The 55,513-nt window shown below is 48.8% G+C and carries 66 protein-coding genes and 3 pseudogenes (1 of these 69 running past the window's edge); 31 read left to right on the top strand and 38 right to left on the bottom strand.

Annotation, left to right across the window (positions count from 1 at the left end; all coding sequences use genetic code 11):
- From C7B16_RS10515 to hokD, 7 genes and pseudogenes are all read right to left on the bottom strand, one after another.
- On the bottom strand, positions 1-468 hold the 5' portion of the coding sequence (locus tag C7B16_RS10515) for a hypothetical protein (protein ID WP_308813011.1). It extends 114 nt beyond the left edge of the window; 468 of the gene's 582 nt are visible here — the first part of the coding sequence; it begins with the start codon at positions 466-468; its stop codon lies off the left edge, out of view.
- 647 nt (positions 469-1,115) lie between these two features.
- Positions 1,116-1,808, bottom strand: coding sequence for a bacteriophage antitermination protein Q (locus C7B16_RS10510; RefSeq protein ID WP_107179647.1), 693 nt, complete (start codon positions 1,806-1,808; stop codon positions 1,116-1,118).
- A gap of 38 nt (positions 1,809-1,846) precedes the next feature.
- Positions 1,847-2,437: a recombination protein NinG gene (locus C7B16_RS10505; RefSeq protein ID WP_107179646.1), complete on the bottom strand. Its 591-nt coding sequence runs from the start codon at positions 2,435-2,437 to the stop codon at positions 1,847-1,849.
- Entirely contained in the window at positions 2,437-2,892 is a 456-nt protein-coding gene (locus C7B16_RS10500; protein ID WP_107179645.1) for a YbcN family protein, read from the bottom strand. The genes C7B16_RS10505 and C7B16_RS10500 overlap by 1 nt, the downstream gene beginning before the upstream one ends.
- A 29-nt stretch (positions 2,893-2,921) precedes the next feature.
- Positions 2,922-3,002, bottom strand: a pseudogene (locus C7B16_RS25010) (hypothetical protein); the annotation flags it as partial.
- Between the two features lie 60 nt (positions 3,003-3,062).
- Positions 3,063-3,230, bottom strand: a complete 168-nt coding sequence (locus C7B16_RS24790) for a hypothetical protein (RefSeq protein ID WP_181244191.1) — start codon at positions 3,228-3,230, stop codon at positions 3,063-3,065.
- Between the two features lie 260 nt (positions 3,231-3,490).
- Entirely contained in the window at positions 3,491-3,646 is a 156-nt protein-coding gene (gene hokD / locus C7B16_RS10490; RefSeq protein ID WP_201796504.1) for a type I toxin-antitoxin system toxin HokD, read from the bottom strand.
- Positions 3,647-3,991: 345 nt separating this feature from the next.
- Between hokD and C7B16_RS10485 the strand changes: the two genes are divergently transcribed.
- The 3 genes from C7B16_RS10485 to C7B16_RS10475 are packed head-to-tail and all read left to right on the top strand — an operon-like array spanning position 3,992 to position 6,142.
- Complete coding sequence (locus C7B16_RS10485; RefSeq protein ID WP_000893389.1) at positions 3,992-5,083, top strand: hypothetical protein; 1,092 nt, start codon at positions 3,992-3,994, stop codon at positions 5,081-5,083.
- Complete coding sequence (locus C7B16_RS10480) at positions 5,080-5,508, top strand: hypothetical protein (RefSeq protein WP_000748513.1); 429 nt, start codon at positions 5,080-5,082, stop codon at positions 5,506-5,508. The genes C7B16_RS10485 and C7B16_RS10480 overlap by 4 nt, the downstream gene beginning before the upstream one ends.
- A 40-nt stretch (positions 5,509-5,548) precedes the next feature.
- Positions 5,549-6,142: a hypothetical protein gene (locus C7B16_RS10475; protein ID WP_001380433.1), complete on the top strand. Its 594-nt coding sequence runs from the start codon at positions 5,549-5,551 to the stop codon at positions 6,140-6,142.
- On the opposite strand, the gene C7B16_RS10470 is transcribed toward C7B16_RS10475, so the two are convergent.
- From C7B16_RS10470 to C7B16_RS24785, 8 genes are all read right to left on the bottom strand, one after another.
- Complete coding sequence (locus C7B16_RS10470) at positions 6,139-6,660, bottom strand: antiterminator Q family protein (protein ID WP_000513132.1); 522 nt, start codon at positions 6,658-6,660, stop codon at positions 6,139-6,141. The two genes, C7B16_RS10475 and C7B16_RS10470, sit on opposite strands and share 4 nt — an antisense overlap.
- 131 nt (positions 6,661-6,791) lie before the next feature.
- Positions 6,792-7,103: a hypothetical protein gene (locus C7B16_RS10465; protein WP_000991478.1), complete on the bottom strand. Its 312-nt coding sequence runs from the start codon at positions 7,101-7,103 to the stop codon at positions 6,792-6,794.
- On the bottom strand, positions 7,100-7,255 hold the full coding sequence (locus tag C7B16_RS10460) for a hypothetical protein (protein WP_001373171.1): 156 nt from the start codon (positions 7,253-7,255) through the stop codon (positions 7,100-7,102). Before C7B16_RS10460 ends, C7B16_RS10465 begins: the two co-directional genes overlap by 4 nt.
- Positions 7,256-7,283: 28 nt before the next feature.
- Positions 7,284-7,583, bottom strand: a complete 300-nt coding sequence (locus tag C7B16_RS10455; RefSeq protein WP_107179643.1) for a DUF4406 domain-containing protein — start codon at positions 7,581-7,583, stop codon at positions 7,284-7,286.
- Positions 7,580-7,861 (bottom strand): helix-turn-helix domain-containing protein, encoded by a 282-nt coding sequence (locus C7B16_RS10450; RefSeq protein ID WP_024200898.1) that lies wholly within the window; start codon positions 7,859-7,861, stop codon positions 7,580-7,582. The genes C7B16_RS10455 and C7B16_RS10450 overlap by 4 nt, the downstream gene beginning before the upstream one ends.
- 38 nt (positions 7,862-7,899) lie before the next feature.
- Positions 7,900-8,646 carry a DUF1627 domain-containing protein gene (locus C7B16_RS10445; protein ID WP_107179654.1) on the bottom strand — a complete coding sequence of 249 codons (747 nt, stop codon included), beginning with the start codon at positions 8,644-8,646 and terminating at the stop codon, positions 7,900-7,902.
- A 32-nt stretch (positions 8,647-8,678) separates the two neighbouring features.
- Positions 8,679-9,140 carry a replication protein P gene (locus C7B16_RS24535; RefSeq protein ID WP_244577367.1) on the bottom strand — a complete coding sequence of 154 codons (462 nt, stop codon included), beginning with the start codon at positions 9,138-9,140 and terminating at the stop codon, positions 8,679-8,681.
- The gene (locus tag C7B16_RS24785; RefSeq protein ID WP_181244189.1) at positions 9,133-10,362 is read right to left on the bottom strand and encodes a DUF1376 domain-containing protein; all 1,230 of its coding nucleotides are present in this window, start codon (positions 10,360-10,362) and stop codon (positions 9,133-9,135) included. The genes C7B16_RS24535 and C7B16_RS24785 overlap by 8 nt, the downstream gene beginning before the upstream one ends.
- Positions 10,363-10,389: 27 nt before the next feature.
- Between C7B16_RS24785 and C7B16_RS10430 the strand changes: the two genes are divergently transcribed.
- Entirely contained in the window at positions 10,390-10,605 is a 216-nt protein-coding gene (locus C7B16_RS10430) for a hypothetical protein (RefSeq protein ID WP_087891163.1), read from the top strand.
- A gap of 58 nt (positions 10,606-10,663) precedes the next feature.
- On the opposite strand, the gene C7B16_RS10425 is transcribed toward C7B16_RS10430, so the two are convergent.
- Positions 10,664-11,086, bottom strand: a complete 423-nt coding sequence (locus C7B16_RS10425; protein ID WP_000702027.1) for a toxin YdaT family protein — start codon at positions 11,084-11,086, stop codon at positions 10,664-10,666.
- Positions 11,070-11,346: pseudogene (locus C7B16_RS10420) on the bottom strand (transcriptional regulator). The gene C7B16_RS10425 and the pseudogene C7B16_RS10420 overlap by 17 nt, the downstream one beginning before the upstream one ends.
- 109 nt (positions 11,347-11,455) lie before the next feature.
- Between C7B16_RS10420 and C7B16_RS10415 the strand changes: the two are divergent.
- From C7B16_RS10415 to ttcA, 12 genes are all read left to right on the top strand, one after another.
- Positions 11,456-11,839: a helix-turn-helix domain-containing protein gene (locus C7B16_RS10415; RefSeq protein WP_258182539.1), complete on the top strand. Its 384-nt coding sequence runs from the start codon at positions 11,456-11,458 to the stop codon at positions 11,837-11,839.
- 164 nt (positions 11,840-12,003) lie between these two features.
- Positions 12,004-12,297 (top strand): hypothetical protein, encoded by a 294-nt coding sequence (locus C7B16_RS10410; protein ID WP_107179639.1) that lies wholly within the window; start codon positions 12,004-12,006, stop codon positions 12,295-12,297.
- 786 nt (positions 12,298-13,083) lie between these two features.
- Positions 13,084-13,935 carry a Rha family phage regulatory protein gene (locus C7B16_RS10400; protein WP_107179637.1) on the top strand — a complete coding sequence of 284 codons (852 nt, stop codon included), beginning with the start codon at positions 13,084-13,086 and terminating at the stop codon, positions 13,933-13,935.
- 15 nt (positions 13,936-13,950) lie between these two features.
- Positions 13,951-14,232: a YdaE family protein gene (locus tag C7B16_RS10395; protein WP_107179636.1), complete on the top strand. Its 282-nt coding sequence runs from the start codon at positions 13,951-13,953 to the stop codon at positions 14,230-14,232.
- A 74-nt stretch (positions 14,233-14,306) separates the two neighbouring features.
- Positions 14,307-14,582 carry a hypothetical protein gene (locus C7B16_RS10390; protein ID WP_107179635.1) on the top strand — a complete coding sequence of 92 codons (276 nt, stop codon included), beginning with the start codon at positions 14,307-14,309 and terminating at the stop codon, positions 14,580-14,582.
- Between the two features lie 98 nt (positions 14,583-14,680).
- On the top strand, positions 14,681-17,311 hold the full coding sequence (locus C7B16_RS10385; RefSeq protein WP_107179634.1) for an exodeoxyribonuclease VIII: 2,631 nt from the start codon (positions 14,681-14,683) through the stop codon (positions 17,309-17,311).
- Positions 17,304-18,113 (top strand): recombination protein RecT, encoded by an 810-nt coding sequence (gene recT / locus C7B16_RS10380; protein ID WP_107179633.1) that lies wholly within the window; start codon positions 17,304-17,306, stop codon positions 18,111-18,113. The genes C7B16_RS10385 and recT overlap by 8 nt, the downstream gene beginning before the upstream one ends.
- A 56-nt stretch (positions 18,114-18,169) precedes the next feature.
- The gene (ralR, locus tag C7B16_RS10375; protein WP_042853000.1) at positions 18,170-18,364 is read left to right on the top strand and encodes a type I toxin-antitoxin system endodeoxyribonuclease toxin RalR; all 195 of its coding nucleotides are present in this window, start codon (positions 18,170-18,172) and stop codon (positions 18,362-18,364) included.
- Positions 18,357-18,545 (top strand): DUF1187 family protein, encoded by a 189-nt coding sequence (locus C7B16_RS10370; RefSeq protein WP_001302840.1) that lies wholly within the window; start codon positions 18,357-18,359, stop codon positions 18,543-18,545. The genes ralR and C7B16_RS10370 overlap by 8 nt, the downstream gene beginning before the upstream one ends.
- A 99-nt stretch (positions 18,546-18,644) precedes the next feature.
- Complete coding sequence (gene xisR / locus C7B16_RS10365) at positions 18,645-18,860, top strand: excisionase XisR (protein WP_000079604.1); 216 nt, start codon at positions 18,645-18,647, stop codon at positions 18,858-18,860.
- A 1-nt stretch (position 18,861) separates the two neighbouring features.
- Positions 18,862-20,097, top strand: a complete 1,236-nt coding sequence (locus tag C7B16_RS10360; protein WP_107179632.1) for a tyrosine-type recombinase/integrase — start codon at positions 18,862-18,864, stop codon at positions 20,095-20,097.
- A gap of 51 nt (positions 20,098-20,148) precedes the next feature.
- Positions 20,149-21,084, top strand: coding sequence for a tRNA 2-thiocytidine(32) synthetase TtcA (ttcA, locus tag C7B16_RS10355; RefSeq protein WP_016248740.1), 936 nt, complete (start codon positions 20,149-20,151; stop codon positions 21,082-21,084).
- A 94-nt stretch (positions 21,085-21,178) separates the two neighbouring features.
- Here the strand turns inward: ttcA and dbpA are convergent, their stop codons facing one another.
- The 4 genes from dbpA to C7B16_RS25005 form a co-directional block, all read right to left on the bottom strand.
- Positions 21,179-22,552, bottom strand: a complete 1,374-nt coding sequence (gene dbpA / locus C7B16_RS10350) for an ATP-dependent RNA helicase DbpA (RefSeq protein ID WP_038354512.1) — start codon at positions 22,550-22,552, stop codon at positions 21,179-21,181.
- 29 nt (positions 22,553-22,581) lie between these two features.
- Positions 22,582-22,755 carry a protein YnaL gene (gene ynaL, locus C7B16_RS24780; protein ID WP_001296046.1) on the bottom strand — a complete coding sequence of 58 codons (174 nt, stop codon included), beginning with the start codon at positions 22,753-22,755 and terminating at the stop codon, positions 22,582-22,584.
- A gap of 274 nt (positions 22,756-23,029) precedes the next feature.
- Positions 23,030-24,013 (bottom strand): zinc transporter ZntB, encoded by a 984-nt coding sequence (gene zntB, locus C7B16_RS10340; protein WP_000452014.1) that lies wholly within the window; start codon positions 24,011-24,013, stop codon positions 23,030-23,032.
- Between the two features lie 13 nt (positions 24,014-24,026).
- Positions 24,027-24,074: a hypothetical protein gene (locus C7B16_RS25005; RefSeq protein WP_214678597.1), complete on the bottom strand. Its 48-nt coding sequence runs from the start codon at positions 24,072-24,074 to the stop codon at positions 24,027-24,029.
- Between the two features lie 195 nt (positions 24,075-24,269).
- On the opposite strand from C7B16_RS25005, the gene C7B16_RS10335 reads away from it, so the two are divergent.
- Positions 24,270-25,502 (top strand): sensor domain-containing diguanylate cyclase, encoded by a 1,233-nt coding sequence (locus C7B16_RS10335; protein ID WP_000207190.1) that lies wholly within the window; start codon positions 24,270-24,272, stop codon positions 25,500-25,502.
- A gap of 30 nt (positions 25,503-25,532) precedes the next feature.
- On the opposite strand, the gene smrA is transcribed toward C7B16_RS10335, so the two are convergent.
- A complete protein-coding gene (gene smrA / locus C7B16_RS10330; RefSeq protein WP_001516467.1) occupies positions 25,533-26,096 on the bottom strand; it encodes a DNA endonuclease SmrA in 564 nt (187 codons plus the stop codon).
- 447 nt (positions 26,097-26,543) lie between these two features.
- Between smrA and C7B16_RS25795 the strand changes: the two are divergent.
- The 4 genes and pseudogenes from C7B16_RS25795 to uspE all read left to right on the top strand — a co-directional run.
- Positions 26,544-26,698, top strand: a pseudogene (locus C7B16_RS25795) (p-aminobenzoyl-glutamate transporter); the annotation flags it as partial.
- A 10-nt stretch (positions 26,699-26,708) separates the two neighbouring features.
- Positions 26,709-27,224, top strand: a complete 516-nt coding sequence (gene ogt, locus C7B16_RS10325) for a methylated-DNA--[protein]-cysteine S-methyltransferase (RefSeq protein WP_001516468.1) — start codon at positions 26,709-26,711, stop codon at positions 27,222-27,224.
- A 194-nt stretch (positions 27,225-27,418) separates the two neighbouring features.
- On the top strand, positions 27,419-28,171 hold the full coding sequence (gene fnr, locus C7B16_RS10320) for a fumarate/nitrate reduction transcriptional regulator Fnr (protein ID WP_000611910.1): 753 nt from the start codon (positions 27,419-27,421) through the stop codon (positions 28,169-28,171).
- Positions 28,172-28,322: 151 nt separating this feature from the next.
- Entirely contained in the window at positions 28,323-29,282 is a 960-nt protein-coding gene (gene uspE / locus C7B16_RS10315; protein ID WP_001516469.1) for a universal stress protein UspE, read from the top strand.
- Between the two features lie 51 nt (positions 29,283-29,333).
- Here the strand turns inward: uspE and C7B16_RS10310 are convergent, their stop codons facing one another.
- Positions 29,334-29,591, bottom strand: a complete 258-nt coding sequence (locus tag C7B16_RS10310) for a DUF2534 family protein (RefSeq protein WP_000605648.1) — start codon at positions 29,589-29,591, stop codon at positions 29,334-29,336.
- Between the two features lie 244 nt (positions 29,592-29,835).
- Here C7B16_RS10310 and ynaI point away from each other — a divergent pair, with 244 nt between their 5' ends.
- A complete protein-coding gene (gene ynaI / locus C7B16_RS10305; RefSeq protein ID WP_107179653.1) occupies positions 29,836-30,867 on the top strand; it encodes a low conductance mechanosensitive channel YnaI in 1,032 nt (343 codons plus the stop codon).
- A 58-nt stretch (positions 30,868-30,925) separates the two neighbouring features.
- On the opposite strand, the gene C7B16_RS10300 is transcribed toward ynaI, so the two are convergent.
- Entirely contained in the window at positions 30,926-31,117 is a 192-nt protein-coding gene (locus C7B16_RS10300) for a hypothetical protein (protein ID WP_107179631.1), read from the bottom strand.
- 1 nt (position 31,118) lies between these two features.
- Positions 31,119-32,732: a murein tripeptide ABC transporter substrate-binding protein MppA gene (mppA, locus tag C7B16_RS10295; RefSeq protein WP_016262045.1), complete on the bottom strand. Its 1,614-nt coding sequence runs from the start codon at positions 32,730-32,732 to the stop codon at positions 31,119-31,121.
- Between the two features lie 182 nt (positions 32,733-32,914).
- Here mppA and mpaA point away from each other — a divergent pair, with 182 nt between their 5' ends.
- Entirely contained in the window at positions 32,915-33,643 is a 729-nt protein-coding gene (gene mpaA / locus C7B16_RS10290; protein ID WP_001516472.1) for a murein tripeptide amidase MpaA, read from the top strand.
- Here the strand turns inward: mpaA and ycjG are convergent.
- Positions 33,618-34,583 (bottom strand): L-Ala-D/L-Glu epimerase, encoded by a 966-nt coding sequence (ycjG, locus tag C7B16_RS10285; protein WP_001516473.1) that lies wholly within the window; start codon positions 34,581-34,583, stop codon positions 33,618-33,620. The genes mpaA and ycjG overlap by 26 nt on opposite strands.
- Positions 34,584-34,701: 118 nt before the next feature.
- Between ycjG and tpx the strand changes: the two genes are divergently transcribed.
- Entirely contained in the window at positions 34,702-35,208 is a 507-nt protein-coding gene (gene tpx, locus C7B16_RS10280; protein WP_000078458.1) for a thiol peroxidase, read from the top strand.
- Positions 35,209-35,252: 44 nt separating this feature from the next.
- Here tpx and tyrR read toward each other — a convergent pair whose 3' ends face one another.
- The 8 genes from tyrR to pspA all read right to left on the bottom strand — a co-directional run bounded on the left by tyrR (position 35,253) and on the right by pspA (position 41,442).
- The gene (gene tyrR / locus C7B16_RS10275; RefSeq protein WP_001516475.1) at positions 35,253-36,794 is read right to left on the bottom strand and encodes a transcriptional regulator TyrR; all 1,542 of its coding nucleotides are present in this window, start codon (positions 36,792-36,794) and stop codon (positions 35,253-35,255) included.
- 147 nt (positions 36,795-36,941) lie between these two features.
- Positions 36,942-38,003 (bottom strand): YcjF family protein, encoded by a 1,062-nt coding sequence (locus C7B16_RS10270; protein WP_107179630.1) that lies wholly within the window; start codon positions 38,001-38,003, stop codon positions 36,942-36,944.
- Positions 38,000-39,397, bottom strand: a complete 1,398-nt coding sequence (locus C7B16_RS10265; protein ID WP_016248745.1) for a YcjX family protein — start codon at positions 39,395-39,397, stop codon at positions 38,000-38,002. Before C7B16_RS10265 ends, C7B16_RS10270 begins: the two co-directional genes overlap by 4 nt.
- A gap of 119 nt (positions 39,398-39,516) precedes the next feature.
- Entirely contained in the window at positions 39,517-39,831 is a 315-nt protein-coding gene (gene pspE, locus C7B16_RS10260) for a thiosulfate sulfurtransferase PspE (protein WP_000473116.1), read from the bottom strand.
- Positions 39,832-39,905: 74 nt separating this feature from the next.
- A complete protein-coding gene (pspD, locus tag C7B16_RS10255; RefSeq protein WP_001469239.1) occupies positions 39,906-40,127 on the bottom strand; it encodes a phage shock protein PspD in 222 nt (73 codons plus the stop codon).
- Positions 40,128-40,135: 8 nt separating this feature from the next.
- Positions 40,136-40,495: an envelope stress response membrane protein PspC gene (gene pspC, locus C7B16_RS10250; RefSeq protein WP_107179629.1), complete on the bottom strand. Its 360-nt coding sequence runs from the start codon at positions 40,493-40,495 to the stop codon at positions 40,136-40,138.
- A complete protein-coding gene (gene pspB / locus C7B16_RS10245) occupies positions 40,495-40,719 on the bottom strand; it encodes an envelope stress response membrane protein PspB (RefSeq protein ID WP_001274965.1) in 225 nt (74 codons plus the stop codon). Before pspB ends, pspC begins: the two co-directional genes overlap by 1 nt.
- 54 nt (positions 40,720-40,773) lie before the next feature.
- Positions 40,774-41,442: a phage shock protein PspA gene (pspA, locus tag C7B16_RS10240; RefSeq protein ID WP_107179628.1), complete on the bottom strand. Its 669-nt coding sequence runs from the start codon at positions 41,440-41,442 to the stop codon at positions 40,774-40,776.
- Between the two features lie 165 nt (positions 41,443-41,607).
- On the opposite strand from pspA, the gene pspF reads away from it, so the two are divergent.
- From pspF to sapF, 7 genes are all read left to right on the top strand, one after another.
- Entirely contained in the window at positions 41,608-42,585 is a 978-nt protein-coding gene (gene pspF, locus C7B16_RS10235) for a phage shock protein operon transcriptional activator (RefSeq protein ID WP_001516479.1), read from the top strand.
- 228 nt (positions 42,586-42,813) lie between these two features.
- Positions 42,814-43,059: a YmjA family protein gene (locus tag C7B16_RS10230; protein WP_107179627.1), complete on the top strand. Its 246-nt coding sequence runs from the start codon at positions 42,814-42,816 to the stop codon at positions 43,057-43,059.
- A gap of 300 nt (positions 43,060-43,359) precedes the next feature.
- Positions 43,360-45,003 (top strand): ABC transporter substrate-binding protein SapA, encoded by a 1,644-nt coding sequence (sapA, locus tag C7B16_RS10220; RefSeq protein WP_107179626.1) that lies wholly within the window; start codon positions 43,360-43,362, stop codon positions 45,001-45,003.
- On the top strand, positions 45,000-45,965 hold the full coding sequence (gene sapB, locus C7B16_RS10215) for a putrescine export ABC transporter permease SapB (RefSeq protein WP_000583280.1): 966 nt from the start codon (positions 45,000-45,002) through the stop codon (positions 45,963-45,965). The genes sapA and sapB overlap by 4 nt, the downstream gene beginning before the upstream one ends.
- Positions 45,952-46,842, top strand: coding sequence for a peptide ABC transporter permease SapC (sapC, locus tag C7B16_RS10210; RefSeq protein WP_001146144.1), 891 nt, complete (start codon positions 45,952-45,954; stop codon positions 46,840-46,842). Before sapB ends, sapC begins: the two co-directional genes overlap by 14 nt.
- Positions 46,842-47,834: a peptide ABC transporter ATP-binding protein SapD gene (gene sapD / locus C7B16_RS10205; RefSeq protein WP_001128856.1), complete on the top strand. Its 993-nt coding sequence runs from the start codon at positions 46,842-46,844 to the stop codon at positions 47,832-47,834. Before sapC ends, sapD begins: the two co-directional genes overlap by 1 nt.
- Before the next feature lies 1 nt (position 47,835).
- On the top strand, positions 47,836-48,642 hold the full coding sequence (gene sapF, locus C7B16_RS10200) for a peptide ABC transporter ATP-binding protein SapF (protein ID WP_000573415.1): 807 nt from the start codon (positions 47,836-47,838) through the stop codon (positions 48,640-48,642).
- 61 nt (positions 48,643-48,703) lie between these two features.
- On the opposite strand, the gene C7B16_RS10195 is transcribed toward sapF, so the two are convergent.
- From C7B16_RS10195 to C7B16_RS10180, 4 genes are read right to left on the bottom strand one after another with little or no spacing between them, the layout of a single operon-like run.
- Positions 48,704-49,867: a multidrug effflux MFS transporter gene (locus tag C7B16_RS10195; protein ID WP_107179625.1), complete on the bottom strand. Its 1,164-nt coding sequence runs from the start codon at positions 49,865-49,867 to the stop codon at positions 48,704-48,706.
- Positions 49,868-49,875: 8 nt separating this feature from the next.
- Positions 49,876-51,249 (bottom strand): efflux transporter outer membrane subunit, encoded by a 1,374-nt coding sequence (locus C7B16_RS10190; protein ID WP_107179624.1) that lies wholly within the window; start codon positions 51,247-51,249, stop codon positions 49,876-49,878.
- A gap of 3 nt (positions 51,250-51,252) precedes the next feature.
- Complete coding sequence (locus tag C7B16_RS10185) at positions 51,253-54,360, bottom strand: efflux RND transporter permease subunit (protein ID WP_181244188.1); 3,108 nt, start codon at positions 54,358-54,360, stop codon at positions 51,253-51,255.
- Positions 54,360-55,481: an efflux RND transporter periplasmic adaptor subunit gene (locus tag C7B16_RS10180; RefSeq protein ID WP_107179623.1), complete on the bottom strand. Its 1,122-nt coding sequence runs from the start codon at positions 55,479-55,481 to the stop codon at positions 54,360-54,362. Before C7B16_RS10180 ends, C7B16_RS10185 begins: the two co-directional genes overlap by 1 nt.
- Between the last annotated feature and the right edge of the window lie 32 nt (positions 55,482-55,513).

The following is a 55,513-nucleotide window of genomic DNA, read 5'->3' as shown; positions in this document are numbered from 1 at the left end:
TTCATCAGCAGTCACGCACAACGTTTTCAGCCTGTACCGCCTCATCACTGAAAGACGATCATTTTTGCCGACAAATCCGTTTACCCTGAGACTTTCGAAATCTGCCTCGCTGATTTTTTTGTAACCTTCGCTATATAACACAGCGGGCGATGTGGAAATAAGTCCATACGTATGAACTGTCAACACATTAATAACAAGATAAATGGCACAAATTGACCAGTACACAGTGAAAACAGCAAGGCCTGCGCTCAGAAAGTCAACCTGCGTCTTTTGCGTTAACAGCAAAAATGAAGACCCAATGCCAACGATCAGAATGCTCAGCAGCTTATAGCCGTTTTCTTTATTTACGGAATTAGAACGACAGATTTCACCTATACAGTCCTCGCCCTGTTTTTCCAGGAAAGCAACGAGTTCATCATCCGCATCAAGAAAATAGTCATCGGGGAGATTTTTCATTCCGTCACCCATCACTCAACCTGTAGCTCGTTCAGTTTTACCTGAACGCCTGGCGTTTCACTGTCCTGTTTCATGGGTCAGTTCAGATTAGGGGCTCTTCGTTGAGGTCAGAAATTCAACTCATACCAGAGTAGCGCAGTTTTTGCGACACGCACCAGCACTTTTTTCATCCCTTTGAATTTCGACCTCTGGATCCATCAGCCGGAACGCAACATCTGAGATCATAAAATGTGACAAATATGTTTTTTTCACACACGCACTCCGTGTGGAAATATCTTCTGTATGCAGAACAAAGTTTGCAGAGGTGTTATATGTTTGCGCTGAGTATCGTTTTTTGTCTTTTATTGATCATAATTTTTGGCCTTCTTTATGATATCTGCACATGCATATCCCGTATAAGAATTTTTATCGATATACGACGTCACCAGGCAGCCCGGAGACGCGCCTACCAAAGATACGTAAAAGAAATGGAAGCCCGAAACAGGGATATTCACATCGACAAACCAGAATGGTGGATTTAGTTATCCGATGCGCCGTAAGCCCCGTCCTTCAGGGCGGGATATAAGGCGTACAGTATTATCATGAAACAACAAAACCCGCTCGGCGGCGGGTTTATACAATTTCGACACGATATCAAAATTTGCTCGAATATAGGCGTTTTAGTTGCATTTTGCAATACCCTGCTGCTGATTTGTTGATTTTTGTTGCGAACGCCGCACCGGAACCTGTCGTAACGCCTCATGATCAAGGCTCTTAAATATACTTCTCATACTTAACCAATCATGAGCGAATATTCTCGTCCAGGTGGATTTTGTCACCCCTGAAAACACTGCCAGCGCCTGGTATTCATACCGCCTCACCCCGACCTTTATCTCCATGCTGACATCCTGCGCAGCCAACCAGATTAGATTCTTCAGTCGTTCACGCGTTTTTCCGGCTATTTTTCTCGTACCCAGTTGCCCTCTGAACTGTGCCCACGCCCACCGGACAAGTGTGACCTGATGTTCCCAGCACGTACTGCCACCATAAGTCCACAGCAACCACGCCTTCTGATGCTCTTCCAGGGACAAAACAGCTCGCCGCCATGAGGCTGTCTGGTATTCAACAGGCAGTATCAGTTCAATTGCTGAACCTTTCGCTAACGGCTGCTTCCCTGGTACGGGTGGATTATCCAGGGTGTACCACTTCCCTGTAATGTCATCACGAACTTTTATTTTCTTTCGCCTGAACCTGCCCGTAACAAACTGAGCATTCTCCAGCCACGCCTGCAACTGACCTTTGGTTGCCCCGCTGAAGTCAGAAAGAGCTGTGATTAACTGCTGGCGTATGTACTCAATATACTGTTCCCGCATCATGCTTCTGCACATTGTTTTCTGACCTCTACGTTTTGCTACGTTTTTTTCAGTTCTCTCAGCTTCCGGCGGTACTCGTCCCGAATCCGGATGTAGTCGTCGCGCGTCCACTTTGGTATTTCATGTGGCCCCATCAACGCATCAAACCTCGCCTGACCAATCCTGGCTATCAGCGCCGGACGATAGGCGGTGAGGTTCCCGGACAGATGGTTATTACAGGGCGCACACTGTTTATGGCAGTTGTCTTCATCAAAACGCAGCTCAGGATGCGCGCCAGTTGTCCGAAAATGTCCTGCGTGATACTGACCTTCGTGATGACGACCGCAACTGATACACGGAAGGTCGCGGTCACGGTAGCGGATAAAGGCATTAAACGCCTGCTGCGCCTGTCTGATGAACCAGCTCAGCGGCCTGACAGCCTTCCGACGTTCTGCCTGTCGACGTCGCGCGGCCTTCTCTGCTTCTTTCTGTGCTTTTATCTTTCTGGCCAGCGCCTTCACTTTTTCTCTGGTGCGCAGCTCAATAGCCAGAATGGTGCCATGTTCAGGGCTGCACCACCGGACATTGTCATATGCAGGGTGGAACCACTCACCACAGACTTTGCATTTACGGCGGGGTCTTTTGGCCATCACTCCTCCTGCTTGTCGCGCAGCAACTGGAACTCGCAGCTCTGCGGAATAGTCAGGTGGCAGCCAATATTCATCGCCCAGGCTTCAACCTTACACAGGAAGACATACATCTCTCCGGTATCAAGATCGGATGTGTGGCGTAACGACCGGATGGTGGTAATTTCACCGGTTACGACATCAACCAGTTCTCTGGTTTCATAGCCGAGATAAGTGTGTTTGAGCGCGTCTTTTACCCACTCTGGTGTTGCGAACGTTTTACCCCAACTGATGAGGTATTCACTGATTTCGCTGTACCACATGTGACTGAGAGCATTCTGGGAAAGGCTGCGCTTATCGCGCCACGGTCTGATGATGAGGCGCCAGCAGCCACCTGATTCAAGCAATAGCTGTATCTGCTGACCGATAGCGGCGAAGTTGGATTTGTGAAGTCTGATGCCATCCCGTGGGAAATTCACGCTTCACCTCCGGAGAGATTAAACGCTGGATGCAGAAAATCACAACTCTCCGGCGTCGCCGGGAGAAGTAATCCGGAAGAGGTTTGTTTGACCAGTTGTATATGCACCACTACCACCCTCGTAATGGTGCGACAGGTGCCAGTTGTTCAGGCTGGCCTTACCAGTATAATTTAGTCTTCTTTAATACTGAAGCGGCTGACAGAATCCGCGTGCGATTCTTTGCTGATTAGAATGGTATCTGGCGGTAATGGCGTGACAATAAACTCTCCGCTTTCAAGCGTTATCACTTCGTAGTGGCCTGGTAAAGAAAGCGCAACAATCAATTCCTTATCATTCATAGCAAAAATCCTGTGGACTTTTAACACCTCCCCTAAAAGGGGCCCATCCATCTTCTCCATGCGCGCAATTCAAGCACCATAATTCTAACTGGGAAGCCACACTGATTAACAACAACGTCACATCACATAATCACAACAAGAACAACAAAAAACACTTACAATAACAAAACAAAACCCGCCGAAGCGGGTTAAGTGCGGGTGCGTTGAGGATGCCTGACACATCAGAGGTGGCGAGGGATTGCTCCCTCGCCTGGTCACTCTTACTTCTCAGGTTCGTAAGCTTTGAAGACAGCGACCTCCGTCTGGCCGGTTCGGATTCGTACCTCGCAGAGGTCTTTCCTCGTTACCAGTACCGTCACTATGACGGTTAAACAGATGACGATCAGGGCGATTAACATCGCCTTTTGCTGCTTCATAGCCTGCTTCTCCTTGCCTTTCGGCACGTAAGAGGCTAATCTACGTATGCAAAGCATAGATGTGGCCTCAGATTAATGTTAAGCGTCTTGCCGGACGCATAATGTTAACTGGGGCTTTTCTCTATCTGCCTTTGGTGTTCATGCCCGAGGCAGACAGCCTCAAGCACCCGCAGTCATTCTACCCGTTTTAGATTTCTCAGCCAACTTTATGCTCACAACATATACAAATTTCCCGGTTAAAGCTCATCATGTTAGATAGTTTTTGCGTACGCACTATTTTTTTGTGTAAACTGCGCAAAAAAGTTTAGCACCCTAAATTGTTAAGGGAAAATTAAGGAAGTGTTAATGCTTGAGCAAACAGTAAAAAACATCAATTCACGCTTTGGCTGGCGCAACACCCGTAAGCTTCTTGGTTCATCACTGGGTGTAACGGCCCAAGGATTACCCCTTTTTATTGAACGTGTAAATAGTGTAGTTCAGCATAATCCCGACCTAAAAGACAGAATCGACGATTTCTGGAAAGGTTTAATTTTTAGCGGGAATCGATTACTTTCTATTTATAGAATCACCGATGAAGACGTAGCAAAATTACAAACAATTTTCACAAATCAGAAAAAGGACAATAGCCCCTTCTCAGAAAAATACCCAACTCCTTTATCCAGAGAGGAGCTGTTAGTTGCTGATACTGAGCTGCATTTTGCTGAACTACGTCAAGATATCATTCGTGATAAACAAATTGACACTGCTGTTTTTTTATCCAAAGCGTATTACACTGAAGTGATAGAGCTTGACCCAACACATCTTAGCGATGCGGGTATGGAATTACGTGCTAATGGTGGAGAAATAAAATGCAAAACACGCCAAGTCACGCAATGCTTTAATACCATCATGCTAATGCCTGCAGAAAAAATATTAATTCTTACGATTGATTTATCTATCCTTCCAAGAAGTGAATCACAGCCTCAACAATACCTTGTGGCTAATTTTATAAAAAAAGAAGCTGGCGTTATTTTAAACAATCCTCTTGAATTATTTGGTTCAATACAAGATCTTTACGAGAAAGTAGATGGCAGAATTTCTCATGTATCTTTTATCACCTCAGATGGCAATACAAGTTCTTTAAAACTCAAACCAAGTCAAAAGTGTTTGCGTCAAGATGTTTACCATCATAGTGGAGAGTCCGCAAGCCCAATATTGACAAAGTTTAAGTTGGGAAAAATTTGGGATTTACCACAAAGTTCTTCACATATTTTATCAGTAGAGTTAATATTACCAGGGAAAAGGACAATGCTTGATAATCCTAGAATTAGGTTGCATGAAGCAATTGCGAAGAACTGTAACAACATTGATTCGATTATATTTATTGTTGAAAAAATATTGGATTCTGTTAAGTCCTGTGAAGAGAAAAGAAGAGCGAGATCATCAGGCCATAAATGAAAAAGAGTATATATCACGACATTATCACGCAAATAGAGCAGGATTTTAATGATCCTGTTCGCAGTGTGTGTCGTGATCTTTTTCTTTTTCTGGTTAGTAAAGATGCTAAAAATATCAATCACTTTACATACAAAACCCTTATCAATGGTTTAACCTATCTAACTGATACGAAAGATGACTATATCCTGCTAATAAAAGCAACTGATTATTTATCTAGCTATAAAGCACATCTATTGGATATGCATTTTCAATACATTGATAATTTAACGGAAGAACCAATACCAGTTGAAGATGATCTTATTTCCTATGCTTTAGACACAGGAAGTTTTTACCATCCAGAAACTGGCGAATTGGTTGATAATTTTAGCCAGTATCTTTATCCATACTTTACTCCTTCGAGTCTTTTGGAGAGTCTGCATGAGTGATGTAAACATCTGTACTGCAGACCTTCAATCATTAATTAGAATGGATCCTGAATTTAGGGGAATGGTTCAAAGAAAATTAGCTGCAGACAAAAATATTTTTGTAAAGCAACTCTATGAAGATTTAGACGACGCTATTCAGAATTTAGAAAATGACAAACACTTCTATCAAGATGCAAAGTGGGGAGAGGACGAGCTAACAGCGTCGATCAAAAATTTCCTGAAAGGTAGGTTTTATGATGTTGAACATGATACTCAACATGGCGGTCACGTTGATTTATTAGTTAAACATCAATTCGGAAAATTCGAATGGATCGGTGAAGCAAAATTATGGAGAGGCCCCAAATCTATTCATAATGGCTGGATTCAGCTAACCGAACGTTACGGCACGGGTACGTCACGTGACGATCATGGAGGAATTCTAATTTATATAAAGTCTGACAAATCAGCAGTAAAATTCAATGAATGGAAAGAATTTTTCTCTACGACCGTTTCGGACGCAGAAATTGAAGCGGAAGGCTCTCCCCTCCGCTTTAAGAGTATCACAAAGCATCCAGCAACAGCGCTTCCATATCATGTAAGACACATGGGAGTATCCTTATACCATTACACTGGTAAAAAAACCGCTGACTCTTAACTGGTAATTGCTATATATCCAGTCAAAAAACCTAAGGCTTTTTGCAATCTTTTACGAATTGTTCCATCTGAACATCCTTGTTGCTTTGCAATAGCACGAAGAGATAAACCAATCACGAAATGAGCAACAATTAACTCATATTCTTGTTGCTTATATCTTTCTAACCTAAGGATACTAATGTCAATAACTCGCCCTTCATCATTGCTGCACTGACGGCGTGATTTTTTACCATGAGGAACAACATTTTTATATTTATCAGCTATTTCCTGCCAATCAATAGAACTATTACCAGCCACAACCCAAGCCCCCCAATCGTCTAAAATCTCACATATATCAACATTACTATCCATCTGTTTTTTATTTTCTATTTTGAAATAACCAAGCAGCATTCTAGCCATTGTTGTTATTTCTATACTTGTAACTGACTCATAAGCATGAGGAGAAATAATTCTCTCATCACTTAATGCCCAATCACTAAGGTTTGCTATTTCCAACAATCGTTCTTTAGTTATTCCCATTATTATCTCCACCGCCCTTTCGGGCGGCCTCCTGATGATTTGAGGGTGCAGGAATCCCTCCGGTTAAGGATTTAATAAAATCGTTTCTGATTTAAATCTTCAGTATTTAGTTGTTAGTTAGTTTATAGCCTTTATGCTTCAGCCTTATTTCGCAACCAGACACAAACCGGACCATCTTCGGTGTCATGAATGGAACCAATAAACCAGCCATCACCCTCTGGTCGTTCCGGTTCCCATGCTGAAATATCAGGGCCATCTGCGTCCAGGTTAAAATCATCTTCATCCATAGTGCAGATAGTCCACTGAAGATTATTTGCCTCCATCCAGGCGTTAAACTCTTCCGTTGAAATATATTCCCGAGCGTCACAGAATTTTTCATATTCAGGATGTGTCCAGCAGCCATATTCATTACGAATCACTGGCACTTCTTTAATTGCGTTCATTTACTACCTCCTTTATTTAATTTTCTACGACACTTCTTACAGTCATCCGGACTTTCGAATGTGTCCGGCTCACGTTCATTACCAAAATACATCCAGCCACCGCAAATACTTGTTGATTCACCTTCAGCAAAATAATGATGCTTTTTCGCCATAAGCGGCCTTGCCCACCCCGGGCTCGTTTTACTCATTGCATGCCTCCTGGAAAATAACTGCATGCCCCAGCTTCTCTGCCAGTGCCAGTTCTGCCTTAGCGCCTGCCGACCGCTGCCAGCCTTTCAGCATGTAAATCGCATCCACGCAACGTATCATCGCCATGCAGATATCCATGTAGTGCGGCTGTGTCAGCCCGTCCGGAAGCACTGCCGGGTTTAAGACGGTATGCCCTTCCCGTTTCAGCCCATCTTCCGCCTTGTGAAACGCCTCACGGTTGAAGTTCTCATATCCCGTCATCGGACCGGCGATATAAACTCTCACCCTCACTCCTGAACCCTCCTGTCGAAATAGACGTAGTTATTCACTGTGCGCAGCGGCATACCGAATTTTCTGGCTATTTCACGCCGGGACATACCGCACTGATGAAGATGCCGCACCAGCTCGATATCGCGCTGCGGATATTTTGCTGACTGGTGAAAATCACCCCGCAGCATCAGGCTTATTCCCTCCTCCCGTGCCTTCGTCCTGACAGCCGCCTCACTACGACCAATCAGACTACCGATGCTTTTTACCTTCATCGTTCCCGCACACTGCCGGAGTACCAGGATTTCAGCCCTGCACCACGTCTTCCAGTTGCTCACCGCTATTGTTCTCCGGTGGCTGTAATCTGCCGGAGAATATCCCTGTGTTTGTTCAGCTCCCGCAGCGCGGCGCAGACTCGCTCCCACTTCTGGACATGACTTTTCGCCCGACGCAGTTCGCGGTTTGCCATATGCAGCGATGGTAAAACCATGCCATCCGCTTGCGTTTCGGTGAGCAATGACAACGACTGCTCAATGTCCGCCACAGTTTCTGTTTTAATTTCTTCCTGTGTTGCCGCTTCCTGTACTGGTAACGCAACACCGGCTGGCTGAGGAAAGGCTTTACCATCGGTTTCCGCTACCGATTCAACTTTCGGCTCTGCTGGTAAATTATCGCCCGGTATGCAGTAACGATATTTACCGTTCTGGTTTACGCGAATCAGGCGTCCTTTGCTGATTGCCATTGCCAGCGTTGAAGCCACTTTGCGGGATGTTGTACCGAACAGCGTAGCCAGTTCATCCGCCGTTTGTGGGCCACGTTGTTCAATCGTCGCCGTTAAATCGCTCTCCGAAATTTTCGTCACTGTTGCCGTGGTGGTTTCTTCCGGCAGTTCTGCCTGCACTGGCTGTTCCTGCTGAACGTTGTTATCAGCCACACGCCAGGTGTATACACTTTTATCAACGAAGCCAGATTTTTTCAGTTCCCACAGCTCATTCAGTACCTCTTCACGACTGATATCAAGTCGCGCAGCCAGTTCTACCGACGTGGCTTTTCCCATTGCTTTCAGTGCGTCAAAAACAGTTTCCATAAATTTCCTCCCGGTAAAAATTACTTCTCAAATCAGACAAACCCAGCCGCTTTCCGGCGTTCATATTCCTGTTTCAGCAACTCAATTGGCGTTGGTCCCGCAGGACGTTTGGGTGCTGCCAGTTGTCGCCGGACAGGCGGAACACTCAGGCCGTTACCAACATGCTTTGCCCATTTCGTCAGTTGCCGTTCTGCAAGCCGTTTTAACTCCCCTTCGGTCATCTGGCGCTCAATCCCCTTTGAACGCATCTCGAGACAAATGTGATACAGCACAGGCTGAGACCACGGGTATTTATCGCTTCCGTCATATCGCCAGGACTCATTGCGCCAGCGGCGGTATTCCTCCATCACGGCATCCACTGTCAGACCGAATGGATTGGCTCCACTTTCCGAAATCAGTGCCACAAACTCAGCCAGATCCGGAGGCCATGTTTCACCCGCCCGGCAGCGGTCCATGCACTGGCGGCAGACCTGTCGGATTTGCTGCTCAGTCATCGCGCCAATCTGTGCAATCCAGAGCTTCGAAGGTGCGGCCCCGTTCTTCTGGGTCCAGCGGTTCGAATAAACCTCCCCCATGAGTTCCCACAGCTTCCAGGCCGTTTCCGTCGCTGATAAATCCGTTTTCACGTTCCCACTGCTCACGTGCTGCCCGAATTTCCTGAACTGCCCGTGATGCGGTGCCACCTGGTGATGTTGCTGCATGACTCACCCCCTTGCTGACTGGTTTAACCTGCGCCCTGACGTGATTTACGTGACGGGCGAATTTCTGCTCCCACTGAACCTGCGTGAAAACTTTCCCCTCCGCCGCCCAGTAGTCCCGGAAGGCGGCAAGTTCAGCAGGCGTAAATTCCGGCTCCGGCAGAGCTACTCCCCACAAGGCAGCCCGCTTTCGAAAATCCGGCGACGGATGCCAGCCATCGCTCATGGGAAATTTCCCGATGGGTTCGCTCAGGCCGTCCAGGTAATCAGGTTCCGCTGCCTGCAACGGCACGCCATTCGACTCACTGGTCGGAGCACTCTCGCACACGCGCGCGTTATGTGTGGGGTTTAATTCTTTTAGATCTGTATCTGTATTTGTAGTTGTCGTAGTAACTACTTCGTAGTTGCCAACGTAGTTGTTCGTAGCTTCTACAGTAGTTATTTTCCCTTCTACGATTTGTGTTATTAACGATTTAATACACTCACTCTTAACAAACCATTCACCATTAACTCGATAATCAGATAGCAATGCATGAATTGATGATTCCGATTTTTCTACGGTTTTTATCGTAGCTACTACGCTAAGATTACTACCGTAGCTACGTCGTAGTTCTCCAAGCCTTGCCCAGGGATTTTTTGAATATCCGATCTTCACAGTATCCATTTCCGTACTGGTCACGAAATAAACGTAGCCCTTGTATCCAGATAAATTTTCGCCCTCTGGTAATTTCTTCCCTCTTGGCGCTGTAACGATATTTTTAAGATCGCGCTCAATCCGAGGATGCATCCATTCGTCGCCGTTATCGCAAAAAAACTCCCGCAAGGATGGTTCAACATCAGCCCATCGCTCATTGGTCAGACGGGCAATTTTTGCCAGCCTGTTTTTGGGTATTGGCTTTCCTGTTTGCCAGTAATTGAACATCAGCAACAAATACGCGCCGTGCTCCTCTGCCGACAAATGCATGGTGTCTGCCAGATAATCAGCTATATACAATTGCATGTAAGGTAGTGCCGACATAACAACCACTTAACCTTAGGAGGAAGGATGCAAACATTTATCGCCGCCCCCCACCAGTCTCAAATAACAGTTGAATACACCGAAGAAATTGACGCGCTCATAATCACCGTTGACGAATGCCCTAATAGTCCTGACCCAGAATATGGAATTGCTGAATCAGTGAATATACCTATAGCAAATGTTCCAGGGCTCATAAGCGCACTAACAAAAGCGTATGAATGCGCAACAGGTAAAAAATCGTAATCGCACATAACACATCTTCCAATGCCGAATAAATACGATTCGGCATAGCTCCCCATCTTCAATGCACCACCACAGAATCGTCGGAAGACCCGCCGCCGCTGAAATGTGCTTTCCGGTAAACGGCCTGGACTGCATCATCATGCGCATCAATTGCCGTACTCAACGCTTCCTGCGCCGCCAGTAATGCACGGCGTTCCAGGGTATCGAAGATGCAGAGTCGGTGACGCAGCTCGCGCGGAAGAATTGCCAGAACCGCAGGGATCAGTTTCTGAATTTTTTCCCTTTGCGCTTTCGTTTCACCTTTCAACCAACGGTGATAGATATTCTGCTGATTGTTCCAGTCCTTGCCTGGTACAAGGGGCAATTCGCCGCCCCCCTGGCGCAGATATTCTTCAGTAATTGCGTTAGCGACCCACGCCTGCCCTTTTTCGGCTGCCAGGGCTAACAACACTGATTCGATGTGCTCATGCCTGATTTTCATGAATCAACTCCCGCCGCTGGTTGCGTGTTAGCCTTGTCTCCGACAGGTAAGCCATCTGTTGGATTAGGGTATAAATCTGGCCGCAATTCATGAGGAGTCACCCCAGTTGCAAGGTAAATTTGACGAACTCGTTCCCCTGTTGGGACACGCCCATTGTATTCATTTGCCCATCTGTGTATTTGAGACGGCCAGGCGCCTATTGCGCGCCCTAACGGGCGAATACCACCAGCAATCTTTATTGCTTTATCCAAAGCAGTCATACAACCTCCAATTCAATTAAACAAAACAATTGTTCACCATAAAAGAACACAAGTCAACACCCTGAGGAATTGTTAGTGTTCACTGAGCGGTTATAATTGCCAAATGGACATGAGAAAAAAGCAATACGATACCCCGCTGGCGGAACGTTTAGATACGATCTCGCAACAGCATCATTTAAGCGGCTCAGATTTAGCGCGTATCGCTGGTGTAGGTCGATCATCAGTCAACGCATGGAAAAAAAGAGGAACTATCAGTAAAGATTCCGCAGCCAAAATCGCAGAAGCCACAAACGTTTCCCTTTCCTGGCTGCTGACAGGAAAAGAAGATACAAACAGGGAGACGCTTGATGATGATGAGAAAGCCCTGCTTGATGTTTACAGAAATCTGCCACCTGTAGAGCGCAGGAATATGCTGGCGGCTTTTCAAATGCGACTTCAAAAACTGACTGAATTTTATTCAGAATACGTTGACCCAATAACCCGACAAAAATAATCATTTACTTTACAAAAACATACCGCCGAAAGGCGGTTTTTTTTGTCTTTTTTACACACAACATGTTGACACATGTTCATTTCAAGAGAACAATGTATTCCATCAAAGCACAACGGTGCGACAGGTTTTAGTTCCGCCACCCGGCGTTAAGGGGGAAAGATAAGATGAGCAACTATCAGCAGAGAGTACAAGAATCCACACGGGTTATGTTTTGCGGTGAGTTATTTGACAGGTCCGTGTTTTGCATATTCGCGGATAAGTTCGCCCCTGTTGTACTGGATCTCGTGGCACACAAACTGAGAGAGGGATGCTCTGATCGTGAGGCTCATGAAGCAGCTAAAACACTGGTTTCGGCAACAGTTCAATCCATCAAAGTGATTAACTGTAACCGAAGCGAAGAAGCCTTCTACAAAGCAGAAGGCCGTGCAGGATATTCACCGGGTCTTGGCGGGGTATAAATACCACGAGCATTGACTGAATTCGCAAACAAAAACAGACGCGCGATATCTGGATAGTCGGTCTGCATAGTCAGATATCTGGCTGCGAATTTGATAAATATCACCTCCTTTTTCGGAGATATAAGTTCCGTGCGGGAGTTGATTATACGAACCATCTCCATGGGGGATCGTTCTCCTGAATCCTAGTGAAAGCATGTATTCATGAAGCTGTTCGTAATCTTCAGGATTTGCATTATATAGCTCCACTCTGGCGAGATATGTCGGCATATTCATCTCCTTACTGGTTGTGTGAGAACTCCAGTAAAGATACCACCGAAGCCCGGAGGTGGTGACATAAAACCGGGCACAACACGAAAGCGCACGGCGAAGACCTTCACCTGTAAGGCTTGTCGTTAAATTTATTCGACCGTGCGCTTCCGGTTGTGGCAATCCGCGAAATGGCGCGGCGGTAAGTATGGCGGGGGTTTCATTTCCTTTCCCCCCATAAATGACACCGGGTTGTCAGGTTGACCATACGCCTGAGTGACAACCCCGCCACAACATCTCCATGTTTGCGGTTGGCGATAAAACCTTTGGCGGCATCAGTATCTGGCAGTTTCTCTGATGTCCGCCCTTTTTAAAGTGAATTTTGTGATGCGGTGAATGCGGCTAAGCGCACGCGGCACAGTTAAAAGGCGTAACGGGAATACTCTCTATCCGGCGTTAATTGTTAACTGGTTAACGTCACCTGGAGGCACCAGGCACCGCATCAACAAAGTTCACTTCGGTGATGAAAGGTAAGAGAAAATGTTGAATGTAGCTATTGAAAACCAGAACGGGTGGAATTATAGTGCACCTGCACCTTATAAAACGGGTGCCGGGCGTGGAAACCCGATGATAACCAACGCGCATAACCGCGCTCAGGCGGTTTTTTTATGCGCTAAGCACAGCCTCATTCGCATTATGGTGGGGCGTGCAGGGCAGCCGCAAGGCTGGCCGGGTTCGTTGGTTACCGGTATTTCCACCCCTGTACGTCTCACCACCATTATGGTCGTGGAAAGCCTCGGTGGTGAGTTATTTAAACTAATCAACGAGGATGCCATCATGGCTACTATCCCTACCCTTTCTCACCCTGACGTAACCATCGAAAATGGTCGCGCTGTCACCACGTCTGTTGCGATCGCCGAGTTCTTTGGCAAACGCCACGAACGAGTGCTGGATAAAATTCGTAATCTGGACTGTTCAGCAAAATTCACTGAGCACAATTTTGTGTCGAGCGAATACACCGACTCAACCGGACGCAAACTCCCCATGTACCAAATCACCAAAAACGGCTTCGTTTTCCTGGTGATGGGCTTCACTGGTAAAAAAGCAGCCGCTTTCAAAGAGGCCTACATTGCTGAGTTCGATCGCATGGAGGCGGAGCTGCATCAGAACAACACTCCGCCTGCTGACAGAATGATTCCTGGCAATGGCCGCTCTCTGGTTGTTCACTTCGACAAACATGGCAATATCGAATTCACCGAACCCGTTCCTGATGGTGCAATGGTCTGTACCCTGGACACCTTCCGGTATTATCTGGAAAAACAGGGATGGACTCTTGTAAACCGGAGCAAAATTAAAAATATGACTGTGGGGCAGTTACTTTCTTTAAAATAAAATGGAGCTACGGATATGAACCCTATGCTTGATTATTGTTTTACTCCTGCGCAACAGCAGACCATAACACATACCGGAATAAAAAAGTGGTTATGGAGAATCAAAAAAATACTCCAGCAAAAAGGTGACCCTGATTTAATTCCCTGTGCTTATAACATGTGTGACAAACAAATAACCCCCGATAAAGCTTACACTGCTGAAATTATTTATATGCATGGAACCATTGTTGCACGAAAGGAGCGTAAATACTGCTCCAGGCAATGTGCCGAAAAAGACCAGATGGCACACGAACTTTAATTAACTGACTATCCGAAACTGAATTTATGCCAGCAATGGCAGGGATTCGCTCAACCTTAATTAAGGAGAAAAACATGATTACCAGTTATGAAGCCACTGTTGTAACTACTGATGACATTGTTCACGAAGTCAGCCTGGAAGGAAAGCGTATTGGCTACGTGATTAAGACAGAAAATAAAAAAAAACCATTCACTGTGGTTGATATCGACGGTCCATCAGGCAACGTTAAAACACTTGACAAAGGTGTCAAAGCAATGTGCCTGGTGCATATCGGAAAGAGTCTTCCCGAAGAAAAAAAAGACAGATTTTTTGCAGCCATGATTGCAATGAAATCAAAAGGTGAACTCTGAAAAAAGAAAGCCTGCACGGTGTGCAGGCCTGAGTGAAGAACCCGGGACATTTATTCATCACTCGCAGTAATTTTAATCTGAGTTGAGGTTAAAAGACAATGAGCACTGATAAACAAGTTTACCCACTGTATTACGAAGCCAAAAATGACAAAGTAAGAAAACGCCTCGGTATTAAAGGCGGTTTTTACTGGGCTGAAGCAAAAAAATTGTCCATTGCTATCTCCCGTGGTGCTGTTGCGATTGACGATGCAGGCTACGACGAAGATGATTTCAAAAAACCCGTCCGCGTCCATTTACCCGTTGTGGATGACCTTCCACCTGAAGGCGTGTTTGACACTGAATTCTGCAACCGTTACGAAAAAGGCGGGGAAGATGGTATCACAATGGTATTTATCGCGCCCTCTCCCTCTGCTCAGGACAAACCTGCCAGCACTGACAATACCAGCAGCGAAACTGTTACAGGTGTCAGCCGTGACCGCGATGAACAAAGTGATTCTCAGCCAGAGAACGCAGAGAAAAGTGAATCCCGGGACAGTGATGATGACTGCCCTGAATGTGAAATTCCCGTCGCCACCCTGAGCCTTACCCATCGTTTCCTGCACCTCTACTTATTTGGTCGGGAGTTCGACGGGAAATACAAACATCACGCCACACCAGAACAACGCAGGGACGTGATCCGCATCGAAATGGATATGGAAGATGGAAACATACAGAGCCTGCTTACCGCAGTACGTTCGCATCCTGAGCTGGATAAGCTGACAAACCATCATCTGGGAAGACTGGCGCATTCGGTGGAAAAGGCATTCACTCACGCAGCAACCCGCCGTATCAGCCCGGCAGAATTCGACAAGTTCATTTCCACCTGGATGAAGACTGACTACCTTGATCAGGGATTGCTGACAAAAGAGTGGGCAAAGGGAAATTGCGTATCTGAAATCAATCGCACCCCATCCGGTGCTAATGCTGGCGGAGGAATTCTTACCGACCGTGGCGAAGGTTTTGTCCACGATGATGCGTCAGTGGCATTCGACGTAGCCACTGGCGTACTGGCCCGTTCAATGGACGTGGATATTTATAACCTTCATCCGGCACATGCAAAACGCGTTGAAGAAATCGTTTCAGAGAATAAGCCGCCCTTTTCTGTTTTTTTCGGCAAATTCATCACCATGCCAGGCCACAAGGATTACTCCCGCGCCATCACTGTTGCGTCCGTAAAAGAAGCACCAGTTGGCATAGAGGCTACCCCCCACCGTGTCACCGAATATCTCAACAGAGTACTGACTGAAACCGATCATGCCAACCCTGATCCGGAAATCGTGGATATTGCCTGCGGTCGCTCCTCTGCCCCGATGCCGCAGCGTGTAACAGAAGAAGGAAAACAGGATGATGAAGAAAAACCGCAACCATCTGGCGCAATGGCAGATGAACAGGCAACGGCTGAAACAGTGGAAACGGATGCAACTGAGCATCATCAGAACACGCAGCCGCTGGATGCTCAGTCACAGGTAAATTCTGTTGATACGAAATATCAGGAACTGCGGGCAGAACTCCATGAAGCCCGGAAAAACATTCCATCAAAAAATCCTGTCGATGCCGATAAATTGCTTGCTGCATCACGTGGTGAATTTGTTGACGGAATTAGCGACCCGAATGATCCGAAATGGATTCCCGGTCATCATATTCCCTCAAATGAAGTCGAAAAAACAGAAAATGACGAACAGCAGACAAAAGAGAACCTGTATCCGGAAGGCGAACCCAGGAACGAAAAAAAAACAGATGAAGCACAGGAAGAAGAGCCGGAGAAAACGGAAAAAACTGATGATTTGTTACCGGAGAACGCTGGCAGCGATCCGCATCGCGATTGCAGTGATGAAACTGGCGAAGTCGCAGATCCCGTAATCGTAGAAGACATAGAGCCAGGTATTTATTACGGAATTTCGAATGAGAATTACCACGCGGGTCCCGGTGTCAGTAAGTCTCAGCTCGATGACATTGCTGATACTCCGGCACTGTATTTGTGGCGTAAAAATGCCCCCGTGGACACCACAAAGACAAAAACGCTCGATTTAGGAACCGCTTTCCACTGCCGGGTACTTGAACCGGAAGAATTCAGTAACCGCTTTATCGTAGCACCTGAATTTAACCGCCGTACAAACGCCGGAAAAGAAGAAGAGAAAGCGTTTCTTATGAAATGCGCAAGCACAGGAAAAACGGTTATCACTGCGGAAGAAAGCCGGAAAATTGAGCTCATGTATCAAAGCGTTATGGCTTTGCCGCTGGGGCAATGGCTTGTTGAAAGCGCCGGACACGCTGAATCATCAATTTACTGGGAAGATCCTGAAACAGGAATTTTGTGTCGGTGCCGTCCGGACAAAATTATCCCTGAATTTCACTGGATCATGGACGTGAAAACTACGGCGGATATTCAACGATTCAAAACCGCTTATTACGACTACCGCTATCACGTTCAGGATGCATTCTACAGTGACGGTTATGAAGCACAGTTTGGAGTGCAGCCAACTTTCGTTTTTCTGGTCGCCAGCACAACTATTGAATGCGGACGTTATCCGGTTGAAATTTTCATGATGGGCGAAGAAGCAAAACTGGCAGGTCAACTGGAATATCACCGCAATCTGCGAACCCTGGCTGACTGCCTCAATACCGATGAATGGCCAGCTATTAAGACGTTATCACTGCCCCGCTGGGCTAAGGAATATGCAAATGACTAAGCAACCACCAATCGCAAAAGCCGATCTGCAAAAAACTCAGGGAAACCGTGCACCAGCAGCAGTTAAAAATAACGACGTGATTAGTTTTATTAACCAGCCATCAATGAAAGAGCAACTGGCAGCAGCTCTTCCACGCCATATGACGGCTGAACGTATGATCCGTATCGCCACCACAGAAATTCGTAAAGTTCCAGCGTTAGGAAAGTGTGACTCTATGAGTTTTGTCAGTGCAATCGTACAGTGTTCACAGCTCGGCCTTGAGCCAGGTAGCGCCCTTGGCCACGCATATTTACTGCCTTTTGGTAATAAAAACGAAAAGAGCGGTAAAAATAACGTTCAGCTAATCATTGGCTATCGCGGCATGATTGATCTGGCTCGCCGTTCTGGTCAAATCGCCAGCCTGTCAGCCCGTGTTGTCCGTGAAGGTGACGAGTTTAGCTTCGAATTTGGCCTTGATGAAAAGTTAATACACCGCCCGGGAGAAAACGAAGATGTCCCAGTTACCCACGTCTATGCTGTCGCAAGACTGAAAGACGGAGGTACTCAGTTTGAAGTTATGACGCGCAAACAGATTGAGCTGGTGCGCAGCCAAAGTAAAGCTGGTAATAACGGGCCGTGGGTAACTCACTGGGAAGAAATGGCAAAGAAAACGGCTATTCGTCGCCTGTTCAAATACCTGCCCGTATCAATTGAGATCCAGCGCGCGGTATCAATGGATGAAAAGGAACCACTGACAATCGATCCGGCAGATTCCTCTGTATTAACCGGGGAATACAGTGTAATCGATAATTCAGAGGAATAATTCAGCTAGGCGGTGTAATGCACCGCCAACGTGAAATATTTTTTATGAGAACAATTATGAGATATGACGATGTTAAACCATGTCCGTTTTGTGGTTGTCCATCAGTAACGGTGAAAGCCATTTCAGGATATTACCGCGCGAAGTGTAACGGATGCGAATCCCGAACCGGCTATGGTGGAAGTGAAAAAGAAGCACTCGAACGATGGAATAAACGAACCACTGGAAATAATAATGGAGGTGTTCATGTATAAAATTACCGCTACAATTGAAAAGGAAGGTGGCACTCCTACTAACTGGACAAGATATTCAAAATCTAAACTAACGAAATCAGAATGCGAAAAAATGCTCTCAGGGAAAAAAGAAGCAGGCGTTTCCAGAGAGCAGAAAGTAAAACTGATAAATTTTAATTGCGAGAAACTTCAGTCCTCATGAATTGCATTGTATTCAAATTAAAACTTCATAGCTGATTATTAATAATCAACATCGGGCGTCAATTTCAGCCTAACATTGGCGCCTGCCAGAGGTGATGCGATGGCACAAGTAATCTTTAATGAAGAGTGGATGGTTGAATACGGCCTGATGCTTCGCACTGGTCTGGGTGCCAGACAAATTGAAGCATACCGCCAGAACTGTTGGGTGGAAGGCTTCCACTTCAAACGAGTATCTCCTTTAGGGAAGCCAGACAGTAAGCGAGGGATTATCTGGTACAACTATCCGAAGATAAATCAGTTTATCAAAGACTCATGATATGTCTAAATTACCAACAGGTGTCGAGATTCGAGGTAAATACATTCGCATCTGGTTCATGTTTCGAGGAAAACGATGTAGGGAAACATTGAAAGGCTGGGAGATTACTAACAGTAACATTAAAAAGGCCGGGAATTTAAGAGCGTTGATAGTTCATGAAATCAGTTCCGGTGAATTTGAGTATTTAAGACGTTTTCCCCAGTCCAGCACTGGGGCAAAAATGGTGACAACGAGGGTCATAAAAACATTCGGGGAGCTTTGTGATATCTGGACAAAAATTAAAGAGACAGAGTTAACAACAAACACAATGAAGAAAACGAAATCACAATTAAAAACACTCAGGATAATAATTTGTGAGAGTACCCCGATATCGCATATTCGTTATAGCGATATCTTAAACTACCGGAATGAACTGCTGCATGGAGAAACGCTTTACCTGGATAATCCAAGATCCAACAAAAAAGGAAGAACCGTGCGCACAGTTGATAACTATATCGCCCTGCTCTGTTCGTTGTTACGTTTTGCGTATCAGTCGGGATTTATATCAACCAAACCATTTGAAGGAGTAAAAAAATTACAGCGAAACAGAATAAAGCCTGACCCGTTATCTAAAACAGAATTCAATGCATTAATGGAAAGTGAAAAAGGACAGAGCCAAAACTTGTGGAAATTTGCCGTTTACTCCGGGCTTCGTCACGGGGAACTGGCAGCTCTGGCGTGGGAGGATGTGGATTTCGAGAAGGGAATTGTGAATGTCAGAAGAAACCTGACGATACTTGATATGTTCGGTCCCCCAAAAACAAATGCCGGGATCCGGACGGTAACATTACTGCAGCCGGCTCTTGAAGCACTGAAGGAGCAATACAAACTGACCGGGAATCATCGCAAAAGCGAAATCACTTTTTATCATCGGGAGTACGGCAGAACTGAAAAGCAAAAACTGCATTTTGTTTTCATGCCCAGGGTGTGTAACGAAAAACAGAAACCTTATTACTCGGTAAGCAGTTTGGGTGCAAGATGGAATGCAGCAGTAAAACGTGCTGGTATTCGCCGCCGTAATCCGTACCATACGCGACATACTTTTGCCTGCTGGCTGTTGACGGCAGGAGCAAACCCGGCATTTATAGCCAGCCAGATGGGGCATGAAACTGCGCAAATGGTGTATGAAATTTACGGTATGTGGATTGATGACATGAACGACGAACAGGTAGCTATGTTGAATGCGCGGTTATCGTAGTTGCAAAGTTTGCCCCCAATTTGCCCCATTTAGTACCAGAGAACTGAAATAATGCAAGAAAATCAAAAGAATACGAAGAAAGAACAATACAACCTGAACAAATTACAAAAACGCCTGCGCCGCAATGTGGGCGAAGCCATTGCTGACTTCAATATGATTGAAGATGGCGACCGCATTATGGTTTGCCTTTCCGGGGGAAAAGACAGCTATACCATGCTGGAGATCCTGCGGAATTTGCAGCAAAGCGCGCCAATCAGTTTTTCGCTGGTTGCCGTTAACCTCGACCAGAAGCAGCCCGGTTTCCCGGAGCACGTCCTGCCGGAGTATCTTGAAAAGCTGGGCGTTGAGTACAAAATTGTTGAAGAGAATACTTATGGGATCGTGAAAGAAAAGATCCCGGAAGGCAAAACCACCTGCTCACTCTGCTCTCGTCTGCGTCGCGGTATTCTTTACCGCACGGCAACAGAACTGGGCGCGACGAAAATCGCACTGGGTCACCATCGTGACGATATCCTGCAAACGCTGTTCTTAAACATGTTCTACGGCGGCAAGATGAAAGGTATGCCACCAAAGCTGATGAGCGATGACGGCAAACATATCGTAATTCGTCCGCTGGCTTATTGCCGTGAAAAGGACATTCAGCGTTTTGCCGATGCGAAAGCGTTCCCGATTATTCCGTGCAACCTGTGCGGTTCACAGCCTAACCTGCAACGTCAGGTGATTGCCGATATGTTGCGTGATTGGGATAAGCGTTATCCAGGGCGTATTGAGACAATGTTCAGCGCGATGCAGAATGTGGTGCCGTCACATCTGTGCGATACCAATCTGTTCGATTTCAAAGGCATTACCCACGGTTCTGAAGTGGTTAACGGCGGTGATCTGGCGTTTGATCGCGAAGAGCTACCACTACAACCCGCGGGCTGGCAGCCTGAAGAAGATGAAAATCAGTTGGATGAGTTACGCCTGAATGTGGTTGAAGTGAAATAACCAGGATAGCGCCCGATACGCAAGCTTATCGGGCTATTCTTGTGCTGGCCGGATAAGACGCAACCAGCGTCGCATCCGGCAATTCAACATTTCGTTATTTTAATAACCGCACCCGGCACGTTTTCCCTTTAATCTTTCCGCCCTGTAACTGTTTCCATGCCTTATGGGCAACAGACTGACGCACTGCGACGTAGACATGTGCTGGATGAACGGCAATTTTGCCAATATCTGTGCTATCCAGACCAATATCCCCCGTCAGCGCCCCCAGCACATCGCCTGGACGCATTTTCGCTTTTTTCCCACCATCAATGCACAACGTCACCATTTCTGCTTCCAGCGGCACAATGGCGCTGCTGGCTGGCGGCGTTTGCCAGTTAAGTTTTATCTGCAACATGTCAGAAATGATATTCGCCCGCTGCGCCTCTTCCGGAGCACAGAAACTGATCGCCAGACCGCTATTCCCCGCTCGCGCAGTACGCCCGATGCGATGTACATGAACTTCAGGGTCCCACGCCAGCTCAAAGTTCACCACCAGCGCAAGAGATTTGATATCCAGACCACGTGCCGCGACATCGGTCGCCACCAGCACACGTGCGCTACCATTGGCAAAACGAACCAACGTCTGATCGCGGTCGCGTTGTTCCAGATCGCCATGTAACGACAATGCACTTTGCCCTACTTCATTCAGAGCATCACACACAGCCTGGCAATCTTTTTTTGTATTACAGAACACCACACAAGATGATGGCTGATGCAAGCTTAATAACCGCTGCAACAACGAAATTTTGCCTTTGCTGGATGTCTCATAAAATTGTTGTTCAATAGGCGGTAAAGCATCTGACGTATCAATCTCAATCGCTAAAGGATCGCGTTGTACACGACCGCTAATCGCGGCAATTGCGTCCGGCCAGGTTGCAGAAAACAGAAGCGTCTGGCGAGAAGCAGGCGCAAAACGGATGACGTCATCAATTGCGTCGCTAAATCCCATATCCAACATACGGTCGGCTTCATCCATTACCAGCGTATTCAGAGTATCCAGCGATACAGTGCCTTTTTGCAGGTGATCGAGCAAACGACCCGGCGTTGCCACGATGATATGCGGCGCATGTTGCAGCGAATCGCGCTGAATGCTGAACGGCTGGCCGCCGCATAAGGTCAAGATTTTGGTATTCGGCAGAAAACGCGCCAGCCGGCGCAACTCTCCGGCAACCTGATCCGCCAGTTCACGGGTCGGGCACAGCACTAAAGCCTGGGTCTGAAACAGCGACGCATCAATTTGCTGTAACAAGCCAAGGCCAAATGCCGCCGTTTTGCCGCTGCCAGTTTTCGCCTGCACGCGAACATCTTTTCCGGCAAGGATCGCCGGAAGCGCGGCGGCCTGCACCGGCGTCATGGTTAAATAGCCCAACTCATTAAGGTTAGTGAGCTGGGCGGGAGGCAAAACGTTCAGGGTAGAAAAAGCGGTCACAATCTATTCTCGTGGTCATCGACGCAAAATTAGCAGGCGCGTATCCTCGCAGATCTACGCTCACGATGCGACAATTTAATCGGTTCTTCATCTGGCGGCGGGTCTGGCATGGGTTGCGGACGAGGGATGGGATCTGGCACTGGTACGGGATCGCCAGGAATGGGTTCAGGGACAGGAATTTGCAAATAAATGAGTGTCGTCATATTTCCCTCCGGTCATGGGGTGGACTCTTAAAGGGTAGACGCTGAAAAATAACAGGCAAAAAAAAGCCGACTCATCTAAGTCGGCGTCGTACGAATCAATTGTGCTATGCAGTAATTCAAAAAAGGAAGTAAGACAATATGGAGCGCAACGCCCATCGCTTGACGTTGCATTCACCTGCGAGGGAGATATTGCCCTGAATGGGTAGAGAGTTTATTGACTTCGCTCAAACTTTACGGCGTTTTTATATACAGGAAGTAGACAAATTTTCTTTTGTTACAACCATTTACTACGATGCAACCATAAAGCAACACCACCAATAAGAACAACTAACAGAATACAAAAAAGCGAAAAGCCGAATTGCCATCCCCCGCCAGGAATACCACCGAGGTTGACACCAAATAACCCAGTTAAAAACGTACTGGGTAAAAAGACCATTGCCATCAACGACATCGTATAAGTACGACGCGCTAAATTTTCCTGCATGACCTGAGCGATTTCATCTGCCATCACGCCGGTTCGGGCAATACAGGCGTCAATCTCATCCAGGCCGCGTCCGAGACGATCGGCAATGTCCTGCATTCGGCGGCGTTGGTCGTCATTCATCCACGGCAGACGCTCACTGGCAAGGCGAGCATAAACATCACGCTGCGGTGCCATATAGCGACGCATCACAATTAATTGTTTACGCAGCAACGCCAGGAAACCGCGCGGCGGTATTTGTTGATCGAGCAGATTATCTTCCAGGTCGATAATTTTATCGTGCAGTTGTTCTATAAACTCACTGGAATGATCGGTTAACGCATCACACACATCCACCAGCCAGCCACCGCAATCGGTCGGGCCGGTTCCCTCTTCCAGATCGCTAACCACATCATCCAGCGCCAACACTTTACGTTGTCGGGTCGAGACAATTAACCGTCCATCCATATAAACACGCATGGCGACCAGTTGATCGGGACGTTCATCAGTACTGCCATTAATGCAGCGTAAAGTAATCAACGTCCCTTCCCCAAGACGGCTGACCCTGGGCCGCGTGCTTTCCCCCGCCAGCGCATCGCGTACGTTATTTGGCAACAAGGGTGTTGTCGCCAGCCATTGGGCACTGTCATGGTGCACATAATTGAGGTGGAGCCAGCAAGGATGCGCTTCATCTATATCATCTGTATTTTCCAGCGGTTTAACTCCGCCTTTACCATCCAACATCCAGGCAAATACTGCATCCGGGACATTTACGTCCGCTCCCTTAATCACTTCCACAGTGCCTCCATTGTCAACGCATTATTTTGTAGTCTAGTCTTCTGGTCATCTTACGCAACATCTCATCACCCCATTACCCTGAAATGATTAATAAAATCCTGTCAAAATTAAATACAGAAAGCAAAATACTTTTCCTGATTTGAAAACGTGTAAAGCGTTAAATAGCGTCTATCATTATCAGAATTATCTGATCATTTGTCGTGGCATTTTTGCGATCAGGTAGTAACAAAAGATTGATAAAAATAACGGGATTTCAATGACTACGCACAACTTCAATACTCTGGACTTATTAACCAGTCCTGTCTGGATCGTTTCACCCTTTGAAGAACAATTAATTTATGCCAATAGTGCAGCGCGACTTTTGATGCAAGAACTCACCTTTAGTCAGCTACGTACCGGCCTCTATTCCATCTCCTCGCAAAACGAGCTTCCTAAATACCTCACAGACTTGCATAACCAGCTCGATATTGTAGAAATTCTCACTGTCCAGCGTAATGGTGAAGAGGCGGCATTAAGCTGCCGATTGACCCTCAAAGAGATGAGTGAGACGGGAAAAGTAATTATCTTCGAAGGAATGGAAACTCCAGCAACACTGGGGTTAAAAGCCAGTCGTTCAGCGAATTATCAGCGTAAAAAACAAGGGTTTTATGCTCGTTTTTTTCTGACCAACTCTGCACCGATGCTGTTAATTGATCCCTCACGTGATGGCCAAATCGTCGATGCTAATCTGGCCGCGCTCAATTTCTACGGCTACAACCATGAAACAATGTGTCAGAAGCACACCTGGGAAATAAATATGCTTGGGCGTCGCATCATGCCAGTCATGCATGAAATTTCACGGTTGCCCGGCGGCCATAAGCCACTCAATTTTGTCCATAAACTGGCAGATGGCTCCATTCGGCATGTGCAAACTTATGCCGGGCCAATTGAGATTTACGGCGACAGGTTAATGTTATGCATCGTACATGATATTACAGAGCAAAAACGGCTGGAGGAACAACTGGAACATGCAGCCCACCATGATGCACTAACGGGATTACTCAACCGTCGGCAGTTTTATCACATAACCGACCCCGGACAGATGCAGCACCTGGCAATAGCTCAGGATTATAGTTTGTTGCTCATCGACACCGATCGTTTTAAGCATATCAATGACTTATACGGTCATCAGAAAGGAGATGAAGTGTTATGCTCGCTTGCCCATACTCTTGAAAGTTGCGCCCGCAAAGGCGATTTGGTGTTTCGTTGGGGGGGGGAAGAGTTCGTCTTATTGTTGCCGAGAACCCCGTTGGATACTGCACTTTCGTTGGCTGAAACTATCCGCTTGAGCGTGGCAAAAGTGAGTATTTCGGGCTTACCGCGCTTCACAGTCAGTATTGGCGTGGCGCATCACGAAGGAAATGAAAACATCGATGAACTGTTTAAGCGTGTTGATGATGCCTTGTATCGGGCAAAAAATGACGGACGCAACCGCGTGTTAGCCGCCTGATATATTCAAAAACGCGGAAGCGTCATTTAATTATCGACTACGTTTAGCGTGGCGTTCCCAGTTTTCCAGCTTCGCCTGCACCGTTTTACGCAGCGCGACGTAACATGCCCCACTACCGCCATGATGCGGTAGTGCGGTGCAATAGGCCTGTACGTCTTCGAACTCCGTCAGCCAACGCGCCACATAGCTACGAATAATATTCGCGTGTGATTTATCTTCCCGCCCTTTGCCATGAATAATAAGCACATTTCGCAAGCCGTCCGCCAGCGCCTGATGAATAAAACTGAATACCATTTTACGGCACTCCTCCACCGGCTGGCGCAGTAAATTCAGGCTGGCCTGCTGCGGATATTTGCCGCTGCGTAGCTTATCAATCACCCCATGTTGCAACCCTTCCCGACGAAATTCCAGCGGCTGGTTTAGTGGAATAATGTCAAGAAATCCGGTGGTGAGAAAATTATCAAGTTGCAGCGTATCTATACGCTGCGGCGCACGTTGGTTACGCGTTGGATGCCAGTAGACATCAGTAGCGCATTTCAGTGGCTGGACATCTTCCATGGCGTCAAGAAACAGCGATTTGTCGTCAGGGTTCATGTAGCATCCTCACGCAATACAGAGCGCGATATAATAACTGTGCCCCATCAGGCCGACAACGGTCTGGCGCAATTTCCCGTATGCAGATTAGGAACAACATATATTACGGCGAAGCATTAATGCATGATGACTCAGTTGTATAGCGGCTGATTTAACTTATATTTTCGTGAAACCGGTCACTGAAGAAAATTGGCAACAGAGTGGTAAAACCGTTATAACACTGTCACCGGCAGACAGGAACCCAGGCCGGAATAAAGACGCGGATGCACTGCTGTGTGTACTGTAGAGTCTGGCGGATGTCGACAGGCTCTATTTTTTTATGCGTGCGCAGAAGATAATCACATTCGCAGACTAAAAACGCGATCAGCAGTGGCTGCCTGCCCCCTTTTTTGCATTGTTTGCACCTCTATATAACCATCAGCACTAATATCTCTGTTTCTCTGACTCCTGCAACGATATAAGCCAGTCGCCAAACTGGATACCTACAATTTGTTAGCCTTACTGTCTCCTCTTATATTCTTGGTGGTATGGCTGCTGATATTGCTGGCATGGTATCTTGTCGGTCTACTGATTAGTCCGGGTTTTACCCACGTTTGTCTTGAGAGAGAACGGATGCTGAGATTACTTGAAGAAAAAATTGCCACCCCATTGGGTCCACTATGGGTGATTTGCGATGAACAATTCCGTCTGCGGGCGGTTGAATGGGAAGAGTACAGTGATCGCATGGTGCAATTGCTGGACATCCATTATCGCAAAGAAGGTTATGAGCGAATTTCCGCAACCAATCCCGGCGGTCTTAGCGACAAACTTCGCGACTATTTTGCCGGTAATCTTAGCATTATTGATACCCTTCCTACCGCTACTGGTGGTACTCCATTTCAGCGGGAAGTGTGGAAAACATTGCGCACTATTCCTTGTGGCCAGGTAATGCATTACGGTCAACTGGCAGAACATCTGGGTCGTCCGGGCGCAGCGCGCGCCGTTGGCGCGGCGAACGGTTCAAATCCGATCAGTATTGTCGTACCTTGCCACCGGGTTATTGGACGAAACGGCACGATGACCGGATATGCAGGCGGAGTGCAGCGAAAAGAGTGGTTATTGCGCCATGAAGGCTATCTGCTGCTGTAGACCTTAAACAATTTGTGCCGGTTTGCTCACAGTTTTATGTAAAGCCATCCTTAATAATTTAATAATTTTCAAGTAGATAGATATATATTTACATCTATTATCGGAATTCTCCGCTGTTAAGGTTTGCTTAGACTTACTTGCTCCCTAAAAAGATGTTAAAATTGACAAATATCAATTACGGCTTGAGCAGACCTATGATCCCGGAAAAGCGAATTATACGGCGCATTCAGTCTGGCGGTTGTGCTATCCATTGCCAGGATTGCAGCATCAGTCAGCTTTGCATCCCGTTCACACTAAACGAACATGAGCTTGATCAGCTTGATAATATCATTGAGCGAAAGAAGCCTATTCAGAAAGGCCAGACGCTGTTTAAGGCTGGTGATGAACTTAAATCGCTTTATGCCATCCGCTCCGGTACGATTAAAAGTTATACCATCACAGAGCAAGGCGACGAGCAAATCACTGGCTTCCATTTAGCAGGCGATCTGGTAGGTTTTGACGCTATTGGCAGCGGTCATCACCCTAGCTTCGCCCAGGCGCTGGAAACGTCAATGGTATGTGAAATCCCGTTCGAAACACTGGACGATCTGTCTGGTAAAATGCCGAATCTGCGTCAGCAGATGATGCGTCTGATGAGCGGTGAAATTAAAGGCGATCAGGACATGATTCTGCTGCTGTCGAAGAAAAATGCAGAAGAACGTCTGGCTGCTTTTATCTACAACCTGTCCCGTCGTTTTGCCCAACGCGGCTTCTCCCCTCGTGAATTCCGCCTGACGATGACTCGTGGCGATATCGGCAACTACCTGGGCCTGACGGTAGAAACCATCAGCCGTCTGCTGGGACGCTTCCAAAAAAGCGGCATGCTGGCAGTCAAAGGTAAATACATCACCATCGAAAATAACGATGCGCTGGCCCTGCTTGCTGGTCATACGCGCAACGTCGCCTGATTTTTCCGCATAATCGACTATCCTTCTGTCATATCATTAAATTTTTCTGATTTATTGATCTGGCAGAAGGTTCATCACTGTTTCATTCACCAGATATGGGTTAATCTTTTAATTACAAACTGCATTGACAGTTGTTGTAAGGAGACCCTGTATGGCTATGTATCAGAACATGCTCGTTGTTATCGATCCTAACCAGGACGATCAACCAGCATTACGGCGAGCTGTTTATTTACATCAACGGATTGGTGGCAAAATTAAAGCTTTTTTGCCGATTTATGATTTCTCATACGAAATGACTACCCTGCTCTCCCCGGACGAGCGCACCGCCATGCGTCAGGGTGTTATCAGTCAGCGAACTGCGTGGATACACGAGCAGGCGAAATATTATCTTAACGCTGGCGTCCCCATTGAAATCAAAGTGGTCTGGCATAACCGTCCTTTCGAAGCCATCATTCAGGAAGTGGTCAGCGGTGGGCACGATTTAGTCCTGAAAATGGCACACCAACATGATCGTCTGGAAGCGGTTATCTTTACCCCTACCGACTGGCATCTGTTGCGTAAATGCCCAAGTCCGGTGTGGATGGTGAAAGATCAACCGTGGCCGGAAGGCGGTAAGGCGTTGGTGGCAGTAAATCTCGCCAGCGAAGAGCCGTATCATAATGCGCTCAATGAAAAACTGGTGAAAGAGACGATTGAACTGGCTGCACAGGTGAATCACACCGAAGTCCATCTGGTTGGCGCGTATCCCGTTACTCCTATTAATATTGCTATTGAGCTGCCGGAATTTGATCCAAGCGTTTATAACGACGCTATCCGCGGACAACATTTGCTGGCGATGAAAGCCCTGCGGCAGAAATTCGGTATTAATGAAAACATGACGCACGTCGAAAAAGGTCTGCCGGAAGAAGTGATTCCTGATCTGGCGGAACATTTGCAGGCAGGAATTGTCGTTCTTGGCACCGTAGGACGAACCGGAATTTCCGCGGCATTCCTTGGCAATACGGCGGAACAGGTGATTGATCATCTCCGTTGCGACCTGCTGGTAATCAAACCCGATCAATACCAGACGCCAGTTGAACTGGATGACGAAGAAGAAGACGACGACGATTAATCGTTCTTTAATTACTCACGAGGCCCGATACTTCGGGCCTTTTCTTCTTGCTTATTTCTCATCGCCGCCGAGGAAATAAATTCCCAGCGGGATTGCCAGCAACACGGTAAAAACCAGGCTGTACACGAAAATCATCGAAGATTGAATCACATACATTGATGTCGTCCAGTCAGACAGCGGAATATTATATTGTTCAATAACACCACCAATGGTTGCGCGAGTCACCACCGACGCCGCAATAATAAAAACCGCCAACAAGCCTAAGAGAAACTTTCTTCCCCTCGCTGACTTTAATTTCATCATGATCATAATGTAATCCTTGTGCAAACAAACTCTCTGTTACTTACGCGTAACAATACCATGAGATTTTGTCGTTGTCTGCTCTGAAGGCGTCAGATTGTTGACGTTTATATCATCAATCTATTGATCAATTCGCTGATGTTGCTACTTCCTTCCCTTACTATTGATGATATGAATCATTTGTCGCGGTAAAATAGCCCCGCCAGGGGTTTCCGGCATGACTTCAACCAATCTGGAGGAGCCTGATAAAACAATGATCGCTGAACTGTTTACAAATAATGCGCTTAATCTGGTCATTATTTTCGGTAGCTGCGCAGCATTGATTCTGATGAGCTTTTTGTTTCGTCGTGGGAATCGTAACAAGAAAGGATTCTTATTCCATGCGGTTCAATTTTTGATCTACACCATAATTATTAGTGCTGTTGGCAGCATCATTAATTATGTCATTGAAAATTACAAACTCAAATTTATCACACCAGACGCCGTCGATTTTATTTGTACGTCACTGATTGCGCTTATTCTGACGGTTAAGTTATTCCTTCTGATTAACCAGTTTGAAAAACAACAGATAAAAAAAGGCCGTGATATCACCAGTGCGCGGATTATGTCACGTATCATCAAAATCTGCATAATTGTGGTGATTGTTCTGCTTTACGGTGAACATTTTGGTATGAGCCTTTCCGGGTTGCTGACCTTCGGTGGTATTGGTGGTCTTGCTGTCGGTATGGCCGGTAAAGATATTTTGAGTAACTTCTTTTCCGGGATTATGCTCTATTTCGATCGTCCCTTTAGCATTGGCGATTGGATCCGTTCACCGGACAGAAATATCGAAGGTACGGTGACAGAAATTGGCTGGCGTATCACTAAAATAAACACCTTTGATCACCGTCCTCTGTACGTGCCAAACTCGCTGTTTTCGTCTATCAGCGTAGAAAACCCGGGACGCATGACCAACCGTCGTATTACTACGACCATCGGTTTACGTTATGAAGACGCGGCAAAAGTGGGTGCAGTTGTCGAAGCAGTACGCGAAATGCTGAAAAATCACCCCGACATCGATCAGCGACAAACCTTACTGGTCTATTTCAACCAGTTTGCTGACTCGTCATTAAATATCATGGTTTATTGCTTTACCAAAACCACGGTATGGGCCGAATGGCTGGCAGTCCAACAGGATGTTTATTTGAAGATTATCGATATTGTACAGTCGCATGGCGCAGATTTTGCCTTCCCAAGCCAGACGTTGTATATGGATAATATTACACCGCCGGATCAGATGAAGTAACAACCCGTAGAAACTGGATGGCGATATACATATTTGCCATCCAGTCTTATTTATTTTTTCAATTAACAGCAGCCAGTGCTACATTATTCTCACCCGCTTTAAACTGAACATACTGTTCTTCAGTACCAAAGAAAACTTCCGACTCAGTGCTGTGGCCGATCCCCGGTACATATAGGGAGGATTTAAAAAAAGAAGGGATTTTATCGGGATTGTTAAATCTGGCGCGCTTAACCGCGCCAGATGACATCATATTAATGCTTCACTATATACATAGTCCGACTATACGCCACATCTTCCGGGTTATTAATTGGATAACCTTTCAACCACGGTTTGATTAACCGACCATTAGTATATTGATAAATCGGCGCAATCGGTGCTTGTTCTATCAGGATTTTCTCTGCCGCGTTGTAATCGGCGTTGCGCGCTTTAACGGTATTTTCAGTCGATGCCTGAGCCAGTACCTTGTCGTATGCCGGATTGTTAAAACGTGAAATATTCCCTGAGTGCGTTGATGTTAACAGCGTCAAGAAAGTCGATGGTTCATTATAATCCCCGACCCACGAGGCGCGAATAACATCAAAGTTACCGGTGTTACGACTATCGATATAGGTTTTCCATTCCTGATTTTGTAATTTGACATCTACACCAAGATTCTTTTTCCACATCGACGCGACGGCAATAGCAATTTTCTGGTGATTTTCCGAAGTGTTATACAGCAGTGTAAGTTTCAACGGTTTCTGTGGACCATATCCGGCAGCGCTCAACAATGTTTTCGCCTGGGCATTCAGTTCTTCCTGACTCATTTGCTCAAACGGCGAAGGTTCTGGCGTAAATCCGGCGGTAACATCTGGCGTAAAATGCCATGCCGGCTTTTCACCTGTACCTAATACTTTTTCTGCCATCAGACGACGATCAATCGTCATGCTTAATGCCAGACGGACACGTTGATCTGCCGTTGGCCCTTTTTGCGTGTTAAATGCATAATAATACGTCCCCAACTGCGGCGGCGTATAAACCTGCCCTGGAATATCCTTCAGTAGTTTCTGATACATATTTTTTGGGAAGGATTCAGTGATATCAATATCACCTGCAAGATAGCGCTTGGTCGCGGCGGACTCCTGGTTAATTGGCAGGAAAGTCACTTTCTGCAGCACCGTTTTAGCGTTATCCCAATAATGGGTATTCGGCACCACGACCAGCTTTTCATTTACTACGCGCTCTTTAAGTACATAAGCACCATTGCCGATCAGATTCCCGGGCTTCGTCCACTCTTTACCACTTTCAACGTTGGCTTTTTGCACCGGGAAAAAAGCAAAGTTAGCGGTTAAATTCACAAACCAGGGCAACGGTTTATCAAGCTGAATTTTCAGAGTATGGGCATCAACAGCGGTGACGCCAAGTTGAGCTGGCGTAGCCTTACCATCAATAATTGCCTGGGCGTTGTTGATTCCAGCCAGTGCGGCAAACCAGGCAAACGGAGACAACGTTTTCGGATCCACCAGACGCTGCCAGCTATAGACAAAATCCTGTGCCGTTACCGGTGTACCATCGGCCCATTTGGCGTTATCGCGCAGGGTAAAAGTCCAGATGCGGTTGTCATTACTTTTCCACTGGGTAGCAACGCCAGGCACAATCTCGCCTTTCTCGTTCTGATTCACCAACCCTTCAAACAAATCGCGAATGACCTGAATCTCTGGCAAACCCACGGCTTTCGCGGGATCTAATGATGCAGGCTCATCTTTAATGTGGCGCACCAACTCCTGTTTCTCTGCCAGTACTGTGCCGCCCGGAACATCTGCAGCATACGACAGGGAAATGCTGCTGACTAACAGCGCACAACAAGTGACTGAAACAGAGTGCTTCATAAGATACCCTCAAAACGATGTTAAGATTGATGCGTAATTATTTGTTTCTCCTTGAAGAAATGCAAATAACTTCCGGTAAAAAAGTGATAAAGGATCGATAACATATCGTTGTCGAAAAGGATTTGATAATCCGCAAAATTTGCACAACACTGCCTGTAATACTTCTTATATTCGAGACGATTATGACCGTGACCCGCCCGCGCGCCGAACGGGGCGCTTTTCCGCCAGGAACCGAACATTACGGACGTTCATTATTAGGTGCGCCATTGATCTGGTTTCCGGCGTCTGCAGCCAGCAGCGAAAGTGGGTTGATTCTGGCTGGCACCCACGGCGACGAAAATTCTTCCGTCGTCACCCTCTCCTGCGCATTACGCACATTAACCCCTTCTCTGCGCCGCCATCATGTCGTGCTCTGTGTGAATCCTGACGGTTGCCAGCTTGGTTTACGAGCCAATGCTAATGGTGTGGATTTGAACAGAAACTTTCCTGCAGCGAACTGGAAAGAAGGTGAAACGGTGTACCGCTGGAACAGCGCCGCCGAAAAGCGCGATGTGGTCTTGCTGACCGGAGATAAACCAGGCTCAGAACCTGAAACCCAGGCGTTGTGCCAGCTCATTCATCGTATCCAACCCGCCTGGATAGTCTCTTTTCACGATCCGCTGGCTTGTATTGAAGATCCCAGGCACAGTGAATTAGGTGAATGGCTGGCTCAGGCGTTTGAATTACCGCTGGTGACCAGCGTCGGCTATGAAACGCCCGGCTCCTTCGGCAGTTGGTGTGCTGATCTGAACTTGCACTGTATTACCGCCGAGTTTCCGCCTGTCTCCTCAGATGAAGCCAGCGAAAAGTATCTCTTTGCAATGGCGAATTTACTGCGTTGGCATCCTAAAGATGCAATTCGCCGGTCGTAAACTGTAGCGGCGGCTCCACATCCACCGCCAACCAGGTCGGGCCATCAAGATCAGCAAAACTGACCTGCGGCACCAGCGGTAAAACGGCGCTAATGGCGCGTGAAGTACATAGCATGCAGCCTAACATCAGGCTAAAACCTTGTGCACGCGCTTCGGTCGCCAACGCCAGCGCTTCTGTTAGCCCGCCGGTTTTATCGAGTTTGATGTTAACCATCTCATAGCGCCCTTGCAGCGCCTTCAGGTTACTGCGGGTATGGCAGCTTTCATCAGCACAAATGGGTAACGGATGAATAAAATTCTCCAGCGCCGCATCGTCCTGTGCCGGGAGCGGCTGTTCCAGCATAGCGACGCCTAAATCAGCCAACAACTGACATCGCGCCGCCAACCCTTCCGCGCGCCAGGATTCATTAGCATCAACAATCAACGTCGCATCCGGAACCGCTGCGCGGATCGCCACCATCCGCTCGCTAATAAGATGGTTATCCAGCTTCACTTTCAGCAATTTCGCCCCCGCCTGCCAGAGTGCTGATGCACTGCTGGCCATCTGATCCGGCGTACCAATAACCACTGTCTGCGCCGTGGTAATAGTGTCGGGAAGCGTTATGCCGATAAATTCAGCTAACGTCTGCTGCTGTTTACGCGCACAGAGATCCCACAACGCACAATCCAGCGCATTGCGTGCCGCACCAGCGGGCAAAATTTTTTGCAACTCTTCTCGTGTCAGTCCTTTTTCCAGTTGCGGCACAACACTCATAATTTGCGCCATTACCGAAGCATCACTTTCACCGTAGCGCGGATAGGGAGTACATTCCCCTACGCCTTTAACACCATCCTCTTCCAGTTCAACCACCACCACACGCGCTTCACTACGGCTACCTCGCGCAATCACAAACGGGGAATGTAACGGCCAGGCTTCCTCAAATACCTTTACGGTTCTCATCTTTACTCCTTGTTGCCGCGGTGGTTTGCGGATTAAGCGCAAATAGCGTTTGCTGTGTTATTGACAGTTAGCATAAACTAGATGTGACGTTAACTATATGTAAACAGGAAAGATAATCATGTCACAAATCGTTCATTTCCAGGGCAACCCGGTTACAGTCGCCAATTCCATCCCGCAAGTGGGTAGCAAAGCGCAGACTTTTACTCTCGTGGCAAAAGATCTGTCTGACGTCACCCTCGGTCAGTTTGCGGGTAAACGCAAAGTGCTGAACATTTTCCCGAGTATTGATACCGGTGTTTGCGCCGCATCAGTACGTAAGTTTAACCAACTGGCGACAGAAATCGATAACACCGTTGTACTGTGTATTTCTGCCGATCTGCCATTCGCCCAGTCTCGTTTCTGCGGTGCGGAAGGTCTGAACAATGTAATCACCCTTTCCACTTTCCGTAATAGCGAATTCCTGAAAGCTTACGGTGTTGAGATCGCTGAAGGCCCCTTGAAAGGTCTGGCAGCGCGCGCAGTTGTCGTAATTGATGAAAATGACAATGTGATTTTCAGCCAACTGGTGAATGAAATCACCACCGAGCCGGATTACGACGCAGCTCTGGCTGTACTGAAAGCGTAAGTTATTATGCCTGATGGTATTGCGCCATCAGGCATTTTACGTGTTTACTCTTCGCTCTTCTTCTGACTCAGGCCGTATTCACGCAATTTGTTGGCAATCGCGGTATGGGAAACACCCAGACGTTTTGCCAGTTTGCGCGTGCTGGGGTAATTGCGATAAAGCTGGGTTAATACCGATCGTTCAAATCGGCTGGTGATCTCATCCAGCGAACCTTCCATCGCATCTTCCCCCACAGGGACGGTAGCAGCGTCATAATCTGGCAGCAAAATATCTTGTGGGCGCAGTTCGTAGCCATCCAGTTGCGTTAGTGCACGGTAAATCGCATTTTTCAATTGCCTCACGTTACCCGGCCAACCATAACGTGTCAGCACGGTATTCAGATCGGCAGCCAATTTCGGACGCGGCACTCCCTGCTCGTCGGCAAAGCGCGCGACGAACAATTCGGTTAACGGCATGATATCCTGCGGGCAGTCACGCAACGGCGGCAGATTCAGCGTCAACACGTTCAGGCGATAATAGAGATCTTCCCGAAATACGCCTTTTTGCACCAGCTCAACCAAATTCTTCTGCGTCGCGCAAATCACCCGCACATCAACATGCACTTCATGATCTTCGCCAACCCGACGGAAGGTGCCATCATTGAGGAAACGCAGCAGTTTAGCCTGCATCCGTGGCGACATCTCACCAATCTCATCCAGCAGCACCGAACCGCCGTTCGCTTGCTCAAAGAACCCTTTCTTCCCTTCCGGGGCATGCCCAAACAGTTCGCTCTCAACGGCATCTTCCGGAATAGATGCACAGTTCAGCGCCAGATAAGGTTTACCGGCACGAGGGCTGGCTTGATGACAGGCATAAGCAAAGAGATCTTTACCTGTACCCGTGTCACCCGTGATCAGTAGCGGCGCGCTTAACATCGCCAGTTTTTGCGCCTGCTCGACAACGTGTTTCATTTTCGAGCTAACGGCGACAATCTGGCTAAAGGCGCTGACGTCCTGCGCAGCCACATTTTGCAACTGACGCCCCATACGAATCGTCGAACGCAGCATCACCACCGCACCAGTCAAAACGTGCTGGTCATTTTCATCCTGAAGATAGACCGGCGTTATCTCCATCAAGAAATTCTGCCCGTTGATCACCACATGTTCGTTATGCGAATCCTGCGGGTCACTCTCCAGCCAACGTAAAAAATTAAATCCGTTAATCAATTGCGCAGCGGTATGATTGCGTAAACGCTCAAGTTTCTGACCAAATAGCTGACAACTCGCCGGATTCGCCATGTCCACTTTGCTTTTCATATCGACAGAAAGCACGGGTTCAGGCAATGCCTCAAGCAATGCGCTCAGCGCCAGATGTTCACGCTCGGAAGGCATCCACGACACCGTGCGTACATCGGTAACACCTGCTATACGGCGAATTTCCGCCATCAGGCTGCTGAAACTGTCAAAATCCAGCTCGGCAAAATTAAGGTAAATCCGCCCGATTGGGTCAATCTCAATACCGCGTAAATCGATGCCTCTTAGTACTAGTAGATCGAGTAATTCGCGGGTCAGACCGAGTCGGTCTTCACAAAAGACTTCCAGACGCATGGGAACCTTCACCTGAAAAAAGAACAATTAATATGATGATATGACACTATTCGAGTGGCAGGAAGGTTTCTGTCAACAAACATTGACACAAAGACGAATAAACGGGCACTTCGGCGTAAAGATATCCGATCAGTACCCGATATTGCGTTATTTTTCGTTGGGCGTTTTGCCCTTTTGCAGCGTCTCTTTTACCTGACCGATAAGCTGACGACGGAAATCACCCAGACGGGGTTTGTCATCGTCAATCCACGGCAACGGACGGCAAAGTTCCATAGCTTTAATTCCCAGACGCGCAGTCAGTAGCCCGGCACCAATTCCCTGGGCAGCGCGCGTCGACAAGCGTGCGGCGAGATCCTGCGACATCCAGTCCATCCCCACTTCGCGCACCAGTTCACTGGCCCCGGCGAAAGCGATATTCAGCAGCACCAGTTTAAACAGACGCAAACGGCTGTAATAACCCAGTTCAATGCCATACAGCGTGGCGATGCGATTAATCAACCGCAGATTGCGCCAGGCAATAAACGCCATATCCACCAGCGCCAGCGGACTGACGGCAATCATCAGCGTAGATTCTGCCGCTGAACGGCTGATTTCGCGGCGCGCCTGCGCATCCAGCACCGGCTGAACCAGATGGGCATACAAACTGACGACTTCGCGATCGTTCTGCGTTTCATGGATCGAGGCATACCAGCGTTGCAGCGCCGGATGCGACTGATCGATCCCCGCCTGCTGCGCCAGCTTTTCACAAAAAACTCGCCCTTTTCCAGTACCGTGGCTATGCAGCAAATCTCGCGCTTCATCACGCTCATGAGCACGCTGGCGCAAGCGCCATAACCGCCGCCACTCCGTCACCACAGAGCCAACGCCAGCGCCGATGATCAATGCCCCAGCGGCACAACCGCCCAGCGCCACCCAGTCCTGGGTTTGCCAGGCATTCATCGTCCACTGCACCCCCTGACCAACAACGCTCACGCCAAACAGCGTCAGCCCGCCCATCACCATTTTGCGCCACAGACTGCGTTTCGGGCGTAATGCGGCATCCATCACCGCTTCAACTTGCCCTTCTTCTTCCTGTGCTGCGTCGAGCGTCGCCGGTGCAAAATTTTGCGCCTGACTTTCGTCAAAGGTCTGCTGCGCCCTGAATTTAGGGTTCTGATCGACCTCCAGCGGACCGTCGAAATCAATACGTGGTTTTAACGGTTCGGTCATCGCAATTTATCTCCTATTAAAAATTCCAGCGCGGCATCAAGACGAATATGCGGCAGCGGTTTGTCGACATCCATTACCTGCGGACGAAACGCCTCAAACTGGAAACCTTGCTTATCCCAGAACGCCTGACCGGGCAAACGTGCGGGAACTTCGCCAGGATAAACAGTGAGCGGTGCGCCATCGCTCAATCGATTGCCGCGCAGCGCCGGAATTTTCTCACCGTTAACGTCGATAATGCCGCTGGTAGTCGCCTGAACTGAGGCCAGCCCCAGACAATCCATGCTGATCCCTTCAAACGCCGCATTTTGCCAGGCGTCCTGAATCAGTTGTTGCAGTAATGAAACCATATTGGCGTGCTGATCGATGGTCACATGGTCCGCTTTCGTCGCAGCAAACAGTAATTTGTCGATAACCGGCGAGAACAAGCGCCGGAACAGCGTGCGCTGCCCATAATGAAAACTCTGCATCAGTTGCGTCAGCGCCAGGCGCATATCGTTAAAAGCCTGCGGACCACTGTTGAGCGGTTGCAGGCAATCCACCAGTACAATCTGGCGGTCGAAGCGCAGAAAGTGATTCTTATAGAAACCTTTCACCACTTTCTCGCAGTAATAGTTATACCGCTCACGCAGCATCCCGGCGTTGGTGTGTTTATCGGCCTGTGCCAGTTTGGACTCACCCCAGGCGTCAACATCCGGCCACGGGAAGAACTGCAACGCAGGCGCTCCCGCCATATCGCCAGGCAAGACAAAGCGACCAGGCTGGATAAAGTGCAGTCCCTGCTGCTTGCAATGGTGGAGATAATCGGTCCACGCGGCGGCAATGTCCGCAAGACGGTTTTCGTCGGCAGGCGCTAGCGGGTCCAGCCCTTCGCACATCATCCGCCATTTTGCCGACCACTCGCCACGCTGACCATTAAGCAAGCCCGTCATCTGCCGCGACCAGCTTAAATAATCCTGTGCCAGCATTGGCAAATCGAGTAGCCACTCGCCGGGATAATCAACAATCTCCAGATACAACGTGGAGGTGTCCTTGAAATGACGCAGCAGCGAATCATTCGATTTATAACGCAATGCCAGGCGGATTTCGCTGACGCCGCGCGTTGGCGTCGGCCAGGCCGGAGGATCGCCATATAATTGCGCCAGACCTTCATCATAGGTGAAGCGCGGAATGCCAAAGTCACGCTGGGGAATGCGTTTTACGCCCAGCAGACGATCTTCACGCACCGCACTTAATAGCGGCAAACGTGCTCCGGCATGAATATTGAGCAACTGATTAACCATCGCGGTGATAAACGCTGTTTTCCCACTGCGGCTAAGACCGGTTACGGCCAGTCGCAAGTGCCTGTCGACACCACGATTCACCAGCGCATTAAGTTCATTTTTGAGTCGCTTCATTGCTGTCCTGTGCCAGAAAGCTGTAGAAAGGATGAGATGCTGGAGGTAATAATGTGGGTTAATTTTGATTTATCAAATAAATAAGCGGTGTTATTTACACCGCTCAATGAGTAATTCTTTTAACCTTTGACCTTCGGCATCTCAATATCTTTAAGACCACCGGCGTTTTCAACGTGGGTGTACCCCATTTCGCTGAGGATTTCTTTTGCCTGTCCGGACTGACGCCCTGCGTTGCAATACACTTTAACGGTGTCGTTTTTATCCGGAACGGCGGTGGCAATACGCTCTTTCACTTCCTTCAGGGGAATATTGATGGCTCCCTGAACGTGCTCTTGCTGATACTGTTCTGGAATACGAACATCGATCCAGTGTTCAGCGGCAAAAACAGGCAGTGAAAACGCCAGCGTCAGCGCTAGTAACCCTTTTTTAAACATGTAAGCGTCCTTCTATGGATGAAAATTGCTATCCATTATACGCCTGAGATTTAACAATTTTTGCGAAACTCCCCTCACCTTTTATAGCGCTGTGCCAGTTTATTAGCGGCCCGACTTAACAGCGGTTCCAGCGCCACAGCCAGCAACATTTTCAGCGGCCGACGAGCAACAGATTTTATCGCCCAACCAGCAACGCCCGCCGGGCCATAGCGCAGTGCGGTAAGAAGTACCAGCTTGCCTGCTAATTTGAAACCAGGCTTCACCTTTTGCCCGGCCTGTTGCCAGCGAATATTCATAACTTTCCTCACAGTTGACGGAAACGACTACGTAGCGAGAAAGTGTCGGAAGTGACATAACGTTCCATCTCGCGTAAACGCGTTTCACTGGCCGCCAGTTCACGGCCGACTTCATCCAGCAATTCGCTGCTGGAAGGTTGTTGTTCACCATACGCCATGTTGTTCGGCATCGGGTCAAGGGCAAATGACAAGATGATGTAAGCGACCAGGGTAAACAGCGCCAGGCCGAAGAATATCGACAGCACCACGAGAATACGCACCAGTTTTACGGGCACATCAAAATAATTGGCAATCCCTGCGCAGACACCACGCACCATGCCCTGTTGTGGGATGCGCCATAATTTTTTATTGAGATTAATACCCGCCATTAGCGATCCCTCCAGTTCGGATGTTCAGCATCAAGAATGGACTCCAGCGCCTGAATACGCTCACGCATCCGTTTTGCCTCATCTGCCAGTTGCGCTAATCGCTGCTGTTCACTTTGCGACAATTCACCGCGGCTGGAGCGGTTGCTGTAATGCAGCCATAACCAGATAGGCAAAACAAACAGCACAAAAATGGTTAACGGAATAGCCAGAAATAGCGCGCTCATAAGTACTCCTTAGACGATGAGCGGCGGCGCGTTCAGACGCCGCCTGGGGTGTTATTATTGATTATCTTGCTTCATTTTGGCTTTTAATTGCGCCAGTTGCTCGCTGATTGCGTCATCGGCTTTCAGTTCAGCAAATTGCTCATCCAGCGATCGTTGTTTACCAAAGCTGTGGCTTTCTGCTTCTGCTTCCATCTGGTCGATACGACGTTCGAAAGATTCGAAACGCGCCATCGCTTCATCAAGTTTTCCGCTATCCAACTGACGGCGCACATCGCGCGACGAATTCGCCGCCTGATGACGCAGCATTAATGCCTGCTGGCGAGCGCGGGTTTCGCTCAACTTGTTTTCCAGTTCGCCTATCTCTTTCTTCATGCGCGCTAGCGTATCGTCCACCAACGTCACTTCATGTTCCAGGGACTTAATCAGATCGGTCAGTTTCTGTTTTTCAATTAACGCTACACGCGCCAGATCTTCTCTCTCTTTCAGCAGTGCCAGTTCGGCTTTTTCCTGCCACTCAACTTCACGAGCCGACGCTTGTTCAATCCGGCGAGTCAGTTGTTTCTTTTCCGCCAGCGCACGCGCCGAAGTAGAACGCACTTCAACCAAAGTGTCTTCCATCTCCTGGATCATCAGACGCACCAGTTTCTGCGGGTCTTCCGCCTTCTCTAAAAGGGCGTTGATGTTGGCATTCACGATGTCGGCAAAGCGAGAAAAAATACCCATAATGTTGTCCTCTTGATTTCTTTGTTCAGGATTGTCCTGCTGAACTGTTAATACAATTTGCGTGCCAATTTTTATCTTTTTGATTTATAAAGATCTGATTGAAGATTCAACAGCAACATGCCAGGATGAATTAGCGAATTACACTAACAAGTGGCGAATTTCATCATGGCTGAATACAAAGATAACTTACTCGGTGAAGCGAACAGCTTTCTCGAAGTGCTGGAACAGGTTTCGCATCTCGCGCCGCTGGACAAACCAGTGTTGATTATTGGCGAGCGCGGCACCGGTAAAGAGTTGATCGCCAGCCGCCTGCACTACCTTTCTTCGCGTTGGCAAGGGCCGTTTATTTCTCTTAACTGCGCGGCGTTAAATGAAAATCTGCTGGATTCCGAACTGTTTGGCCATGAAGCTGGCGCGTTTACCGGCGCGCAAAAACGTCATCCGGGACGATTTGAACGCGCAGACGGCGGCACGTTGTTTCTTGATGAACTCGCTACGGCACCGATGATGGTGCAGGAAAAATTGTTGCGCGTGATCGAGTATGGTGAACTGGAACGCGTCGGCGGTAGTCAGCCATTACAGGTCAATGTGCGGCTGGTATGTGCCACGAACGCCGACCTTCCGGCGATGGTCAATGAAGGCACTTTTCGCGCCGACCTGCTCGACCGTCTGGCTTTCGACGTGGTGCAACTGCCGCCGCTGCGTGAGCGTGAAGGCGATATTATGCTGATGGCGGAACACTTTGCCATCCAAATGTGTCGGGAAATCAAACTGCCTCTATTCCCGGGTTTTACGGAACGCGCCAGAGAAACGCTGCTAAATTATCGCTGGCCGGGAAATATTCGTGAATTGAAAAACGTGGTGGAACGTTCGGTGTATCGCCACGGCACCAGCGATTATCCGCTTGATGACATCATTATTGATCCCTTTAAACAGCGTCCACCGGAAGAAGCTATCGCCGTTTCAGAAACGACATCACTTCCGGCGTTGCCAGTGGATTTGCGCGAATTTCAGATGCTGCAGGAAAAAGAGTTACTTCAGCTCAGTTTGCAACAGGGGAAATATAACCAGAAACGCGCGGCTGAATTACTGGGATTAACCTATCATCAGTTCCGCGCATTGTTGAAAAAGCACCAGATTTAGCGGGGTTAGGCAATGTCACTTGCCGGATGCGGCGTAAACGTCCTGTTCGACCAACAAAACCGTTTAAATTCAATATACTGTCTCAGCTAGTGCATGATACTGGTTTCGCCAGACGCAGCCTGGCGCACTGGCGGTGCGCAGCGCCGTTATCTATAAAAAGATGTATGACCCGGATCACGAGTGCTATCATCCGCCCCTATGCTTAACGCATTAACCCCAGGGTAAACCATGAACCACGATATCCCACTGAAATATTTCGATATTGCCGATGAATACGCGAGCGAATGCGCAAAATCTGTCGCAGAATCTGAGCGCACGGCGCTGGCCCACTACTTCCAGTTACTGCTCACCCATTTGATGAACAATGAAGAGATCAGCGAAGAAGCCCAGCATGAAATGGCTGCTGAAGCAGGGATTAATCCCGCGCACATTGATGAGATCGCAGAGTTCTTGAATCAATGGGGTAATGAGTAATCATTTAATAGTGGACGCCCGGCCAGGATTGTAGGCCGTACCGCATCCGGCTAAAAATGAGACACACCTTGTCAGCAATCTGCAGTCAGTCTCACGATCGCGCCTGTCTGCACCTCGCTAAGTTGTTCTGTGAGTTATAGTTATAAAGAAATCACGGGTACGAATGTTGAACAGATGGCGACGCCACCTGTTCAACGACCAACCACACGGCCCTCATTACGACCCCTGAACACAAACGGTAATGGCAAATGTCATTAAATATTAGTAAGATAGCCTCTTTACATAAAATCCCTTAATATTATGCGCCAGGTATTATCGTCTCTTTTGGTGATTGCTGGACTTGTGAGTGGTCAGGCAATCGCCGCGCCTGAACCCACCCCGCACGCTGATATCCGCGACAGCGGTTTTGTCTATTGCGTCAGCGGACAAGTCAACACCTTTAACCCATCCAAAGCGAGCAGTGGGTTAATTGTCGATACCCTTGCCGCCCAGTTTTATGATCGACTGCTGGATGTCGATCCTTATACCTATCGTCTGATGCCGGAACTTGCCGAAAGCTGGGAAGTGCTCGACAACGGCGCGACCTATCGCTTCCACCTGCGCCGCGATGTCCCGTTTCAAAAAACGGCCTGGTTTACTCCCACACGCAAAATGAATGCCGATGATGTGGTGTTTACCTTCCAGCGAATTTTTGACCGCAGCAACCCGTGGCATAACGTCAACGGTAGCAACTTCCCCTATTTCGACAGTCTGCAATTTGCCGACAACGTTAAAAGCGTCCGCAAGCTGGATAATCACACCGTTGAGTTCCGTCTGTCCCAGCCTGACGCCTCCTTTTTATGGCACCTGGCAACCCACTATGCGTCGGTAATGTCTGCCGAATACGCCCAGAAGTTAGAGCAAGAAGATCGCCAGGAGCAACTCGACCGCCAGCCCGTCGGCACCGGACCGTATAAACTGTCGGAAAATCGCACGGGGCAATATATTCGCTTACAACGTCATGATGAATTCTGGCGAGGCAAGCCGTTGATGCCGCAGGTGGTGGTGGATTTAGGCTCTGGCGGCACCGGACGGCTGTCGAAACTCTTGACCGGTGAATGTGACGTTCTGGCCTGGCCCGCTGCAAGTCAGCTATCTATTTTGCGCGATGACCCGCGTTTGCGTTTAACGCTGCGTCCGGGGATGAACGTTGCCTATCTGGCGTTTAACACCGCCAAACCGCCGCTAAATAATCCAGCAGTCCGCCACGCGCTGGCGTTGTCGATCAATAACCAGCGCCTGATGCAATCTATCTATTACGGTACGGCTGAAACTGCGGCCTCAATTTTACCGCGCGCCTCGTGGGCTTATGACAACGAGGCTAAAATTACCGAATACAATCCAGCGAAATCACGCGAACAGTTGAAGGCGTTGGGGCTGGAAAACTTAACGCTGAAACTGTGGGTGCCGACGCGCTCACAGGCGTGGAACCCCAGCCCGCTGAAGACCGCCGAACTCATTCAGGCGGATATGGCGCAGGTCGGCGTGAAAGTGGTGATTGTACCGGTAGAAGGTCGTTTTCAGGAGGCGCGATTGATGGATATGAGCCATGATCTGACGTTATCCGGTTGGGCGACGGACAGTAATGATCCGGACAGTTTCTTCCGTCCGTTACTAAGCTGTGCGGCCATTCACTCCCAGACCAACCTTGCCCACTGGTGCGATCCGAAATTTGACAGCGTATTGCGTAAGGCGCTCTCCTCGCAGCAACTGGCTGCGCGTATTGAAGCCTATGACGAAGCGCAAAGTATTCTGGCGCAGGAGTTGCCCATTCTGCCGCTGGCCTCGTCACTGCGCTTGCAGGCCTACCGTTACGATATCAAAGGGCTGGTTCTTAGCCCGTTTGGTAACGCCTCCTTCGCAGGGGTGTACCGCGAAAAGCAAAATGAGGTGAAAAAACCATGATTATCTTCACCTTACGCCGCATTTTGTTATTGATCGTGACCTTGTTCCTGCTGACCTTTGTTGGCTTCAGTTTGAGCTATTTCACGCCACATGCGCCGTTACAAGGCGCGTCGCTGTGGAATGCATGGGTGTTCTGGTTTAACGGCCTGATCCACTGGGATTTTGGCGTTTCCAGCATTAACGGTCAGCCGATTGCCGAGCAGTTAAAAGAGGTCTTCCCGGCGACGATGGAGCTGTGCATTCTCGCCTTCGGTTTTGCGCTGATTGTTGGGATCCCCGTGGGGATGATTGCCGGAATTACACGCCATAAGTGGCAGGATAATTTGATCAACGCCATCGCGTTATTGGGCTTTTCAATCCCTGTTTTCTGGCTGGCACTTCTGTTGACGCTGTTTTGTTCGCTTACATTAGGCTGGCTGCCCGTTTCAGGGCGTTTCGATCTGCTCTACGAAGTGAAACCGATTACCGGTTTTGCGTTGATTGATGCCTGGCTTTCGGACTCACCGTGGCGGGATGAAATGATCATGAGCGCAATGCGTCATATGGTATTGCCAGTCATCACCCTGTCGGTTGCACCGACTACCGAAGTGATCCGTCTGATGCGTATCAGCACCATCGAAGTGTATGACCAGAACTATGTGAAAGCAGCGGCAACCCGCGGTTTGTCGCGCTTTACTATTTTGCGTCGCCACGTGTTACATAACGCGTTACCTCCTGTCATCCCTCGCCTGGGATTACAGTTCTCCACCATGCTGACACTGGCGATGATCACCGAAATGGTCTTTAGCTGGCCTGGACTTGGCCGCTGGTTAATTAACGCCATCCGCCAGCAGGATTACGCAGCCATTTCCGCCGGAGTGATGGTCTGCGGTTCACTGGTCATTATTGTTAACGTGATTTCTGATATTTTGGGTGCCATGGCTAACCCTCTGAAACATAAGGAATGGTATGCCTTACGATAGCGTATACAGCGAGAAGCGCCCGCCCGGCACGCTGCGTACCGCCTGGCGCAAATTCTATGGTGATGCCGCTGCAATGGTCGGCCTGTACGGCTGCGCGGGGCTGGCTGTGTTGTGTATTTTTGGCGGCTGGTTTGCGCCTTACGACATCGACCAGCAATTTCTCGGTTATCAATTGTTGCCGCCGTCATGGTCGCGCTACGGAGAAGTCTCTTTTTTCCTCGGCACCGATGACCTTGGTCGCGATGTTTTAAGCCGTTTACTGAGCGGTGCTGCGCCTACCGTCGGCGGCGCATTTGTGGTGACGCTTGCCGCGACAATCTGTGGTCTTGTGCTCGGCACCTTCGCCGGTGCTACGCATGGTTTACGGTCAGCGGTGCTTAACCATATTCTGGATACTTTACTGGCGATCCCGTCCCTGCTGCTGGCGATTATCGTCGTCGCGTTTGCCGGGCCGAGTTTGTCGCACGCAATGTTTGCCGTCTGGCTGGCGTTACTGCCGCGTATGGTGCGTTCGGTCTACAGCATGGTGCATGATGAGCTGGAAAAAGAGTACGTTATTGCTGCCCGTCTGGATGGCGCAACGACGCTGAATATTCTCTGGTTTGCCGTGTTGCCGAACATTACCGCCGGACTGGTCACAGAGATCACCCGCGCACTGTCGATGGCAATTCTTGATATCGCCGCGCTGGGCTTTCTCGATCTCGGCGCGCAACTCCCCTCGCCTGAATGGGGAGCGATGCTTGGCGATGCACTGGAGCTGATTTATGTCGCCCCGTGGACCGTGATGCTGCCTGGAGCGGCAATTATGATCAGCGTGTTGTTGGTTAACCTCCTTGGCGATGGTGTACGTCGTGCGATTATTGCGGGGGTGGAATAATGCCGTTACTGGATATTCGTAACCTGACCATTGAATTTAAAACCGGTGATGAGTGGGTTAAAGCCGTTGACCGCGTGAGTATGACCTTAACCGAAGGTGAAATCCGTGGCCTTGTTGGCGAGTCTGGCTCCGGCAAAAGTTTGATTGCGAAAGCGATTTGTGGCGTTAATAAAGATAACTGGCGTGTTACCGCTGACCGTATGCGTTTTGATGATATCGATCTGTTGCGTCTCTCCGCGCGCGAACGGCGCAAGCTGGTTGGGCACAATGTATCGATGATCTTTCAGGAACCGCAATCGTGTCTCGACCCTTCTGAACGTGTGGGTCGTCAGTTGATGCAAAATATCCCGGCCTGGACCTACAAAGGGCGTTGGTGGCAGCGTTTTGGCTGGCGCAAACGCCGTGCCATTGAGCTGCTGCACCGTGTGGGGATTAAAGATCACAAAGATGCGATGCGCAGCTTTCCGTATGAGTTAACCGAAGGTGAATGCCAGAAAGTGATGATTGCCATCGCGCTGGCAAATCAACCACGTCTGCTGATAGCTGACGAACCGACAAACTCGATGGAGCCAACCACCCAGGCGCAAATTTTTCGCCTGCTGACGCGTCTGAATCAGAACAGTAACACCACCATTTTGCTTATCAGCCATGACTTACAAATGCTTAGCCAATGGGCGGATAAAATTAACGTGCTTTACTGTGGCCAAACGGTGGAATCCGCGCCAAGTAAGGAGCTGGTGACGATGCCGCATCATCCTTATACCCAGGCGTTGATCCGCGCGATACCGGACTTCGGCAGCGCGATGCCGCATAAAAGTCGCCTCAATACGCTGCCCGGTGCCATCCCTCTGCTGGAACAATTACCGATTGGCTGTCGTCTGGGACCACGTTGCCCGTATGCACAACGAGAATGTATTGTGACGCCGCGTTTGACGGGGGCGAAAAATCATCTCTATGCCTGTCATTTCCCGCTGAACATGGAGAAAGAGTGAGATGATAGAAACCCTGCTCGAAGTGCGTAATTTAAGCAAAACGTTCCGCTACCGAACCGGCTGGTTTCGTCGTCAGACCGTAGAAGCCGTAAAACCCTTGAGCTTTACGCTGCGTGAACGCCAGACGCTGGCGATTATTGGCGAGAACGGTTCCGGAAAATCGACGCTGGCGAAAATGCTGGCGGGAATGATTGAGCCAACCAGCGGTGAGTTATTGATTGACGATCATCCGCTGCATTTTGGCGATTACTCTTTCCGCAGCCAGCGGATTCGCATGATCTTTCAGGACCCGTCGACCTCGTTGAATCCACGTCAGCGTATCTCGCAGATCCTGGATTTTCCGCTGCGCCTGAACACTGACCTCGAGCCTGAGCAGCGGCGCAAACAGATTATTGAAACGATGCGAATGGTCGGACTGCTGCCGGATCACGTCAGTTACTATCCGCATATGTTGGCACCAGGGCAAAAACAGCGTCTGGGTCTGGCTCGCGCACTAATATTGCGCCCTAAAGTCATTATCGCGGATGAAGCTCTCGCCTCGCTGGATATGTCGATGCGTTCGCAGTTGATTAACCTGATGCTGGAGTTACAAGAAAAACAGGGCATTTCTTATATTTATGTTACCCAACACATCGGGATGATGAAGCATATCAGCGACCAGGTTCTGGTCATGCATCAGGGCGAAGTGGTCGAGCGCGGCAGTACGGCTGACGTGCTGGCATCGCCGCTACATGAACTCACCAAGCGGCTCATTTCCGGGCACTTTGGCGAAGCGTTGACGGCAGATGCGTGGCGCAAAGATCGTTAATCTTCGGCGCCTCATTCTGACAGGGGAAAATCCCCGTCAGAATGAGGCATTCATTAATCCATTACTTCTGACTGTCGATTCTGGTGAGAGCAACCAGCAATGCCAGCGTGTAACACACCGTAATCGCCAGGCTCATTTTTAACAGAGTTTCCCCACCTACTCCCGATAACGGCGCAGCTATACCGCCAAAGACAAACATACTCATCCCCATCAGCGCAGATGCCGTTCCTGATTCTTGCGTCCCTACAGCACTCATTGCCTCAGCCCCACCAACAGTGCCTATGCCGCTACAAAATGCGATGGTGAAAAATAATGCCACCAGTGCCGGAATGGGTAACTGCAACCATGCACATAAGACAGTGAGCAATGCACACAGAATCGCCGCTACCAGGCCGCCTCTCAACAATTTCATCGGGTTAAGTCGTCGGGCCAGTCGTGAGAAGATCCATGAAGCGATGATAAGCCCGATGCCGTTAAGGCCAAACACCAGGCTGAATTGCATTGGGCTAAAGCCAAATTCTTTCTGTAATACGAAAGACGAAGAACCGATGTACGCAAACAAGCCAGCCAGCATAAAACTTTGAATCAGGCAAAAACGCATGAAACGGCGGTTCTGCACCACACTTCGTCCGGTTAATAGTAATGATGAGCCCCTTTTATTTTCTGGCAATGTCTCATGGATAAATAACAGACAGCCCAGCAACAGTACGGTGCTAATTTCAGCCATTACCCAGAATAAAGTGCGCCAGTCAAAGGTGCTGACAATGTAACCTCCCAGCACTGGCGACAATACCGGAGCCAGGCCATTCACCGTCATTAACAGTGCAAAGAACTGGGTCAGCGTTACCCCCTGATATTTGTCACGAGCAATAGAACGAGAGAGCACCGAACCACCTGCCCCCGCGATCCCCTGAATAAAACGCCAGACCACCAGCCAGTAAATATTGTTAGTTGTCGCGCACAAAATGGAGGAGACAATAAACAATAGTAACGACAAGATTAACGGGCGTTTACGTCCTATTTTGTCGCTCAGAGGGCCAAATAACAGTTGCCCTACGCCAAGACCGATTAGTGACGCGGTCAACGTCAATTGCGTTATGGTCGTGGTTGTCGCCAGTTGCTCCGACATCTCAGGTAATGCGGGCAAATAAAGGTCAGTACACATCGGGCCGATACCGGCTAAAAGACCAAGAATCAATGCCCATAAAAGAGAGACTCTAGCCATACTATTCCTTACTTAAGTGATGACATGCCGCCGCCCAGCGACTGCCAGAGTGTTACCCGGTTTGTGAAATCAGTCAGTTGCAATGCCAGTAACGCCTGCTGTGCGCTCCACAAAGTGCGTTGTGCCGTCAACACGGTCAGGTAATCACCGACACCGGCCTGATAGCGGCGCAGGCCAATATCGACCGTTTGTTGTTCAGCTTTAACATACTGACGCTGTGCATCCAGTTGTTCTTCAACTGTTGCTCTACGAGCCAGCGCGTCAGCAACATCTTTGAAAGCGCTCTGAACGGTTTTCTCATAGGTGGCAATAAGCCCGCGCTTTTGTGCTTCTGCGTAACGAAGCTGCGCCAGATTACTACCGCCGGTGAACAGCGGTAATGTTACCGAGGGCGCAAATGACCAGACCTGCATTCCGTGGCTGAACAGCGACGATAATGCGTCGCTGCCGACGCCAGCACTTGCAGTCAGCGAAATCGTCGGGAAAAAGTTAGCCCGCGCGGCACCAATATCAGCATTGGCGCTCTTCAGATTATGTTCCGCTTCCTGGATATCCGGGCGACGCAGCAAAACGTCAGATGACACTCCCACAGGAACCAGGCTTATCATCTGCTCCGGCAGGCTTTCCAGTGTTCCCGGTAGCAGATTTTCCGTAAGTGTTGTACCCGCCAGTAAGTTCAGGGCATTTTTATCCTGCATCACTTGCGTCTGATAGCTGGCAACGCTGGCGCGCGCCTGCTGATAGATACTCATCGCCTCGCTGACATCTGTCGCTGCCGCCGTGCCAACCTGCTGCTGACGCTGGATAATTTTCAATGAGTTCTCTGCGCTGGCCATCGTTTCTTTTGCCAGAGCCAGGTTGCTGTTATCGGCCGCCAGGGTCAGCCAGGCGGTGCTGATTTCGGCAATCAGCGTTAAACGGGTGTTCTGGGCTGTAAATTCACTGGCAAGCCAGGTTTCTCGCGCTGCCCGTGACAAACTCTGATTACGACCAAACAGATCTAACGTAAAACTGGACACCGTACCGTCAGCCTCAGCAGTGGTCCCCGTGCCATTCGCCAGCGAACGACTGCGGGTCGAACTTAAGGTTGCATTCACCGTCGGGAATAACGACGCATTAGTTTGCCCATAGAGCGCCCGCGCTGAGTCAATATCAGCAATCGCTTTTTGCACATCGCGGTTACTGTTCAGTGCAATGGTCACCACTTGCTGCAATCGGGGATCGTGGATCACCTGTTGCCAGTCATGGCTGATTGCCTTCCCCTGCCCCTGTGCTCCCGGCAAGCTCGCCGGGATTGGGGATTCGGGCGTGCTGTAGTGGGGATCGAGCGAGACACATCCCGCACTCAACAGCACCAGAAAAATTAGAGAACGACGCAACATAACTTACTCCTGACGGCGCGGTTTACCGGCAAACAAACGTTTAACCAGCACAAAAAACAGAGGAACGAAGAAGATGGCCAGTAATGTAGCGGTCAGCGTACCGCCAATAATGCCCGTACCAATGGCGATGCGGCTGTTCGCACCTGCACCGGTCGCCATCGCCAGCGGCATAACCCCCGCAATAAACGCCAGCGAGGTCATGATGATTGGACGTAAACGGGTCTGCGCCGCGCGTAATGCCGCACGACTCAGGGAATAGCCCTCAGCAACCGCCGCTTCGGCAAATTCCACAATCAGAATGGCGTTTTTCGACGACAAACCGATAGTGGTTAATAGCGCCACCTGGAAGTAAACGTCGTTGTTTAAATCACGCATCCAGGCCGCCAGTGCCGCACCGAGCAGCCCCAGCGGGATCACCAGAATGACCGAGAACGGAACTGACCAACTTTCGTACAGTGCTGCAAGGCAGAGGAAAACCACCAGAATAGAGACCGCATACAGACTCAGTGCCTGACCGCTGGCCAGTTTCTCCTGCAATGACAAGCCACTCCAGGCCCAGGTTGTCCCTGCCGGAAGGTTGTTTGCCAGAGCTTCCATTTTTGCCATCGCGTCGCCAGAACTAAAACCACTCGCGTTTTCCCCCTGAATTTCATAAGCCGCGGAGCCGTTGTAACGCACCAGTTTTTCCGGGCCATAGATCCAGCGCGTAGTAGCAAAAGCAGAGAATGGAGTCATGGCGTTATCGCTACCGCGCACAAACCATTTCCCTAAGTCTGACGGCGCAGAACGAAACTCACTGTCGCCCTGAATGTAGACTTTTTTCACACGGCCACGGTCAATAAAGTCATTCACATAAGTACCGCCCCACGCGCTGGCCAGCGTATCGGTGACATCACTTAAACTCAAACCCAGCGATACAGCTTTATTGTTATCAATATCTACCTGCAATTGCGGCATTTGCGGCAGGTCATTGGCACGTACAGAAATCAGCTCAGGGCTTTGATTAGCCTGTTCAATCAACTTGTTACGCATTTGAAGTAAGGTTTCACGGTCAGTAGCACCACTTGCCATTAATTCAAACGTAAAGCCATTGCTATGCCCCAGACCATCAACCGCAGGTGGAGTCATGGCAAATACCGTAGCATCACGAATTGCCCCCAACTCTTTGGTTGCCCGTAAGGCAATGGCCTGGGCGGTATTTTCTGCACCCTTACGTTGTGACCAGTTTTTCAACGAGACAAACGCCATCCCGGTGTTCTGCCCGCTACCACTAAAACTAAAACCATCAACGGTAAAAATGACATCAGTGTTTGCTTTTTCGTTTACCAGGAACCAGTCAACAATCTGGCGGTTTACTTCTGCTGTACGAGCTGCGGTCGCTCCGGCTGGCAGCGTGTACTGCACCATGATTTCGCCCTGGTCTTCAGTGGGTAAGAAACTGCCCGGCAGTTTCCACATCATCAGAGCCATTCCACCGCCCAGCACGACATAGACACCCATAGCCCGCACCGCACGACGCAAAACATAAAGGACGCCATGCTGGTACTTTTCTTCAGTAAGACGGTAAAAGCGGTTGAATGCGCCGAAAAACCCTTTTTTATGCGGTGGAACATGATGGAGGACAGAACCACAAAGCGCAGGAGTCAGCGTTAATGCGACCACCACGGAAAGCAGCATGGCGGAAATAATGGTTATCGAAAACTGACGATAAATTACCCCCGTAGATCCCCCAAAGAACGCCATTGGCAGAAATACGGCAGACAGTACCAGAGCAATAGCAACCAGAGCGCCAGAAATTTCGCCCATTGATTTTTCCGTTGCTTCACGCGCAGGCAGTCCTTCGTCACGCATAATACGTTCGACGTTCTCCACCACCACAATGGCATCGTCCACCAACAGGCCGATCGCCAGTACCATTGCAAATAACGTCAGGGTATTAATCGAATAGCCAAACAACGCAAGAACGCCAAACGTCCCCAGCAAGACGACCGGCACGGCTAACGCCGGGATCAGCGTAGCGCGCAAGTTTTGCAGGAATAAATACATCACACAAACCACCAGTACGATGGCTTCAAACAGCGTCTGAATTACGTCCTCTACGGAGATTTTAATAAATTCAGTGCTGTCTTTTGGGTAAGCGATGTCGTATCCCTGTGGCATGTTGCGCTGAAATTCTGCGATTTTATCCTTTACCAGCGTCGCCGTGTTTAACGCATTCGCTCCCGGTGAGAGCATCACGGCTACCCCTGCGGCCGGATGACCGTTCAACTTACTGATGGCGTTATAATCTTCGCTACCCATCTCAACGCGAGCCACATCCTTGATACGAACAACCGCGCCGTCTGACTGGCTTTTAACAATGATATTTTTAAATTGCTCAACGGTTTGCAGGCGTGACTGAGCACGAACTGTTGCCGTCAATTGTTGCGTGTTCGATGACGGTAAAGCACCGATTTTCCCGGCAGTAACTTGCACGTTTTGCGCTTCAATTGCACTTTGTACATCGGATGGCATCAGCGAGTATGAGGCCAGTTTGGCTGGATCAAGCCAGATGCGCATCGCATATTCAGCCCCAAAAACTTGCAGACTCCCTACGCCTTCAACACGCGCCAGCGGGTCCTGAAGATTACTCACCAGCCAGTCAGCAATATCGGAACTGGTCGCTTTGTCGGTAGTGTCATATACGGCAGCAATCAGCAAAAAGTTGCTTTGTGATTTCTCCACCGTGACACCGGTTTGCTGTACTTCGCTCGGTAAACGTGACTCCGCCTGCTGTATTTTATTTTGTACCTGCACCTGCGCGGTATCAGGGTCAGTGCCTTGTTCAAACGTCACATTAATACTGACTGAGCCATCCGAACTACTGGTGGAACTGAAGTAGAGCAAATTATCCAGCCCGGTAAGTTGTTGTTCGATAACCTGAGTTACGCTGTTTTCCAGCGTTTCGGCAGAAGCACCGGTATAAGTAGCTGAAATTCTGATGGTCGGCGGCGCAACATCAGGATATTGCGCGACGGGTAATGTGCGAATGGCCAGAATCCCCGCCAACATAATCAAAATGGCGATAACCCAGGCAAAGACGGGTCTGCGAACAAAAAAACGCGAAAACATCAGGCATTGCCTCCATTAGCCTGAACCTCAACGGCCTTGACGGTCTGCCCTGAAGTTACTTTGGCGGAACCTTCGACAATCAGTCGGTCACCGTTGTGCAGGCCGTTCAACACCAGCCATTTATCACCGTAGGTTTCTCCCGTTTCGAGCGTGCGCTGCTCTACTTTATTGTCTTTATTCACCACCAGCGCGGTAGCATTACCTTTAGCATCACGCGTAACACCTTGTTGCGGCGCGAGAATAGCGTTTTCCATCACGCCTTCATCGACACGAGCGCGAACAAACATACCCGGTAACAACTGCTGCTGTGGATTAGGGAAAATCGCCCGTAATGTCACCGAACCGGTAGATTCATCAACGGCCACTTCGGTGAGTTCCAGCCGACCTTTTTCGCTATACGTTGTACCATCTTCCAGGATAAGTGAGACGCTCATGGTATCGCTGTTGGTTGCCAGCGACTGTTTGCGCAGACGCAGTAAATCGACACTGGAGCGAGTGAGATCAACATACATCGTTTCCAGACCACGAATAGTCGTTAACGCCGTATCCTGCGACGCGGTTACCAGTGCGCCAGGCGTCACCGACGAAATGCCTATGCGCCCGGAAATCGGCGCGGTGACCGTGGTCCAGTCAAGATTAATTCGCGCGGTTTCCAGTGCAGCTTTTTTCGCTTCTACACTGGCTTTATCTTGTGCACAGGTAGACTGAGCATCATCAGCATCCTGTTGTGACACGCCGCTATCTTTCACCAGTCGGGCATAACGCTGCGCTTTCTGGCAATCAGCTTTTACCAGTGCCTGCGCCTGTTGCAACGCAGCACGGGCTTCATTCCATGCCGCCCGATAACTGGCCGAATCAATCTGGTAGAGCGGCTGTCCGGCCTTAACCAGATCACCTTCCTTAAACAAGCGTTTCTGGATAATTCCCCCAACCTGCGGACGTACTTCAGCACTGAGTACCGCACTGGTGCGCCCGGTTAATTCACTGACTACAGAAACCGGTTGAGATTTGAGCGTAACAACGCCCACTTCTGTTTCCGACGGGGATGAATTGTTATTTTGCGTATTATCACAACCAGATAAGAGCAGCATTGCCACTACAGACGTTGCTATATACTTCATTATTTTCTCCAGGGTGAACAATACCCTCCTCA

Origin of the sequence: Escherichia sp. 20412-1, assembly GCF_003027595.1 — a bacterium.
GTDB classification, from domain to species: Bacteria; Pseudomonadota; Gammaproteobacteria; order Enterobacterales; family Enterobacteriaceae; genus Escherichia; species Escherichia marmotae.
Note: the sequence above shows the minus strand (reverse complement) of the source record. Positions and strands in the feature narration are given on the sequence as shown.

Coding starts and splice junctions, on each gene's coding strand:
- C7B16_RS10510 (WP_107179647.1), bottom strand. CDS start 1,808: ATGCGGGAACAGTATATTGAGTACATACGCCAGCAGTTAATCACAGCT.
- C7B16_RS10505 (WP_107179646.1), bottom strand. CDS start 2,437: ATGGCCAAAAGACCCCGCCGTAAATGCAAAGTCTGTGGTGAGTGGTTC.
- C7B16_RS24790 (WP_181244191.1), bottom strand. CDS start 3,230: ATGAATGATAAGGAATTGATTGTTGCGCTTTCTTTACCAGGCCACTAC.
- hokD (WP_201796504.1), bottom strand. CDS start 3,646: ATGAAGCAGCAAAAGGCGATGTTAATCGCCCTGATCGTCATCTGTTTA.
- C7B16_RS10485 (WP_000893389.1), top strand. CDS start 3,992: ATGCTTGAGCAAACAGTAAAAAACATCAATTCACGCTTTGGCTGGCGC.
- C7B16_RS10480 (WP_000748513.1), top strand. CDS start 5,080: ATGAAAAAGAGTATATATCACGACATTATCACGCAAATAGAGCAGGAT.
- C7B16_RS10475 (WP_001380433.1), top strand. CDS start 5,549: ATGGATCCTGAATTTAGGGGAATGGTTCAAAGAAAATTAGCTGCAGAC.
- C7B16_RS10470 (WP_000513132.1), bottom strand. CDS start 6,660: ATGGGAATAACTAAAGAACGATTGTTGGAAATAGCAAACCTTAGTGAT.
- C7B16_RS10465 (WP_000991478.1), bottom strand. CDS start 7,103: ATGAACGCAATTAAAGAAGTGCCAGTGATTCGTAATGAATATGGCTGC.
- C7B16_RS10460 (WP_001373171.1), bottom strand. CDS start 7,255: ATGGCGAAAAAGCATCATTATTTTGCTGAAGGTGAATCAACAAGTATT.
- C7B16_RS10445 (WP_107179654.1), bottom strand. CDS start 8,646: ATGGAAACTGTTTTTGACGCACTGAAAGCAATGGGAAAAGCCACGTCG.
- C7B16_RS24535 (WP_244577367.1), bottom strand. CDS start 9,140: ATGACTGAGCAGCAAATCCGACAGGTCTGCCGCCAGTGCATGGACCGC.
- C7B16_RS24785 (WP_181244189.1), bottom strand. CDS start 10,362: ATGTCGGCACTACCTTACATGCAATTGTATATAGCTGATTATCTGGCA.
- C7B16_RS10430 (WP_087891163.1), top strand. CDS start 10,390: ATGCAAACATTTATCGCCGCCCCCCACCAGTCTCAAATAACAGTTGAA.
- C7B16_RS10425 (WP_000702027.1), bottom strand. CDS start 11,086: ATGAAAATCAGGCATGAGCACATCGAATCAGTGTTGTTAGCCCTGGCA.
- C7B16_RS10415 (WP_258182539.1), top strand. CDS start 11,456: ATGAGAAAAAAGCAATACGATACCCCGCTGGCGGAACGTTTAGATACG.
- C7B16_RS10410 (WP_107179639.1), top strand. CDS start 12,004: ATGAGCAACTATCAGCAGAGAGTACAAGAATCCACACGGGTTATGTTT.
- C7B16_RS10400 (WP_107179637.1), top strand. CDS start 13,084: ATGTTGAATGTAGCTATTGAAAACCAGAACGGGTGGAATTATAGTGCA.
- C7B16_RS10395 (WP_107179636.1), top strand. CDS start 13,951: ATGAACCCTATGCTTGATTATTGTTTTACTCCTGCGCAACAGCAGACC.
- C7B16_RS10390 (WP_107179635.1), top strand. CDS start 14,307: ATGATTACCAGTTATGAAGCCACTGTTGTAACTACTGATGACATTGTT.
- C7B16_RS10385 (WP_107179634.1), top strand. CDS start 14,681: ATGAGCACTGATAAACAAGTTTACCCACTGTATTACGAAGCCAAAAAT.
- recT (WP_107179633.1), top strand. CDS start 17,304: ATGACTAAGCAACCACCAATCGCAAAAGCCGATCTGCAAAAAACTCAG.
- ralR (WP_042853000.1), top strand. CDS start 18,170: ATGAGATATGACGATGTTAAACCATGTCCGTTTTGTGGTTGTCCATCA.
- C7B16_RS10370 (WP_001302840.1), top strand. CDS start 18,357: ATGTATAAAATTACCGCTACAATTGAAAAGGAAGGTGGCACTCCTACT.
- xisR (WP_000079604.1), top strand. CDS start 18,645: ATGGCACAAGTAATCTTTAATGAAGAGTGGATGGTTGAATACGGCCTG.
- C7B16_RS10360 (WP_107179632.1), top strand. CDS start 18,862: ATGTCTAAATTACCAACAGGTGTCGAGATTCGAGGTAAATACATTCGC.
- ttcA (WP_016248740.1), top strand. CDS start 20,149: ATGCAAGAAAATCAAAAGAATACGAAGAAAGAACAATACAACCTGAAC.
- ynaL (WP_001296046.1), bottom strand. CDS start 22,755: ATGACGACACTCATTTATTTGCAAATTCCTGTCCCTGAACCCATTCCT.
- C7B16_RS10335 (WP_000207190.1), top strand. CDS start 24,270: ATGACTACGCACAACTTCAATACTCTGGACTTATTAACCAGTCCTGTC.
- smrA (WP_001516467.1), bottom strand. CDS start 26,096: ATGAACCCTGACGACAAATCGCTGTTTCTTGACGCCATGGAAGATGTC.
- ogt (WP_001516468.1), top strand. CDS start 26,709: ATGCTGAGATTACTTGAAGAAAAAATTGCCACCCCATTGGGTCCACTA.
- fnr (WP_000611910.1), top strand. CDS start 27,419: ATGATCCCGGAAAAGCGAATTATACGGCGCATTCAGTCTGGCGGTTGT.
- uspE (WP_001516469.1), top strand. CDS start 28,323: ATGGCTATGTATCAGAACATGCTCGTTGTTATCGATCCTAACCAGGAC.
- C7B16_RS10310 (WP_000605648.1), bottom strand. CDS start 29,591: ATGATCATGATGAAATTAAAGTCAGCGAGGGGAAGAAAGTTTCTCTTA.
- ynaI (WP_107179653.1), top strand. CDS start 29,836: ATGATCGCTGAACTGTTTACAAATAATGCGCTTAATCTGGTCATTATT.
- C7B16_RS10300 (WP_107179631.1), bottom strand. CDS start 31,117: ATGATGTCATCTGGCGCGGTTAAGCGCGCCAGATTTAACAATCCCGAT.
- mppA (WP_016262045.1), bottom strand. CDS start 32,732: ATGAAGCACTCTGTTTCAGTCACTTGTTGTGCGCTGTTAGTCAGCAGC.
- mpaA (WP_001516472.1), top strand. CDS start 32,915: ATGACCGTGACCCGCCCGCGCGCCGAACGGGGCGCTTTTCCGCCAGGA.
- ycjG (WP_001516473.1), bottom strand. CDS start 34,583: ATGAGAACCGTAAAGGTATTTGAGGAAGCCTGGCCGTTACATTCCCCG.
- tpx (WP_000078458.1), top strand. CDS start 34,702: ATGTCACAAATCGTTCATTTCCAGGGCAACCCGGTTACAGTCGCCAAT.
- tyrR (WP_001516475.1), bottom strand. CDS start 36,794: ATGCGTCTGGAAGTCTTTTGTGAAGACCGACTCGGTCTGACCCGCGAA.
- C7B16_RS10270 (WP_107179630.1), bottom strand. CDS start 38,003: ATGACCGAACCGTTAAAACCACGTATTGATTTCGACGGTCCGCTGGAG.
- C7B16_RS10265 (WP_016248745.1), bottom strand. CDS start 39,397: ATGAAGCGACTCAAAAATGAACTTAATGCGCTGGTGAATCGTGGTGTC.
- pspE (WP_000473116.1), bottom strand. CDS start 39,831: ATGTTTAAAAAAGGGTTACTAGCGCTGACGCTGGCGTTTTCACTGCCT.
- pspD (WP_001469239.1), bottom strand. CDS start 40,127: ATGAATATTCGCTGGCAACAGGCCGGGCAAAAGGTGAAGCCTGGTTTC.
- pspC (WP_107179629.1), bottom strand. CDS start 40,495: ATGGCGGGTATTAATCTCAATAAAAAATTATGGCGCATCCCACAACAG.
- pspB (WP_001274965.1), bottom strand. CDS start 40,719: ATGAGCGCGCTATTTCTGGCTATTCCGTTAACCATTTTTGTGCTGTTT.
- pspA (WP_107179628.1), bottom strand. CDS start 41,442: ATGGGTATTTTTTCTCGCTTTGCCGACATCGTGAATGCCAACATCAAC.
- pspF (WP_001516479.1), top strand. CDS start 41,608: ATGGCTGAATACAAAGATAACTTACTCGGTGAAGCGAACAGCTTTCTC.
- C7B16_RS10230 (WP_107179627.1), top strand. CDS start 42,814: ATGAACCACGATATCCCACTGAAATATTTCGATATTGCCGATGAATAC.
- sapA (WP_107179626.1), top strand. CDS start 43,360: ATGCGCCAGGTATTATCGTCTCTTTTGGTGATTGCTGGACTTGTGAGT.
- sapB (WP_000583280.1), top strand. CDS start 45,000: ATGATTATCTTCACCTTACGCCGCATTTTGTTATTGATCGTGACCTTG.
- sapC (WP_001146144.1), top strand. CDS start 45,952: ATGCCTTACGATAGCGTATACAGCGAGAAGCGCCCGCCCGGCACGCTG.
- sapD (WP_001128856.1), top strand. CDS start 46,842: ATGCCGTTACTGGATATTCGTAACCTGACCATTGAATTTAAAACCGGT.
- sapF (WP_000573415.1), top strand. CDS start 47,836: ATGATAGAAACCCTGCTCGAAGTGCGTAATTTAAGCAAAACGTTCCGC.
- C7B16_RS10195 (WP_107179625.1), bottom strand. CDS start 49,867: ATGGCTAGAGTCTCTCTTTTATGGGCATTGATTCTTGGTCTTTTAGCC.
- C7B16_RS10190 (WP_107179624.1), bottom strand. CDS start 51,249: ATGTTGCGTCGTTCTCTAATTTTTCTGGTGCTGTTGAGTGCGGGATGT.
- C7B16_RS10185 (WP_181244188.1), bottom strand. CDS start 54,360: ATGTTTTCGCGTTTTTTTGTTCGCAGACCCGTCTTTGCCTGGGTTATC.
- C7B16_RS10180 (WP_107179623.1), bottom strand. CDS start 55,481: ATGAAGTATATAGCAACGTCTGTAGTGGCAATGCTGCTCTTATCTGGT.